The following is a 55,321-nucleotide window of genomic DNA, read 5'->3' as shown; positions in this document are numbered from 1 at the left end:
GAAAATCCACCTATCCAATAGGTGCATACTTCAGAGACGGGATTCCTCTCGGATGCAGGATGTTCGGGGACAGAAGGCATATCCCCGGAAAGTGGATCGTTAAATACTCGAAAGCGGTGTATGTGAAGGACATGTTGAAATTTGGTAGGTTCCGAATTTCACCTGCGAGTGAATATTCAAAGGGTAGTTACATCAAAGCTATCAAGGACCTTGAGACCGCGCGACCATACAAGTTGAAGGCTCTTTCCGATCTATTGAAAGGAGGGGACATCGTCGAAGCGCGAGGGATGACGATGAAGATTCAGAATGGCTTCATCCCAATGGAATTTATGGTTGACGATTACTTTTTGTTCTCAAGCTGCAAAGAAATAGACAGGCGAATGCCGACAGACTTTGAGGCAGACGCTGCTCTGATTGTAAAAAACAGGTCTGAGTTTGTGAAACGATTAAAGAGGGCAATGTTGGAACAGTTTCCGACGTGGCAGTTTTTAGAAGGTGAAGTATATTATTACGATCCTTACAACGATATCCCTGGAGGCCAGAACCAAGAGTTTTGGAAACACTTTTCTTATTCATACCAAAAGGAACACCGCTGTGTCCTTCGCCCAAGACGGCAGCATTTCGGGGAGTTGGCCCCGTTCTTTGTAGAACTTGGGCCTCTCGGGGACATCGCTGAAGCAATCTATGCTGAATAAAGTGGCTAAGGTCCGCTTTCCGCCAACACCGACCGATCACAATGCCCACCGATCCGCAGCGTTGGTTGTGGTCACACGCCTGCATACATACCCCAAATCCCAAGGGCTGCACCTGCCCGAGGCGGGGGCTGCCCGGCGGTGCCGCCGGGCCTGCCGGTTGTGCGAAGTGGACCGTGAACCTGGGGCTGCCGCCTTGGTGTGCGCCTCGGCGCTTGGAACCCGCGCGCATCCTCGGGATGCGGGCGGGACAGGGGGCTGCGCGGGCGCGATCGCTCTGAAACCTGCCCGACACGCCGCGCCCTGTTTACTTTTCAAATCACTTGTGGCGGACTCGGCTGACGCTTCGTCATCAGAACAGGATATTGAAAGATGTTGTCATTTTACCGGATCGGAATTGCAGGGGCGCTTGTAGCGGCTGTTGCGGGCTGCGAGAACCAGCAGCAGACCGGCGCGCTGATTGGCGGTGTGTCGGGGGCAAGCCTTGGGGCTCTGCTGGGCGATGCGGTGGGCGGCGACAACCAGTCTCGGGCCATCGGGGCCACCTTCGGGGCGCTGGCCGGGGCCCAGATCGGCGGGCAGATCGGCGCGCGGCTGGACGAACGCGACCGGCAGCAGGCGGCGGCAGCCACGCAGGCGGCGCTCAGCCTGCAGGAGGCGCGCGCCGGACAGGCCGCCGCCGAAGCCCGCGCCGCGCGCGCCGAGGCGGACGCGGCACGGGCCAGGGCCGACGCCGCGCGGGCGCAGAAATCCGCGCAGGAAGCGGCCGCCGCCGAACGCGCCGCCAAGCAGGCCAGCGACCGCGCCAAGCAGTTGGAAAGCCAAAGTGCCGCGGCCCCGGCCAAGACCACCTGGAAAAGCAGCAGCGGCACGGGGGCCAGCGGCGGCTCTCAGGTCACGTCAGGGGCCGGCGACAATTGCTACATGGTGCGCGAAGTGGCGGTTGTGCCGGGCAAGGGCGAGATCGTGCAGAACCAGCGCTATTGCAAACAGGGCGGCGGATGGCGCGCGGTCTGATCCAGCAGTTTGCCGCCGTCGCGCTGCTTGTGGCCGGTCTGGGTGCGGGACCGGCGGCGGCGCTGGAGTTCGAGCGCCGTCAGGTCGGCGGCGGCGTGCGGATCCTGTATCTCGACGGGTCGTTCAGCTCGGGCGACGACGACCGTTTCGCAACCGAGTTGAGCAAGGGGCCCGTCGACGAGGTCTGGTTCGATTCCGGCGGCGGGTCGGTCGACGCGGGGCAGGGGATCGGCCGGCTGATGCGGCAACGCGGGCTGATCGGGCGGGTGCCGGACGGCGCCATCTGCGCCAGCGCCTGTGTGGACGCGTTCCTGGGCGCCCCGGTCCGCTTCGTGGATTCGCCGCTTTCCGTCGGCGTGCACATGTTTTCCGTCTTTCGGTCCGACAAGCTGAAGAAGAAATACGAAGAGCAGGTGGCCCAGGGAAAGGTGACCGAGGTCATCTTCCAGATGGAAAACTACGCGGCGTCCGCGACCGCGCGCTGGATCGACTACATGATGGAAATGGGCGTGGCGCCATCGCTGATCTCTTTCACCGTAAAGGTTCCGCATGTGTGCATCTACTGGCTGACGGCTCAGGAAATGCTGCACTACAATGTGGTGAACACGGGCGGCGGCCCTCGCCCCGGTTTCAAGCCCGGTCATGGCAAGGTCGAACATGCCACCGAGGATCGGGCCTGCAAGTACGCCAAGTAGGTGGGTGTCATTAGTGGCTTGTTTTCCCACCCCAAGCATTGGCCGCCCCTGACCGCACCACCAGGGTAGACCTGTGCGGTTTCTGTCCCTAATCATTGAGGAAAGGCCCGCGCAGACAGGGCCGGGATCAGGGGGGCAGGCATGGTCGGAACGGTCATCACGGTGGCGCAGCAGAAGGGCGGGTCGGGCAAGACCACGCTGGCGGCCAATCTGGCCATTGCGCTGGTGGGGCGCGGGCACAGCGTGGCGGTGATCGACACCGATCCGCAGGGTTCGCTGGGCCGCTGGTTCATGACCCGGCGCGAGGCGATGGGCGGCGAGGCGGGGCTGGATTTTGGCACCGCCAGTGCCTGGGGCGTCGGGTACGAAGCCGAGAAAATGCGCGACCGCAACGATTTCGTCATCATCGACACACCCCCCAAGATCGACAGCGATCTGCGCCCGGCGCTGCGCGAAAGCGATCTGGTGCTGGTGCCGGTGGCAACCAGCCATGTGGACCTGTGGGCGACCGAAAGCATTCTCGAACTGGCCGAACGGGTGGACCGCCCTGTGATGCTGGTGCTGAACCGCGCCGCCGCGCGGGCGCGGTTGACGGCAGAGGTTTCGGAAGAGTTGAGCGCCCTGTCGGCGCCGCGCGCCGAAACCGTCATCGCCAACCGGGTGATCTTTGCCGAGGTTCTGGGCGAAGGCACCGGCGTGACCGAGAAGACGGCCTCTGGCCCCGCCGCACAGGAAATTCAGGCGCTTCTGGACGAGATCGGGGCGATGTTGCAGGGCTGAGACCCGGCCTCGCTACGGCCCCAGCGCACCCGCGCCCAAAGCCGTTCGTGCAACACGTAGCACACCGTACCAACCCCGGCACCGATCAGCGCGATGGTGCCGCCAGCCGCGACAGAGCCAGTGATGGCCAGACCGATCAGGGTCATGGACAGCAGGCCAAGACCTTGCCATGTCAGCGTTTTTGCAAGCGTGCGCAGGGGGGTGTCGGACACGGGGAACCTCATGAAGCAGAATACCGGGCCAGAGTAGCGCGCGGCAGTGCTGCCGGGAATTCTTGCGGTTGTCTGCAAAACCCTCAGGATGGGGATGGAAATCACCAAGGTTGAGGAAAATGGACAAACGTGACCGCGCCGCCCTGTTTCGCACCCGCCTGCAAGAGGCCATGGCGCGCGACGGTCTGAACCGATCGTCGCTGGCGCGGGCGGTCGCGGCGGATCGCTCCACCATCGGGCAATTGTTGCAAGAGGGGGAGGCGCGCTTGCCCTCGGGCGCGTTGCTGGCCGATCTTGCGGCGGTGCTGCGGGTCAGTTGCGACTGGCTGCTGGGGCTCAGCGATCATCCCGAACGCCCCGGGGATCTGCTGGATGCGGCGATGGCGATGACCGGGGCGGAACGCTCGGTCGCGGACGATCAGATCATGGCGTGGCATCGCGAGGCGCGCGGCTTCAAGATCCGCCATGTGCCCGCCACCCTGCCGGACATGCTCAAGACCGAAGCCGTGTTGCGGTGGGAGTACGACACCCAGATGGGAAAGACCCCGGAGCAGGCGGTGCAGATCGCCTCGGAGTTCCTGACCTGGGCCGAGGAGACCGGCTCGGACTATGAGATCGCGATCCCCGAGCACGAGTTGCGCAGTCTGGCCAGCGGCACCGGCTATTACGCGGGGCTGGCGCCAGACCTGCGCCGTGACTTGCTGGCGCATATGGCGGATCGCTGCGACACGCTGTTTCCGTCGCTGCGGGTGTATCTTTTCGATGCCCGCCGGGTGTTCAGTGCACCGATGACCATATTCGGCCCGCATCTGGCGGTGCTCTATGTGGGCCGGTTCTATCTGGCGTTCCGCGAACGGCAACGGATGCGCAGCCTGACCCGGCATTTCGACTGGCTGGTCCGCGAGGCGGTGGTCGATGCCCGTGGCTTTGCCGCAGTGGCACGACAGTTGTCGGCAGAGGTCTGAAGCCGCTTGCGGCCCAACCCGTCGCGCCGCAGGATGCGGCAGTTCCCTGTATCGCTGTGCGAGGTGTCATGCCCCAGACCGTTCCCGGCCCCGATGGCCACCCACGCTGCGGCTGGTGCGGCACGGTGGCCGAGTTCTTTCCCTATCATGACCGCGAATGGGGCTTTCCGGTGGTCGAGGATCGGCGGTTGTTCGAAAAGCTGTGCCTGGAAAGCTTCCAGTCGGGGCTGAGCTGGCGCACCATCCTGAACAAGCGCGAGAATTTCCGCGCCGCCTTCGACGGGTTCGACTTTCACCAGATGGCCGATTATGGCCCCGCCGAGATCGAACGCCTGTTGGACAACGCGGGCATCATCCGCCATCGCGGCAAGATCGAGGCGGTCATCAACAATGCCGCCCGCGCCTGCGAGATGGTGGCTGCCGAGGGCAGTCTTGCCGCGTTCTTCTGGCGGTTCGAGCCGCCCCGCGCCGAGGTCTGGCCGCCGCAATCGGTGACCACCTGTCCGGCATCGGTGGCGCTGTCGAAGGCACTGAAGGCGCGCGGCTGGAAGTTCGTCGGCCCGACCACCGCCTTTGCCTTCATGCAGGCGATGGGGCTGGTCAACGATCATCTGGAAGCTTGTGTCACGCGGGCCGAGGTGACGGCGGCGCGGGACAGGTTCACCCCGCCCGAATAGGATGCTGCCGGGCCGAAGGTCCGGGTGCCGGGACTATTCGAATGGATAGGCCAACAATACCTAAGCGCGATTGAATGGCATGCCCCAATTCGCATCTAGGTTAGAGATTGACCCAAGGACAATTTCATGCCGCATTCGATGCAACTGACCTGTCTGAGCTGCAGCCATCTCAACAGGCTGTCCACCGCAGCCCTGAACCGTGCCCCCAGCTGCATCCTGTGCGGTGACATGCTGATGCCCGATGGCGTGCGCGAGGTTGATCTGAGCACGCTGGAGCGGGCCGTGCGCCGCGACACCCTGCCGATCGTGGTCGATTTCTGGGCACCCTGGTGCCGCCCCTGCGCGACGATGCAGACGCAATTCGCCTCGGCTGCGCAAGCGGTGCACGGGCGGGTGCGGATGGTGCGGCTGAACACCGAGGCCAGCCCCGCCACGGAATGGCGGTTTCGTATCCAGGGTCTGCCAACAATGATTGCGTTCCACGGTGGCCGCGAGGCGGCCCGCCATGTCGGCGCGGAGCCGTCCGAGCGGATCGCGGCCTGGGTCGGGGCGCTCTGACCATGCATCCGCCGCTTCGCGCTCTGCAGGGGCTGGACGCTGTGGCGCTGCCACGGTAACCCGACGCAACGGCCCACACAGATCCCGGAGGACCCCATGAGTCGCATCGTCTATGTCAACGGCGAATACCTGCCTGAAGAGGACGCGAAAATCTCGGTTTTCGACCGGGGGTTCCTGTTCGCGGACGGGGTGTATGAAGTCACCTCGGTGCTGAATGGCAAGCTGGTGGATTTCGATGGCCACGCCAGGCGGCTGCAACGCTCGCTGGACGAGTTGGACATGCCCAATCCCGTCACCACCGAAGAACTGCTTGAGATCAATCGCGAGCTGATCGCCCGCAATGGTCTGGACGAGGGCGGCGTCTATCTGCAGATCACCCGTGGCGCCGCGGATCGCGATTTCGCCTATCCCGCCGATCCGAAGCCGACCATCGTGCTGTTCACGCTGGTGATGAACATCTCGGGCTCGCCCAAGGCCGAAACCGGCCTAAAGGTGATCTCGATCGAGGACCAGCGCTGGGGCCGCCGCGACATCAAGACCGTGCAGCTTCTGTACCCGTCGATGGGCAAGATGATGGCCAAGGCCGCCGGGGCCGATGATGCCTGGATGGTGGAAGAGGGCGTGGTGACCGAGGGCACCTCGAACAACGCCTATATCGTCACCAAAGACGGCAAGATCGTCACCCGGCAACTCTCCAACGCCATCCTGCACGGCATCACCCGCGCCGCCGTTCTGCGCATGGCCGAAGAGGCCCAGATGGTGGTTGAGGAACGCCCCTTCACCATCGAGGAAGCCCAGAACGCCGCCGAAGCCTTCATCACCTCGGCCACGACCTTCGTGACGCCGGTGGTCGAGATCGACGGCGCCGCGCTGGGCGATGGCGCGCCGGGGCCGATCGCGAAGCGCCTGCGCGATATCTACATGGACGAAGCGCGCGCCAAGGCGATCTGAGCGCAGCGCCAAGCGTCCTTGCACGCCCTTCAGCCGGGAGAACCGACAGATGACCGTCTATTTCATTGGCGCGGGGCCGGGCGATCCCGAGCTGCTGACGCTGAAGGCGCAACGCCTGATCGCCGCCTGCCCGGTATGCCTCTACGCGGGCTCTCTGGTGCCGGCCGAGGTGGTGGCCAATGCCCCCAAGGGCGCGCGGGTTCTGGACACCGCGCCGATGACGCTGGACGACACCCATGCCGAGATCGTCGCGGCCCATGAAAAGGGTCAGGACGTGGCGCGGGTGCATTCCGGCGATCCGTCGCTTTATGGGGCGATTGCCGAACAGATCCGGCGGCTGCGCGCCGATGGCATCGACTATCAGGTGATCCCCGGTGTGCCCGCCTATGCCGCTGCGGCCGCGGCGCTGGGGCAGGAGTTGACGGTGCCGGAGGTGGCGCAATCCATCGTGCTGACCCGGGTGTCGATGAAATCGACCTCGATGCCACCGCGCGAAACGCTGGAGAATTTCGCCCGCACCGGCGCGACGCTGGCCATTCATCTGGGCGTGCGTGCCCTGCGCGAGATCGAACGGGTGCTGACGCCGCACTACGGGTCTGATTGCCCGGTGGTCGTGGCCTATCGCGTCGGCTGGCCCGACCAGATGTTCATTCGCGGCACGCTGGCGGACATCCAGCAGAAGGTGCGCGCCGAGAAGATCACCCGCACCGCGCTGATCATGGTCGGCCCGGTGCTGGGCGAGGTCGCCGATTTCAAGGACAGCGCCCTGTATGATCCGGACGTGCCGCATGTGCTGCGGCCGCGGGTCCGGACGCCGGGGGCGGCCTGATGAAGGCGGTGCTGGCAGCGGCGGCGCTGGCCTCGGCTTTGCTTGGCGGGGGGGCGGCGCGAGCGGATTCCGCGGATTCGGCTGTTGCGGCCTTCGTCGAGGCCAATCTCATCAGCATTTTCTACCACGAGATCGGTCATGCCCTGATCGATCAGTTGGCGCTGCCGATCTTCGGGCAAGAGGAAGATGCGGCCGATGTGTTCTCGATCCTGATGATCGACGCGCTGTTCGAGGAAGACAGCGCCCAGGCCATCGCCTATGACGCGGCGCTGGGGTTCCTGGCCGAGGCGGAACTGCGCGACGCGACCGGCGACGATATCGCCTGGTGGGATGTCCACGGGGTGGATGAGCAAAGATTCTACACCACCACCTGCCTGTTCTACGGCGCCAATCCAGAGGTGCGCGACGATCTGGCCCGCGATCTGGCTCTGCCGGAAGAACGAGCCGAATATTGCGTGGAAGAGTTCGACATGGCCGCCGAAAGCTGGGGCGTCGCGCTGGAGGAAATCGCCGACGGACCGGGGCAACTGCAGCTGCATATCGAGGACGGCAGCGAGGGCTGGATGGCAGAGGTCATCGGCTCCGAGGTTGCGGAATTCAACGCGCTGTTCGGGTTGAAGCAGGATATCGACGTCTGGGTCATGGTCTGCGAAGAGGCCAATGCCTTCTACGATCCCGACACCATCGAATTGATCTTCTGTGTCGAATTCATCCCCCATCTGGAGGAACTGGCCGGGCATCTGTGACGCCCGGCGCAGCGCTCATTGCAGATCGGCAAAGGCCGCCTGCAGGCGTTCGACCGCTTCGACCACCCGCGCACGTTGGGTGCCGATGTTGAAGCGCAGGAAGCTCTCTCCGCCGGTGCCGAAGGTTGTGCCCTGATTGGCCGCGATGCGCGCCTGCTTGTAGACCCGGTCGGTGAACTCCGCGCGGCTCATGCCGGTGCCCGAGAAATCCACCCACGACAGATAGGTGGCCTGCATCGGCATTGACACCAGCCCCGGAATGGCGTTGACGCCGGCATCGAAAATGCGGCGGTTTTCATCAATATAAGGCACCAGCGCATCGACCCATGCCGCCCCTTCGGGGCTGTAGGCGGCGGTGATCATGTGTAGCCCGAAGGCGTTGGGCGACAGGCTGAGCGCCTTCTGACGGGCCTGGAAATCGGCGCGCAGCTTTGGATCGGCGATGATGACATTGCCGGTTTCGGCACCGGCGGTGTTGAAGGTCTTGGAGGCGGCGGTCAGCATCACCGTGCGCGCCTGAAGCCCGGGCGCGGCCAGCGGAAAGGCGACATGTTCGGCGCCGGGGAACACGAGGTCGTGGTGGATCTCGTCCGAGATCACCAGCAGGTCATGCTTTTCGGCAAAGGCAGCCACCTGCCGCAACTCGTCCCGCGTCCAGACCCGGCCACCGGGATTGTGCGGCGAGCACAGGATCAGCATCTTCTCGCGGCCAGTCAAAAGGGACTCGTAGGCGTCGAAGTCCATGACGTATTGGCCGTCTTCCTGGACCAGCGGGCATTCGGTGACCTGGCGTCCGGCAGCGGCGATGACGCGGGCGAAGGCGTGGTAGACCGGGGTGAACAGGATCACCGCGTCGCCCGGATCGCTCCAGACATCGACGCAGAGACCCACCGCGTTGCACAGACCATGGGTGGTCAGGATCGCCGCCGGATCGATGGACCAGCCGTGGCGGTTTTCCATCCACCAGCAGATGGCCGCACGATAGGCGCTGTCATCGGTGAAATAGCCAAACACGCCATGGTCGGCCATGCGCTGTACCGCGGCCTGGATCGGGTCGGCAGAGGCGAAATCCATGTCCGCAACCCACATCGCCAACCCGTCGTCGGGGGAGACGCCATAGGCGCTTTCCATCCCGTCCCATTTGGCGCAATGGGTGCCGCGGCGGTCAATCAGGGTGTCAAAGTGCGGGTCGAAGGCGTGGTCGTCTGGCATGGGATCCTCGGCGGTCGGGTGATGCGCGCAAGCTAGGGATCTGACGCGCGGGCGCAAGGGCGATTGCACGCCGGGGCACCTTGTCCTAAATGAGCGTCATGACCATCAAGCCGATCCTGATCCATCCCGACCCGCGCCTGAAAAAGCTGGCCGCCCCCGTGGCCGACCTGTCGGACGAGCTGCGCCAGCTGGCAGACGACATGCTGGAAACCATGTATGACGCGCCGGGCATCGGTCTGGCCGCGCCGCAGATCGGCCAGTTGACGCGGTTGATCGTGATGGATTGCGTCAAGGAAGAAGGTGCGGCACCGCAGCCCACGGTGATGTTCAATCCCGAGGTCCTGGCGGCCTCGGACGAGCTGAACACCTATGAGGAAGGCTGCCTGTCGATCCCCGAGCAATTCGCCGAAGTGACGCGGCCCGCCGAGGTCACCGTGCGCTGGATCGATCGCGACGGGGCCGAGCAGACCCGCGATTTCGGCGGGCTGTGGGCGACCTGCGTGCAGCACGAGATCGATCATCTGGATGGTAAGCTGTTCATCGACTATCTCAAGCCGCTGAAACGGCAATTGATCACCCGCAAGATGGTCAAGCTGAAGCGGGAACGCGCGCGGTTCTAGCGCCGTGGCGGCGGTCCGCGTCGGGCTGTGAGTATTTTTTCCAAGAAGAAATGGAGGGGCGCATGGCTGTCAGACCGTTCGTGATGTGGCCGGACAAGCGGTTGCGCACCCCTTGTGCCGATGTGCCCGAAGTGACCGAGGCGGTGCGCGCGATCTGGGCGGACATGGTGGAGACCATGGACGCCATGCCCGGGGTCGGGCTGGCGGCCTGCCAGATCGGGGTGATGCAGCGGCTGGCGGTGGTGGATGCCTCGGAAGCGCGCGGGCAGGCGGTGTGCATGGCCAACCCCGAAGTGCTGCACGCCAGCGTCGAGCCGCGTCAGCACGACGAGGCCAGCCCCAACCTGCCCGGTGTCTGGGCGACGATTTCGCGGCCGCGTGCGGTGACCGTGCGCTTCCTGAATGCCGAAGGCGCTGTCGAGGAACGCGATTTCGTGGGGCTTTGGGCGACTTCGGTCCAGCACCAGATCGATCACCTGGCGGGGCAAATGTATTTTGATCGGCTGAGCCGGACCAAACGGTCCATGCTGTTGAAACGCGCTGGCAAGCGCGCCGGATAGGAGACTGGGATGCGGGTGATCTTCATGGGAACGCCGGAGTTCTCGGTGCCGGTGCTGGAGGCGCTGGTGGAGGCCGGGCACGAGGTGGCCGCCGTCTATTGCCAGCCGCCGCGCCCGGCGGGCCGGGGCAAGAAGGATCGCCCCACGCCGGTCCATGCGCGGGCCGTGGAGATGGGGCTGGAGGTGCGCCATCCGGTCAGCCTGAAGGGGGGCGAGGCGCAGGCCGCGATTGCCGCGCTGAACGCCGATGTGGCGGTGGTGGTGGCCTACGGGCTGATCCTGCCGCAGGCGGTTCTGGACGCGCCCCGGCTGGGATGCCTGAACATCCATGCCTCGCTTTTGCCGCGCTGGCGCGGGGCCGCGCCGATCCATCGGGCGATCCTGTCGGGGGATGCCGAGACCGGTATCTGCATCATGCAGATGGATGCAGGGCTGGACACCGGCGCGGTGTTGTTGCGTGACGCCACCCCCATCGGCGCCGAGGAGACCACGGCGGATCTGCATGATCGACTGTCCGGGATGGGCGCGCGGCTGATCGTCGAGGCGCTGGAGCGTCTGCCGGACCTGGTCCCGGTACCGCAACCGGAAGCGGGGGTCACCTATGCCGCCAAGATCGACAAGGCCGAGGCGCGGATCGACTGGCACCGTCCGGCAGCAGAGGTGGATCAGCAGATCCGGGGGCTGTCGCCGTTTCCAGGTGCGTGGTGCGACGTCGCGGGCGCGCGGGTGAAATTGCTGCGCAGCCGGGTTGTCGCGGGGCAGGGCGCGCCGGGGCAGGTTCTGTCCGGATTCACCGTGGCCTGCGGCACCGGCGCCATCGAGGTGCTGGAAGCGCAGCGGCAGGGCAAGCGGGCGATGGTGGCCGATGAGTTCCTGCGCGGGGCGCCGTTGCCGGAGGTGCTGAGCTAGGGTCCTTTGGGGGCGCGCGGCTTGTAGGCCGGCAGGCGCCAGCCGAAGGCGATGGAGCCGGCCCGCAGCGCGAAGGTCACCACGGTGCAGGCCACCAGCGGTGCCCAGCCGGTGCCGCCCAGTTCCGCCGTCACCACCGAGGCCAGCGCCCCCGCGAAGGCGGCGGTCACATAGAGCTCTCCGGCCTTCAGGACCAGCGGCACCTCATTGCAGACCACGTCGCGCATCAACCCGCCCATGCAGCCGGTGGTGATGCCCATCAACAGCAGGATCAGCGTCGGCTGGCTGGTGGCCTTGGCCGCCGCGATGCCCGCCGAGACCGCCACCGACAGGGCCAGCGCATCCAGCCAGATCAGTACCTTGTATCGGCTTTCCAGCAGATGCGCGGTGAAGAACACCAGCACCGCCGCCGCACTTGCCACGAGGATCGGCCTTGGCGACGCGATCCAGAACACCGCGTCGTGTCCGATCAGCAGGTCGCGTACCGTGCCGCCGCCCACCGCTGTCAGGCAGGCGATGAAAAGGAACCCCACGATGTCGAGTTGCGCCCGGCTGGCCACCAGCGCGCCGGTCAGGGCAAATACCGCCACCGAGGCCAGGTCGAGCAGCGCCGGGGGCGTCACGTCCGGGCCTTCCGGGCCGGCTTGTAGGGCGCCATGCCTGCGCGGGCCAATTCGTCGGCGCGCTCGTTCTCGGGATGCCCGGCGTGGCCCTTGACCCATTCCCATGTCACGTCGTGACGGGTGCGGGCCTCGTCAAGGCGGCGCCAGAGGTCTTCGTTCTTCACCGGCTTGCGGGTCGAGGTCTTCCAGCCATTCTTCTTCCAGCCGAACATCCACTGGGTGATGCCGCCTTTCACATAGGCGCTGTCGGTGATCACCGTGACCTTCGACGGCCGCGACAGGGCTTCCAGCGCGTGGATCGCGGCCAGAAGCTCCATCCGGTTGTTGGTGGTGTCGGCCTCGCCGCCCGTCAGTTCACGCTCGCGCACCACCGTGTCGCCATCGCGGGCGATCAGCAGCGCGCCCCATCCGCCGGGGCCGGGATTGCCGGAACAGGCGCCGTCGGTATAGGCGAAGATCTCAGGCATGGGCGGTCACCATGATCCAGGGGGCAACGGTGCCATCGAGGCCTTCGTCGGCGCCATGGGCGATCTGGGACGGGGTAAACCCTGCGTCTGTCAGCAAGCCAGTCAATTCGGTCTCCGTCACATAGGTATAGCGACGGCCAAGCCGGTCGCGGGCCGTGGTGGTACCGGTTTTCATGGCAACAAGAAAGGGGCCTTGGGGCGGCAGGGCGGCGTGGATCGCGGCCAGGTGACGGGGCAGATCGGCGCGCGGGGCGTGCAACAGGCTGAAATGCGCCCAGACCGCATCGAACCGGCCCAGGTCGGGCACATGGTCAAAATCGCCTGGCAACACCGTCAGCCCGTGCCGTTCGTGGGCCACCCGCGCCATGCCTTCGGAGGGGTCCAGCGCCACCACGTCGTACCCCCGGTCGCGCATGCGGGCCGAGGCGGTGCCGACGCCGCAGCCCAGATCCAGAATGCGCCCGCCCGGAGCAACCTCGTCCAGAAAGGCATCGAGGCGCGGATAGGGTTTGTCCCAGGTAAAGCGGGTGCCGTAGTCTTCGGCCTTGTCGTCATAGACCGCCAGGGTTTCCGGGTCGGGCCCTCCGGTCAAAACAGCAGGCCCAGCGTCAGGCAGGCCAGAACCAGCGCGGACAGAAGGTTGCGCAGCCGGGTCCACCAGTCCGGCGTCAGCCCCCAGCGGGAAAACAGATGATCCAGCCCCAGCAGGCCCAGGTAGCCCGCGATCAGGAACCATGTGGCGCGTTCGGCCCCGCCGCCGACGAAGAAGAACGCCCAGAGCGCGGGCAGGGTGCTGAGGCCATAGCCCAGCATCGCCGTGCCGCCCTGCGCGCGGGTGGCAAACCCCCACAGCACGCCGGACATGAACGACAGGATGATGGTGCCGTAGAACACCAGCACGTATTGGCCCACGAAACGGGGCCCCAGCGCGGACTGGCCCCAGTCGAACAGCGCCGGGAAGATCTCGGTCAGCGCGCCCCAGGCAAAGGGCAGCACCCCGGCAAGCCCAAGGATCAGGGCAGAGCGGGGGATGGTGTTCATGCAGGTTCCCGCAGCACGCGCGGCACCTTGAACTCGACATCCTCGCGCGCCGTTTCCACCTGTTCGACGGTGACATCGAAACGGTCGCGGAAGGCGTCGATGACTTCGGTCACCAGTTCTTCGGGGGCCGAGGCCCCGGCGGTGATGGCCAGCGTGCGGATGCCGTCCAGCGCGCGCCAGTCGATGTCGCTGCCGCGCTGTACCAGTTGCGCATAGGCGCAGCCCGCGCGCGCGCCCACATCCACCAGCCGTCGCGAGTTGGAGGAATTCGGCGCCCCCACCACCAGCAGCGCATCGGCGCGCGGGGCGGCGGCCTTCACCGCCTCCTGCCGGTTGGTGGTGGCATAGCAGATGTCTTCCTTGTGCGGCCCGACGATGGCCGGGAACCGGGCGCGCAGGGCGGCGATGATGTCGACGGTGTCATCCACCGACAGTGTGGTCTGGGTCACGAAGGCCAATTGCGACGGGTCGCGCGGGGTCACATGGGCGACCTGTTCGACGTTTTCCACCAGCAGTACCTCGCCGTCGGGCAGTTGGCCCATGGTGCCGATGGTCTCGGGATGGCCGGCGTGGCCGATCATGATGATCTGAAGGCCGGTCTCGGCGTGGCGGGCGGCTTCGATATGCACTTTGCTGACCAGCGGACAGGTGGCATCCACGAAGATCATCTCGCGCTTGGCGGCGGCGGCGGGCACCGATTTCGGCACGCCATGGGCCGAGAAGATCACCGGGCGGTCGTCGGGACAGTCGTCCAGTTCTTCCACGAAGACCGCGCCCTTGGCCCGCAGCCCGTCGACCACGTATTTGTTGTGCACGATCTCGTGGCGCACGTAGACCGGCGCGCCCCATTTCTCCAACGCCATCTCGACGATCTTGATGGCGCGATCCACGCCCGCGCAGAAACCGCGCGGTGCGGCCAGAAGGATGGTCAGGGGGGGCTTGGTCATCGCGGACTCCGTTTTTCTTTCATGTAGGCCCCCGCGCCGCGCGCGTCCAGCACGACAGGTGCCGGGGCGGCGTGCGCGGGGGCCTGGAGGCAACTGGTTGTGATCCGGCGTGACTTGCGGAAACGGCCACAGGGGCAGAGCCTTGACCAAGGGGAAACTGGAGGATGACCGATGGCGACGATCAAGGTGATGACGGTGGCAGGGCTGGCAGTGCTGGGGCTGTCCGGCGGGGTCAGGGCGCAAGACTGCGATCCGGGGAAATCCGGCTATGACCTGACCGGCGAGGAAGCGGCGGAAGTCTATGACTGCATCGCCGAGGGGCTGAAGGCGGGCTATGACAGCGGCCCGAAACGTTGGATCCCGGCAGAGTTCGTGGCGGACTATCGCGGCTGGACTGCGGCGTCGGCCTTTCCCGCCGCGCCCGGAATGCACAGCGAGCGGTTCCTGCTGACTTTCGTCAACGACACCGGCGCTGAGGCCTACATGCAATATGCCGAAGATCCGGTGATCCCGGCGGGCACGGTGATTGCCAAGGAGAGCTTTTCGGTCAGCGAGGCGGGCAAGGTCACGCCCGGACCGCTGTTCCTGATGCAGAAGGTTGCGGCGGGCACCTCGCCTGAAACGCTGGACTGGTATTATATGGCCGTCGCGCCATCCGGGGCGCCCATGGGGCTGGACGTGATGACCGCCTGCAACGAATGCCACCTGGGCTATGACTTCCAGGGCGGGCTGGGCTACCCGGTGGAAGACGCGCGTATTTCCAATTGACCGAAGGGTGCGGCGGAACGAAAAAAAACGCCCGGTGCTGGTGCCGGGCGTTTTTCTGGTCAGGGGGCGGGATCAGGCGTCTTCGGATTGGGCCGCGTCCTGAAAGCCGGTTTCCCGAGGCTCGCGCGGGGGGCGGCCGATCACATCCTTCAACTCGTCCAGTTCGATGAAATTGTCGGCCTGGCGGCGCAGATCGTCCGAGATCATCGGCGGCTGCGAACGGATCGTCGACACGACCGACACTCGCACGCCCTTGCGCTGCAGGGCCTCGACCAGCGGCCGGAAATCGCCATCGCCGGAAAACAGCACGATGTGATCCACATGCGGGGCCAGTTCCAGGGCATCGACGGTCAGTTCGATGTCCATGTTGCCCTTGACCTTCCGGCGCCCCATCGAGTCGGTGTACTCCTTGGCGGGCTTGGTCACCATGGAGAAGCCATTGTAGTGCAGCCAGTCTACCAGCGGGCGGATCGGCGAGTATTCGTCGTTTTCCAGAAGCGCGGTATAGTAGAAAGCTCTCAGAAGCTTGCCACGGCGCATGAATTCCTGCCGCAGCAGCTTGTAGTCGATGTCGAAGCCCAAGGACTTGGCAGCGGCGTACAAATTCGAACCATCAATGAACAAGGCAAGCCGTTCATCGCGATAGAACATAATAGTTCCTTCCCAAAATTGATGCGGAATGGCAGTTGCTGGTCGCCTGCCCGCATATTCTATAGTGACTTCGTTTGAGTAACAGGTGTCCGAAAGCACCCTTTGAACAGGTAGCGAAAAATGGTAGCGCCGCAAGTCGAACTTCACAATACCGTCATGAATATCTTCGTCGCTCTTGGTGCCAACCTGCCGTCGACCGCCGGTTCGCCACGGCGGACCTTGCAGGCGGCCTTGCGGGAAATTGACAGTGGTTTCACGCAATTAGAGGCGCTAAGTGATTGTTATCAAACTCCGTGCTTCCCAGATGGGGCTGGTCCGGACTATGTCAATGCTGTCGCAAAAGTGAATTCCCGCTTGAGCGCAAACTCGCTTATGGCGCGACTGCACGAGATTGAATCCCGTTATGGTCGAACGCGCGATGAGCGCTGGGGTGCGCGGGGTATCGATCTTGATCTACTTGCATATGACGACAGTATTCTACCGGATCGCGCCACCTTTGAGCACTGGTCGGGCCTGTCGCCGGACCTGCAGGCGCAGGCCGCGCCCGATCGTCTGGTGCTGCCGCATCCGCGCATCCAGGATCGCGGCTTTGTTCTGGTGCCGATGCACGACATTGCGCCTGACTGGCAACACCCGGTTCTGGGCCGCAGCGTGGCCCGGATGCTGTCCGATCTGGGCCCGCAGGGCAGGGCCGGGATCACGCCGATCGGCTGGACAGACTGACCGTTCCTTTGCGCTTGCAACCCCTTGCGATCTTGCATAGGTTACAGGCTTGCCGAAATGCCCCCGAGGAGATTCCGATGGCTCGCGTCACTGTCGAAGACTGCGTTGACAAAGTTCCCAACCGGTTCGAACTGGTCATGCTCGCCGCGCATCGCGCCCGCGAAATCGCCAGCGGCGCACCGCTGACCGTCGATCGGGACAACGACAAGAACCCGGTGGTCAGCCTGCGCGAAATCGCCGAGGAAACCCAGAATACCGACGATCTGCGCGAGCGGATGATCGAAAGCCATCAGACCCAGATCGAGGTCGATGAGCCGGAAGACGATCAGATGTCGCTGCTGATGGGGGTCGAAGCCGACAAACCCGCAGAAGAAGACATGTCGGAAGAAAAGCTTCTGCGCGCGCTGATGCAGGCGCAGGAAAACGGCTGACACTTACAACAGGACACCGCGCGTCGTGCAGGAAAGTCTGATCCCGGTCGACGATCTTGTCGCGCGTGTCAAGGAATACAATCCGCGGACGGATGAAGCCAAGCTGCGTCTGGCCTATGATTATGCGCGCAAGGTGCATGAAGGGCAGTTCCGCCGCTCGGGCGAACCCTATATCGTGCACCCGGTCGCCGTCGCCGACATGCTGGCGCGTCAGCATCTGGACGACAGCACCATCATCACCGCCATCCTGCACGACACGGTCGAGGATACCGAGGCCACCCACGGCGACATCACCCGTCTGTTCGGGGCCGAGGTTGCCGAGCTGGTCGATGGCGTCACCAAGCTGACCAACCTGCAGCTCAGTTCCACCGAGACCAAGCAGGCCGAAAACTTCCGCAAGCTGTTCATGGCGACGTCCAAGGATCTGCGCGTGGTGCTGGTCAAGATGTTCGACCGCCTGCACAACATGCGCACCATCAAGTCGCTGCCGCCGGAAAAGCAGGCGCGCAAAGCCCGCGAGACCATGGACATCTATGCGCCGCTGGCCGGCCGCATGGGAATGCAGGGGATGCGGGACGAGCTTGAGGATCTGGCCTTCCAGGTGCTCAACCCCGAACAGCGGACCGCCATCATCCGCCGCTTTCTGAAGCTGCGCGAGAAAGCCGGCAATGTCATCGAGAAGATCTACGAGGACATGGTTGCCGAACTGACCGAATACGGCATCGAGGCCGAGGTCATCGGCCGCGCCAAGAAGCCCTATTCGATCTGGCGCAAGATGGAGCAGAAGGAAATCGGCTTCTCGCGCCTGTCCGACATCTATGGCTTCCGCGTGATCACCAGCAACGAGATGGATTGCTACCGCGTGCTGGGCGCGATCCACCATCGCTGGCGCGCGGTGCCGACCCGGTTCAAGGACTATATCAGCCAGCCCAAGCAGAACGGCTATCGCAGTCTGCACACCACGGTGCTGGGCCGCGACGGCAAGCGGGTCGAGGTGCAGATCCGCACCCGCGCGATGCACGATGTGGCCGAGGCCGGGGTCGCGGCCCATTGGGCCTACAAGGATGGCCAGCGCGCCGAGAACCCCTTTGCCGTCGATCCGCAGTCGTGGATCGCGCAACTGGCCGAACATTTCGAAGCCTCCGCCGACGATGACGAGTTCTTCGAGGCGGTGAAGCTTGAGATGTACCCCGACAAGGTGTTCTGCTTCACGCCCAAGGGCGATGTGGTGAAACTGCCGCGCGGGGCGACGCCGCTGGATTTCGCCTTTGCCATCCACACCCGCATCGGTTCGGCCTGTGTCGGTGCCAAGGTCGATGGCCAGCGGGTGCCGCTGTGGACCCAGTTGCGCAACGGCCAGTCGATCGAGATCATCACCGCCGAGGGCCAGAGCCCGCAAGCCACCTGGATCGACATCGCCGTCACCGGCAAGGCCAAATCCGCCATCCGCCGGGCGCTGCGCGCCGAGAACCGGTCGCGCTTTGTCAAGCTGGGCCGCGAACTGGCCCGCGTGGCCTTCGAACAGGTCGACAAGCGGGTTACCGAAAAGGCCCTGACCACCGCCGCGCAGCGGCTGGGACTGGGGCGCGATAGCGAAGAGCTTCTGGCGCGTCTGGGCAGCGGCGAGATCGTCGCCCGCCGCGTCGTCGAAATCCTCTATCCCGAGTTGAGCGAATATCGCGGCGACGAGATCGAGACCCGGCGCGCGGTCATCGGTCTCAGCCCGGACCAGAACTGGGATCGCGGCCCCTGCTGCCAACCGGTGCCCGGCGAACGCATCGTCGGCATCACGCGGCCGGGCCGGGGCGTCGTCGTCCATGCCATCGACTGCCCCTGTCTGGTGGAATTCGAGGACGAGATGGATCGCTGGATCGACCTGCGCTGGCACAGCGGCCCCCATGCGGCGGTACACCCGTCGGCCTTCGACGTCACGCTCAGCAATGATGCCGGGGTTCTGGGACGGATCTGCACCTTGATCGGCGAACAGAAAGCCAACATCTCGAATCTCGTTTTCGTAGACCGAAAGCCGGACTACTATCGGATGCGGATGGAGGTGGAACTCAGCGATACCGAACATCTGCACAGGGTCATGACCGCGCTGGAGGCAGAAAGCAACGTCGCGGCCATCACCCGGTATCGCGCAGGGATCGATGCGTGACCATCTGAGACGATTGGGGAGAGCCGTCTGTTGGTGTTCAAACGGCGGAACAAGCGAAGCATCTGGCGAATAGCCCAGGATTCGGTCTATCCCCGCGGGGGGTGGAGCCGGGCCATCAGCTATATCTCGCACCGCCTGCGCCGTCTTCCCGATCCGCCCGCCCGCATTGCCCGTGGCATTGCCGCCGGGGTCTTCGTCACCTTCACACCGTTCTTCGGCCTGCACATGTTCATCGCCGCCCTGCTGGCCTTTCTGCTGCGCGCCAATGTTCTGGCGGCGTTGCTGTCCACCTTCGTGGGCAACCCGCTGACCTTTCCACTGATCGCCGCCCTGTCGATCGAGACCGGAGAATTGCTCTTCGGGTCCGAATCCCGCGTGCCGCTGCCGCAGGTGCTGAAGACCTTCTCGCGCGCCTTTTCCGAACTGTGGACCAACCTGCGCCTTCTGGTCAGCGGGGGCGAACCGCATTGGGACCGGCTGATGCTGTTCTTCGAAGGTGTGTTCCTGCCCTATCTTGTGGGCGGGCTGATCCCCGGTCTGGTCGCAGCTCTGCTGGCCTATTTTCTGTCCCGCCCGGTGATCGCGGCTTATCAAAAACGCCGCGCCCGTCGCGTCTATGGCGTGCCGCGCCGGCAACTCTAGTCTTTCAGGCGCGGCTGATTTCCCTCAAAAGGGAACTCGACACAGAGGGAGGATCCCATGTCCCGGACCCCATTGCGCCTTGGCGTGAACATCGACCATGTGGCCACCGTGCGGAACGCGCGCGGCAGTGCCTATCCCGATCCGCTGCGGGCAGCACTTCTGGCGGAAGCGGCGGGCGCGGATGGCATCACCGCGCATCTGCGCGAGGATCGCCGCCATATTTCGGACGCCGACATTGCGGCGCTGGCCGATCGCCTGACCGTGCCGCTGAACTTCGAGATGGCCGCGACCGATGAAATGCAGGCCATCGCGCTGCGCCACAAGCCGCACGCGGTCTGCATCGTGCCCGAGAAGCGCGAAGAACGCACCACCGAGGGCGGGCTGGATGTGCGGCGCGAAGAGGCGCGGCTGGCCGCGTATATCGCGCCGCTGCGCGCTGTAGGCAGCCGGGTGTCGATCTTCATTGCCGCCGACGCCGCCCAGATCGAGGCCGCGCAGCGCATCGGCGCCGAAGTCATCGAACTGCACACCGGAGCCTATTGCGATTTTCACGCCGAAGGCCGGATTGCCGAACGCGACGCGGAACTGGCCCGCCTGACCGAGATGGCGACCTATGCCAAGGCGCAGGGGCTGGAGGTTCACGCCGGCCACGGGCTGACCTATGACACCGTGCAGCCCATCGCGGCGCTGCCCGAGGTGATGGAGCTCAACATCGGTCATTTCCTGATCGGAGAGGCCATCTTCCTGGGGCTGGAGCCGGCCATTCGCGAGATGCGCCGCCTGATGGACGCGGCGCGCTGACGTCCCGCAGTCCGGCGGTGGCGTCAGGTCAGGCGCGCGGGTGTGACTTTCGATAGACATCCATCAAGCGCGCCGCGTTGACCGCGGTATATGCCTCGGTGGTGTTCAACGAGGCATGGCCAAGCAATTCCTGGATGGTGCGCAGATCGCCGCCCTTGTTCAGCAGGTGGGTCGCGAAGGAATGGCGCAGCGCGTGCGGGGTCGCGGTGCTGGGCAGGCCCAGTTGCTGCCGCGCCGCGCGCACAGCTTTCTGGATGATCCCGGCAGACAGCGCGCCGCCGCGCACCCCACGGAACAGCGGTGCGTCGGGGGGCAGATCATGGGGGCAGAGCCGACGGTAGTGCTCCACCGCCTGACGCGCCACCGGCAGGACCGGCACCTGCCGTTCCTTGCGGCCCTTGCCGACGACGCGCAGCATCTCGGGCAGGGGGGCATCGCGGCCGGTCAGCGACAGGGCCTCGGAAATGCGCAGCCCGCAGCCGTACAGCAACGTCACCACCGCCACGTCACGGGCCGCCGCCCAGTCCTGCGGAGCCTGCAATTCCACCTGCGAGATCAGCGATTTGGCCGCATCCTCGACCAGCGGTCGCGGCAGTTTGCGGCGGTGCCGGGGGGATCGGGTGGACAGCACGTTGGACGGGTCGAACCCGTCCCGCTCCGCCCACCAGCCAAAGAAGCTTTTGACCGCTGACAGGGCGCGGGCCAGCGACCGGGCCGACAGGCCACGGGCGCGTTCATGGGCCATCCAGGCCCGCATGGCGGTCAGATCGGTGCCGCGCAGGGTGGCGGGACTGGCGGGCGCGCCGTGATAGCTGCCCATGAAGGCGGCAAATCCCAGCAGATCGCCCTGGTAGGCGGTGATCGTGGCCGGCGAGGCATCATCCAGCGCGCGCAGGCTGTCCAGCCATGTCGCGATGAGATCCGAAACGCCGGGGCTGATCAGGCTCACCCCAGCCAGCCCCGGACCAGACGCCCGCAGATCCGCGCAAACAGTTCCAGAAGGTCGGTGGCCTGTCCGGGTGCGAAATGTTCGGGCTCCTGCGCGCCCAGCACCAGCAGGCCGGGCACCCGGTCGGGACCGAGATCCAGCCAGACCAGCGCTTCGGAGCGGATGTCGGCGGCAGCCGTGCCATAGACCGACACCGCGCCTTGCGTCACCTGCCGCAGGATCACCGGGCGGTTGCGCATCCGGCGGCCCTCGGTGACGAAACTGTCCAGATAGCCCGGCGGCAGCAGGCTGAGCGTGCCGGTCAGCGGGTTGAGATCACTGTCAGGGGTGCGATCCTCGCTTTCCAGCGCCAGCCGCACCGCGCGCAGGCGCAGGGTTTCGGCGACGGTGGTGTCCAGCGTGCCGAGGAAGGCATCGAAGTCCAGCGGCTCGATCATGGCAAGGATGGCGCGATGCACCTGTGCCGTGGTGGCCACATTGTCATAGGCGGCGGTGATCACCGACTGATGGGTCTGTTCCAGCCGCGCCAGCCGGTCTTCCAGTCGCGAGATGGTCATGCCGCGCATGTCCACCACGTTGCCGCCACGGGCCTGATCCTCGGCCCGCAGCAACGCCTGCAGGATATGGGGATCGTTCAGGACGCGTTCGGGATCGGCCACGATAAGGTCGCGCAGCGCCGTTTCGGCGCTGGCCAGGGTGTCGGTGCTCATATGTCTGCCTCGTCTTGTTTTGCAGCAAGGTAGCACATCCCCAAATCCCCTGTCCCGCCTTTTCCCGGCATTCCGTCGGGCCTTGGTCCCTGGCGGGGGCCGCCGCGCCAATGTGGGCTTTCCGCGCCGCACGGGCGGGGCTAAGGAAAGGGCATGACGCGGCAAGACATCTTTCCCCCCGGCGCGCTGGTTTCGGTGCTGACGACCCAGCCGCTGGACCGGTTTCTGGACTACAAGGCGCCCGAGGGCGGCTGTAGCGTGGGCGATTTCGTCGAGGTGCCGCTGGGCCCGCGTCGGGTTCTGGGCGTGGTCTGGGGGCCGGGGCAGGGCGGCTATGATCTGGCAAAGGTGCGCCCGATCTTCGGTCGGCTGGACGTGGCGCCGATGACCGAGGACATGCAGACCTTCCTGACCCGCGCCGGCGACTATACCCTGACACCGATGCACGCGATGCTGTCGCTGGCCACCCGCGCGCCGGGGCTGGGGCATGCCGAAAGCCGCCGCAAGGTCTATCGGCTTGGCCATGGCGAACCGGACCGGATGACAGATGCCCGCGCGCGGGTGCTGGATGCGATGGAGGATTTCGGCGGGGCCGCCCTGACCCAGAGCGAGATTGCACAGGCCGCCGGCGTCAGCGGCTCGGTCATCAAGGGGCTGGTGAAACAAGGGGTTCTGGAAGAAACCGAAACCCCGCGCGACCTGCCCTATCCGGTGCTGGATCCCACCCGCCCCGGCAAGCCGCTGACCGGGGATCAGGCCGATGCCGCAGCAAAGCTGTCGGTCGGGCTGGCCGAGGCCGAATACGGTACGACGCTGCTGCAAGGGGTCACCGGCTCGGGCAAGACCGAGGTCTATCTGGAAGCCGTCGCCGCCTGTCTGAAAGCCGGGCGGCAGGCACTGGTGCTGCTGCCCGAGATTGCGCTGACCGCCGAATTCCTGACCCGCGTCGAGGACCGTTTCGGCGCCAGGCCCGCCGAATGGCATTCCGGCATCACCCAGACCGAGCGGCGACGCTGCTGGAAGATGGTCGGGCAGGGCGGCGCGCAACTGGTGGTGGGGGCGCGCTCGGCCCTGTTCCTGCCGTTCCGTGATCTGGGGCTGATCGTGGTCGATGAGGAACATGACACGTCTTACAAGCAAGAGGACGGCGCGATCTATTCGGCCCGTGACATGGCGGTGCTGCGGGCGGCGATCTGCGGGGCGCGCGTGGTGCTGGCCTCGGCCACGCCGTCGCTGGAAAGCTGGGTCAATGCCGAGACCGGCAAATACGACAAGCTGGTGCTGACGGCGCGCTACGGCGCCGCCGTGCTGCCCGAGATGGCGGCGATCGACATGCGGGCCGAGGATCTGGCGCCCTCCACATGGCTGTCGCCCAGCCTGCGGCAGGCGGTGCAGGCGCGGCTGGCGGCGGGGGAACAGGCGCTGCTGTTCCTGAACCGGCGCGGCTATGCCCCGGTGACCCTGTGCCGGGCCTGCGGCCAGCAGATCGGCTGCGAGCATTGCGACGCGCGCATGGTGGAACACCGCTTCCAGAAACGGCTGATCTGCCATCAATGCGGTGAAAGCCGTCCGCTGCCCGACGCCTGCCCGTCGTGCAATGTCGAGGGCAAGCTGGCGGCGGTGGGTCCGGGGGTCGAGCGGGTGGCCGAAGAGGCCATCGCGGCCTTTCCCGACGCCCGCGTCGCGGTGTTGTCGTCGGATCTGTATGGCTCGGCGCGGGCGCTGAAGGAACAGATCGGCGCCATCGCGGCGGGGGAGGCCGACGTCATCATCGGCACCCAGCTGGTGGCCAAGGGGCACAACTTTCCGCTGCTGACGCTGGTCGGGGTGATCGACGCCGACCTTGGCCTTCAGGGCTCGGACCTGCGCGCGGCGGAGCGGACGTTCCAGTTGATCCGGCAGGTGGCGGGCCGGGCCGGGCGGGCAGACCGGCCGGGGCAGGCGCTGTTGCAGACCTTCCAGCCCGAGCACCCGGTCATCAAGGCGATCCTGTCGGGCGCGGATGAGCCGTTCTGGCGGGCCGAGGCGGCGGAACGACAGGCCCTGTCCATGCCGCCGTTCGGGCGCATGGCGGGGATCGTGATCTCGGGCCCCGACCTGGCGCAGGTGTTCGACCTGGGCAACGCGCTGGCGCGGCAGAACGGGCCGCTGGCGGCCATCGGGGCGGAACTGTATGGGCCGGCGCCCGCGCCCATTGCCCGGATCCGGGGGCGGCACCGGGTGCGGCTGCTGGTCAAGGCGGCGCGCAGCGCGCCCTTGCAGGCGGCGGTGGCGCAATGGGCCGGACAGTTTCCGTTGAAGGGTGATCTGAGGCTGCGCATCGATATCGATCCGCAGAGCTTTCTGTGAGGGCAGGACGCCTCCGGCGGGGAGTATTTTCGCCAAGAAGAAGGCACGGAAGCGCCCGACGCGGGGGGCGGCCATGCGTTTGACCATCGTCCCCCTGTCCGAGGCGCATCTGTTGCCACGTTGGCGGCGGAGCGAGCACACGTCCCTGTGACCGGCGCCTGCTTGGCGGCGGGGGGCGGGCACCCTATTCTTACGGCTGATCCAAGGGAGGTCGCGATGATGAACCTGTTCCGCAAGAAGTCCGAGATGGTCAGCGCCGAGGCGGCATTGCCGGGGCGCGAGACGCCGATCCCCACCGCGCAGACCCATTTCCTGTCCGGCATTCCGCTGAAGGCGCCGGTGCCCGAGGGCATGGCCGAGGCGATGTTTGGCATGGGCTGTTTCTGGGGCGTCGAGCGTCTGTTCTGGCAGGCTGACGGCGTCTGGCTGACCATGGTCGGTTATGCGGGCGGCCACACGCCGAACCCGACCTACCAGGAAGTTTGCAGCGGCCAGACCGGCCACAACGAGGTGGTGCGGCTGATCTTTGATCCCGCCGTGATCAGCTATGAGGCGCTGCTTCAGGTGTTCTGGGAAGGCCACGATCCGACCCAGGGCATGCGGCAGGGCAATGACATGGGCACCCAGTATCGCTCGGGCATCTACACTTATGGCGCGGCCCAGCAAGCGGCGGCGGTGGCCAGTCGCGAAGCCGTGGCACCGCGGTTTGCCCAGGCCGGGTACGGGGCCGTGACCACCGAGATCCTGACCGCGCCCGTGTTCTATTATGCCGAGGACTATCACCAGCAATACCTGGCCAAGAACCCCGGTGGCTATTGCGGGCTGGGCGGCACCGGGGTTGCCTGCCCGATTGGCACGGGTGTCTGACGTCACGCCATTGGCGCGGGTCGCCGATGGCACCTGGTACAATGCGCTTGGCGAGGCCTTCGAGGCCCTGCGCCAGGAGGCGCGCCGGGCCTGCCACCAGCACGCCACCCTGGCGCCGGATGAACGCGGCGCCATGGCCCCTTGGTTGCGCGCGCTGTTCGCCGAGGTTGGTAAGAGGGTCTTCATCGAAGCCCCGTTTCATTGCTCGTACGGGCGCAACATCCATTTGGCCGATCGGGTCTACATGAACGCGGGCTGCACCATTCTGGACAGCGCGCCGGTGCGCATCGGCACAGGCACCATGCTGGGACCGGGGGTGCAGATCTACTGTGCCGAGCATCACCCCGATCCGACCCGCCGCCGCGAGGGGATCGAACGGGCCTTTCCCGTCACGCTGGGAGAAGATGTCTGGATCTGTGGCGGCGTGACCCTGCTGCCCGGTGTCACCGTGGGCGACGGTGCCGTCGTCGGTGCGGGCGCGGTCGTCACGCGCGATGTGGCGCCCGGCCAGCGGGTTGCAGGGGTACCGGCCCGCCCGCTATAGCCCCTCTGACCCCAACGCACCGGAGCGCCCCATGATCACCTATTCCGCCCTGACCACCCTGAAGGGCCGCGATGCCGCCCAGGCTCTGGGAGAGATGCTGGAAGACATCGACCCCATTCCCACTGGCGTCGGCGTGTTCGAAATGGAAGACGGCTCGGGCTTGTGGGAGGTCGGCGCCTATTTCCTGGAGGCCCCCGACGATGTGGCGCTGGCGCTGGCGGCCGCCGCCTTCGGGGCCCGGCCCTTCACCGTGTCGGAAGTGCCGGAAACCGACTGGGTGGCCAAGGTGAAGCGCGAGTTGGCACCGGTCGAGGCCGGGCGCTTTTTCGTGCACGGTTCGCATGATGCCGACAAGTTGCCCGAAGGCCGGATCGGCCTGTTGATCGAGGCCGCCATGGCCTTCGGCACCGGCCATCACGGCACCACGCTGGGCTGCCTCAAGGCGCTGGATCGCCTGCTGGAACAAGGTGTGACCTGCCAGAAGGTCGCCGATGTCGGCTGTGGCACCGCCGTTCTTGGCATGGCCGCGGCCCGGGTCTGGCCGATCACGGTGCTGGCTTCGGACATCGACGAAGTGGCGGTCGAGGTGGCGGCGGCGAACGTGGTGTCCAACGGGCTGGAAGGCCGGGTGATCTGCGTCGAGGCCGCCGGGTTCGATCATCCCGATCTGGCGGCAGAGGCACCCTTCGATCTGGTCTTTGCCAATATCCTGATGGGCCCGCTTCTGGCGCTTGCGCCGGACATGGGCGGCGCCGTGGCGCCGGGTGGCCATGCGATCCTGTCGGGCATCCTGAACGCGCAGGCCGATGCGGTGATCGAGGCCTATGAGGACGCAGGCTTTGCCCTGACCCAGCGCGACATCGAGTGCGATTGGACCACCCTGACCCTGCAACGCGCGGTGTAAGACAAAGAAAAAGGCCGCGAGGAGTTATCCCGCGGCCTGTCTCCGGCAATCAGTGTGGTGCAGCCGGTCACACATGGACGGTGTTCCGCGCGACCTTCTCGATATCGGCATAGGTCAGGCCCACATCGGCCAGTTCACGGTCCGTCAGTTGCATAAGGGCATTGCGGGTCTGGCGGGCTTGATTCCAGGCGTGGAAACGGGTCACCAGGTGTGTCGGCAGGGAAAAGATCGAACCGGAAACTTGCGGCAGGGCGTGTGCTTGTACGTAGGCCATGACAGACCATCCTTCTAGAGTTTTCAGAGTGGTGAGGTATTCATCGTTCTCGAGTCGCCAGATAGGAAAACTTGCGCACCCCGGCAACCGGCGCTTTGTGCATGCCCGTCATGCAGAAAAGGCAGGGCTGTTTCTGGCGCTAAGAGCATTGAAAACTGGCCCTAAATCCAGGTCTGGAAATGTCGTTTTCAGACCCGGTTTCCCGCCGGGATGTCGGTTTCAGACTGCGCCGGAAAGGTAACGTCGCGTCGAAGCCTGCGGGCAATCCGTTTTACAGATGTTCTTGTTTCGTGCTATGCGTGCCAAAATAACAACGAGCGGGCAGGCAGATGCGCATTCTGGGGATCGATCCGGGGCTGAGGCGACTCGGCTGGGGCGTCATCGACGTAGAGGGCACCAGGATTCGCCACGCGGCCAACGGCACGCTGGTTTCGGGCAAGGGCAGTCTGGCTGAACGCCTGTTGCGCCTGCACATCGATTTGACGGACATCCTGCTGCGCTATGCACCAACCCATGCGGCGGTCGAACAGACCTTCGTGAACCGCGATCCGGTGGGCACGCTGAAGCTGGGGCAGGCGCGGGGGATCGCGCTGCTGGTGCCGGCACAGGCGGGGCTGCCGATCGGCGAATACGCCCCCAACGCGGTGAAAAAGGCGGTGGTCGGGGTGGGGCACGCCCACAAGGACCAGATCGGCGCGATGATCCGCCTGCATTTTCCCGGCGTCGAACCCGAAGGCCCCGATGCCGCCGATGCGCTGGCCATCGCGCTGTGTCACGCCCATCACCTGCAATCGGCAGGCCGGCTCGAGGCCGCGCTGCGCAAGGCCTCCGCATGATCGGGCGGCTGTCGGGGCAACTGGCCTATCGCGGCAACGATCACGTGATGATCGACGTCGGCGGGGTGGGCTACCTGGTCTATTGTTCGGATCGCACGCTGGCGACGCTGCCCGCACGGGGGGCCTTCGTGTCGCTCTACACCGATCTTCTGGTGCGCGAGGATCTGCTGCAGCTTTTCGGCTTTGAAAGCCTGGTGGAAAAGGAATGGTACCGCTTGCTGCTGACGGTGCAGGGAGTGGGTGCCAAGGCGGCGCTGGCGATCCTCGGCACTCTGGGGCCTGACGGGGTCAGCCGGGCCATCGCGCTTGGGGATGCGGCGGCGGTCAAGGCCGCCCCCGGCGTTGGCCCGAAGATCGCGCAACGGGTGGTGAACGAGTTGAAGGACAAGGCCCCTTCGGTGATGGCGATGAGCGGCGCCGGCGCCCAGCCCGCCACCACGCCCTCCACGGCAGACACGGCAGTGCTAGAAACCCCCGCGCCCGCAGCCCCCGCGCCGTCCATCGACGCTTCCGCCCAGGCCGACGCACTCTCGGCGCTGACCAACCTCGGCTATGGCCCGTCCGAAGCCGCCTCCGCCGTGGCCCAGGCCAGTGGCGAGGCGCCCGATGCCGATACCACCGCCCTGATCCGCGCCGCCCTGCGCCTGCTGGCCCCGAAGGAGTGATCGCGTGACCCAGGCCCCGGACCCCACCCTGCGCCCAGACCCCCAACCCGAAGACGCCGACCGCGCCCTGCGCCCGCAATCGCTGGACGAATTCACCGGCCAGGCCGAGGCGCGCGCCAACCTGCATGTCTTCATCCAGTCCGCTCGCCAGCGCGGCGAGGCGATGGATCACACCCTGTTCTACGGCCCGCCCGGTCTTGGAAAAACCACGCTGGCCCAGATCATCGCCCGTGAACTGGGGGTGAATTTCCGTATGACCTCCGGCCCGGTGCTGGCCAAGGCCGGCGATCTCGCCGCGATCCTGACCAACCTCGAAAGCCGCGATGTCCTGTTCATCGACGAGATCCACCGTCTGAATCCGGCAGTGGAAGAGGTGCTCTACCCGGCGCTGGAAGACTTCGAACTGGATCTGGTGATCGGCGAAGGCCCCGCCGCCCGCACCGTCCGGATCGAACTTCAGCCCTTCACCCTGGTCGGCGCCACCACCCGGCTCGGCTTGCTCACCACGCCCCTGCGCGACCGCTTCGGCATCCCGACGCGGCTGCAATTCTACACCGAGGACGAGCTGCACCAGATCGTCACACGCGGCGCCCGCCTGATGGGCATCCCCTCGGACCCCGAAGGCGCGCGCGAGATCGCTCGCCGCGCCCGTGGCACCCCGCGCATCGCCGGACGGCTGCTGCGCCGGGTGGTGGATTTCGCGCTGGTCGAAGGCGACGGCCGCCTCAGCCGGGCCATCGCCGACCTCGCCCTGACCCGCCTCGGGGTCGATCACCTGGGGCTCGACGGCGCCGACCGCCGCTACCTGACCCTGATCGCCGAGCACTATGGCGGCGGCCCTGTGGGCATCGAAACCATGGCTGCGGCGCTGTCCGAAAGCCGCGATGCGCTGGAAGAGGTGATCGAGCCCTACCTGCTGCAACAAGGCCTGATCCAGCGCACGCCGCGTGGCCGCATGCTGGCCCGCCGGGCCTGGCAGCATCTGGGCCTGCAAGCCCCACGCGCCCCCGATCAGGGCCTGCTGGAAATCTGACGCGCGCCCCGCGTCTCTTCTTCTTGGCGGAAATACTCCCGCCGGAGGCACGAAATCCAAGATCACCCCGCTTGCCAGACCGCGCCCGCCTTCGCATAACGCGGCCATGACACCGCAAGCCCTGACCGCCCTGTTCACCCGTTCCGACGACAGTTTTGCCTTCGCCCGCTGGGGCCGCCCCATCGCGCCGGTGATCTTCGGCGTGACCGAAGAGACCCTGCCGGTGCTGAAAGGCGCGCTGGAGGCCGTGGTTGCCCTGGCCGATCACAGGCTGGCCGAGACCGATCCCGAGCTTGGCGCCAACCTGATGTTCTTCTTCTTCCGCGACTGGGAAGAACTGGTCGAGACGCCCAACCTCGACAAGATGATCCCCGACCTCGGCCCGCTGGTCGATAGGCTGCAAAAGACCGGCGCCAACCAGTACCGCATCTTCCGCTTCGACACGGACGGCGCGATCAAGGCGTGCTTCGTCTTCCTGCGCATGGATGCGGAGCTTTCGGCGGTGCCGGCGGAGACCCTGGCGCTCAGCCAGGTGGTGCAATCGATGCTGCTGTGGTCCGACACCGCGTTCCGGCAAATGTCGCCGCTGGCGGTGGTGCCCGACACCGGCCACACCATCCTGCGCCCCGAAATCGGCGCCCTGCTGCGCGCCGCCTATGACCCGGTGCTGCCCGCGACGGCCCAGGACCCTAGCCACGCCCTGCGCTTGTTCGCCCGGATGCAGACCCGATGAAACGCACCCTGGCGGAATTCGGAGAGCTGTGGCCCGCAGAACAGAAACTGCGGGACGAGGTGCACACCGGGCATTTTTTGATCATCTCAACCGAATTGCCGCCCGAGGATGCCTCGCACGCTGTGCGCATTCGCGTCAGTTTCATTGCTTATCTTGCGTTGGGGGGCTGTAAAAAATGTCGGCTCAGTCCCCGCGGGTTGTGGATTTCCGGGGCCTTCATCGACGGGGATGACCCAACGCCCGAGGCCGAAACTGCGGGGCTGGATCTGACAGGCTGCAACTTGCAGGGTGATTTGTTGCTGCATCACTGCCGGTTCCCCGACCCTGTGATTGCAAGGGATGCAACGCTCCCCAATCTGGGGTTGAGCGGCAGCCATTTGGCACAAGGATTGCGCGCCGATCGTCTCGAGATCAAAGGCGGCATCTTTTTGCAGGACGTGACCAGCACAGGCGAGATGACCATTTTGGGGGCAACGCTGGGCGGGCAATTGATTTGTACCGGCGGGCAATTTTCGGCGGGAAACAGTGGGAACGCTCTTATCGCAGCTGGGCTGGAGGCTAAATGCGGCGTCTTTCTTCGAGACGTGACAATTAAAGGTCTGTTGTGCTTTGACAGAGCCACGCTGGGCGGGGATTTTGACTGCACCGGCGGGAAATTCGCCACGGGAAAAAACAAGGCAGCCTTGATGGTACAGGGGGTGGAAGCCAAGGGCGGCTTTATCCTGCGGGGCGATGGGATGGTTGCCGAGAGCCTTGTTCTGACGAATGCGCGTGTCTCTGCGATTGTGGATGATCTGCATTGCTGGCCGGAAGCGGGCAATCTGGATTTGGACGGGTTTCGCTATGATGCGATCTACTCTACGTCGCTCTCGGCCAAGGACCGTCTGGAGTGGTTGCGCCGCCAGAACCGGGCAGGGAAACCCTTTAAACCCCAACCCTATGAACAGCTGGCCAAAGTGCTGCGCGACATGGGCCACCGGGACGATGCGCGCCTTGTTCTGATCGAGAAAGAGCGGTTGCAGCGCGCAGATCGGCGCCAGCGGTTGCAAATGGCCAATCTGTTTGAAGATGCCTTCGCGGCGCACTGCTGGGACTGGGTTCTGCGCTACACGGTGGCCTATGGGCAGCGGCCTTTACAGGCGTTTTTGTGTCTGGCGCTGTTCTGGGGTCTGGGCCTTTGGGTGTTCGGCGCGGCGTTCAACGCGCAGGCGCTGAAGCCCAATGACGCGGTATCTCTGCGCTCGCCGGACTGGGTGCTGTGCGCAACGCAGGCGGATCAGCAGGTGATGCTTCCCGGCGGCCGCGACCCGGTCGACGGGCGGGCCGGGCCGGGGCAATCGCAATTCGATTGCTTTGCCTCGAAACAGGCGGCCCTTGGCTATCCCACGTTCAACCCGTGGATCTATTCCGCCGACATGCTGCTGCCGGTGGTGGACCTTGAGATGCAGGGCTACTGGATCCCTGATGAGCGCCTGCCCATCGGGGCGCTGGCACGGGCCTATCTCTGGCTCCACATCATCGCGGGCTGGGGTTTGTCGCTGTTGGCGGTGGCCGGGTTCTCGGGGCTGATCAAGTCCGATTGAGCGGTCGCAGATTGCCAGCCCGGCCCGCGCCCCGTAGCCTGCGCTGAATTTTGGGGAGCACACACCATGCAGGCAGAAACCGCCGCCTTCCGGCTGGAACAGCGCGCCTTGCGGGTTGGCAAATGGGCCAATCTCGGCATGGCCATCGCGGGCGTGTTGGCGGCGTGGTTGTCGAACTCGCAGGCGCTGCTGGTGGACGGACTGTTCTCGATGGTCGGGTTCCTGTCGGCCATCGTCGCGATCCGGATCAGCGGCAACACGCGACGCGGGGCGGATGACACCCGGCCCATGGGCTACGCGGTGGACGAATCCATCTACCAGACCTTCCGCTCGCTCCTGCTGCTGGGGCTGGTGATGTTCGGCATCACCAGTGCGGGCATGAACATCGCCCGCTACGCCGCCGGGGCCGAGATGCCGCCGCTGCATTTCGACGTGATCGTCGTCTATTTCGTGGGGATCTGCGCCACCTGCCTGGGACTGGCGGGGATCAACTACTTCGCCTGGATCCGCAGCGGACGCATCAGCGACATACTGCGGCTGGAGATGCTGGCGGCACGCTATGACGGGTTCATCACGCTGGCCGCCGGGGCCGGGCTGTCGCTGGGGCCGTATCTGTCCACAACGCCGCTGGCCTGGGTGGCGCCGATCATGGATTCGCTGGTGGTCATCTTCCTGTGCGGCATCTCGATCAGCCTGTACTGGCGCGAATTCCGTGGCGGGTTGTCCGAACTGGCGGGCGTCACCGCCGCGCCGGATGTTCTGGCCACCGCCGAAACCGCGATCATCCCGGCGCTGGAGTCGCTGGGCCTGTCCATCTGTGAGATATCCCTGATCAAGCAGGGTCGGCGATTCCAGATGATCCTGTATGTGCGGCCCGCCCGGCCGGTCACGGGCCGGCGGGTTGACGCGGCCACCCATGCTGTCAAAAAGGCCCTGTACCCGGTGCTGGGGCGCGTTGATTGCGTTCTGGTGCCCACCGAAGCGGGCCGCGACCTGTCGCTGGCCCAGATCCATCCCGACCCGACCGAGGCCCCCGCGTGACCCAGACCGCCGACCAGATCCAGATCCGCGTCTACTATGAAGACACCGACCTTGCGGGCATCGTCTATTACGCCAACTACCTGAAATTCATCGAGCGCGGCCGGACCGAGTTCCTGCGCGCAAGGGGTGTCGATCAGGGGGTCTACAAGGCGCAGACCGGCGTCGTCTTCGCCGCCCGGCGGGTCGAGGCCGACTATCTGGCCCCGGCCGTCTTCGACGATCTGCTGACCGTGGAAACCCACCTTTCGGCTATCAAGGGCGCGCGCATCTTCATGACCCAGGCCGTACTGCGCGGCGGCGAGACGCTGTTTCAGGCGCAGGTCACCCTTGCGGCAATGACCGAGGACGGCAGGCCCACCCGTGTTCCGGCGGATCTTTGCGCGCGCCTGGACCGGGTGCTTGAATAACGCGCTTGTCATAGCCAAGTCTGCCCGGTTCGAGTAGACTGGCGCAACCCGACCGGCCGCAGAGCCGCGCGAATACAGGCAGAATTCATGGACCCGATCGACTTCACGCTCTGGGCGCTGTTCGCCCGCGCCACCCTGACGGTGAAACTTGTCATGCTGCTGCTGCTGGCCGCCTCGGTCTACAGCTGGGCCATCATCATACAGAAGCATCTTGCGTTCCGCAGCGCCAAGCGCGCCGCGAAGAAATTCGACCGCGCCTTCTGGTCGGGCGAGCCGCTGGACGGGCTTTATTCCGACGTGGCCGACAAGCCGCGCAACGCGCCCGAGCGGATCTTCGTGGCCGGCATGACCGAATGGCAGCGCAGCTACAAGACCGACGGCGCGATGATCCCCGGCGCCTCGATGCGCATCGACCGCAACATGGATGTGGCCATCGCGCGCGAGGCCGAGCGTCTGAACGCGGGTCTGCCGTTCCTGGCCACCGTGGGCTCGACCGCGCCCTTCATCGGGCTGTTCGGCACGGTCTGGGGCATCATGCACAGTTTCGAACAGATCGCGGTCAGCCAGTCCACCAATCTTGCGGTGGTGGCGCCGGGCATCTCCGAGGCGCTGCTGGCCACCGGCATCGGCCTGCTGGCAGCCATCCCGGCGGTGATCTTCTACAACAAGCTGACATCCGAAAGCGCGCGGCTGGTGGGCGGCTACGAGGTGTTCGCCGATGAATTCGCCACGCTTCTGTCGCGCGAGAGTGCCTGAGCATGGGCGCCCAGCTTCTTGACGATGGCGGCCCCAGCGCCCGCAAGGGCCGGCGCCGCCGGGCGCGCTCTGCCGCGCCGATTTCCGAAATCAACGTCACGCCCTTCGTCGATGTCATGCTGGTGCTGCTGATCATCTTCATGGTGGCCGCGCCGCTGATGACCGTTGGCGTCCCGATCAAACTGCCTGAGACAGCGGCAACCCCGTTGCCGGCGCAGGACGAAGAACCGCTGACCATCACCATCGCCAGCGATGGCCGCCTGATGATCCAGACCACCGAGACCCCGGCCGACCAGCTGATCCCCAAGTTGCGTGCCATCGCCGCCGAACGCAGCGATGACCAGATCTACCTGCGCGCCGATGGCGGTATCGACTATGGCGTGGTCATGCAGGTCATGGGGGCGTTGAACGCTGCCGGTTTCGGCAAGATCGGGCTGGTGACGGATCCCGGCGGGCCCTTGCTGGACGGCACCTCTCCGGACGCCCAGTAGGGCCGATGCAGACCGGTCTCAAACTCTCGCTGGGCGGGCATGGGGCGCTGATCCTCGTGGCGCTGGTGGGCTGGCCCTTTGCCGGGCAGACCCCGCCCGAACCGCTGGGCGCGGTCGACGTGACCCTGATCGATGCCGCCGCCCTTAGCCCCGGCGCGCTGGTGGACACCCCGGCGCCGATCGAGGCTGCCTCGGCCCCCGAGATCCCTGCCGCCCCGGCCGCCGATACGCCGCCCGAGACACCGACGCCCTCCGATCCCGCGCCGGAGCCGGAGCCGCTGCCCGAGGCCGAGCCATTGCCCGATCTGCCCGCACCGCCGCCGGTGGACCGGGTCGCGCCCGTGCCGCAGCCGCAACTGCCCGAGGACCTGCCGGAAGCCCCCGAGCGGCAGGAGGCGGTGGAAGCCGTCCCCGATCCCGCCCCCGAGGCCGTTGAGGCCGAAGAGCAGGAGGCCACAGCCCCCGAAGCCGCCGCCCCCGAGATCGTAACCGAGGCTACAGAGACCGCGCTGGCGCCGGTCACCGTGCAGGTGCCGCGCCGCCGCCCGCCGCAGCCGGATCCGCAGCCCGATCCCGCGCCCGCCGACCCCGCCCCCGAACAGCCCGCTGCCCAAGACCCCGTCGCTGCAGCCCTGGCCGAGGCGCTGGCCGCGCCGGAAACCGAGGCCGAGACCGCCACGGCCCCCGCCGCCTCCGGCCCACCGCTGACGCAGGGCGAGCGGGAAGGACTGCGCGTGGCCGTGGGCCAATGCTGGAATTTTTCCTCGCTGGGCACCGATGCGGCCAAGGTCACGGTGGTGGTCGCGATGGAGATGGGGCTTGACGGACGCCCCTCGAACCTGCGGATGGTGTCGTACGAGGGGGGCGGGGAAACGGCGGCCCAGCAAGCCTATGAGACCGCGCGCCGCGCGATCCTGCGCTGTCAGCCGTTCGACCTGCCGCCCGAGAAGTATGACCAGTGGCAAACCATCGAGATGACCTTCAACCCCGAAAGGATGCGCCGCAAATGACCCGGACCCGTGTTCTGGCCGTTCTGGCCTCCACCCTTCTGACCCTGTTCTCCGCTCCGCTCCATGCCCAGACCGGGCAGGGACCACTCAGGATCGAGATCACAGAAGGCGTGATCGAGCCGCTGCCCATCGCCATCGCGCCCTTCGTGGTCGAGGGCAACGCCGCCCCGCAACTGGCGCGCGACATCACCGCCGTGGTGGCGTCGGATCTGGAGGGCAGCGGGCTGTTCCGGCCGATTTCCGAAACCGCCTTCATCTCGCAGGTCACCAATTTCAACGCGCCGGTGCAATACGCCGACTGGAAGGCGATCAATGCGCAGGGTCTGGTCGTCGGCGCAGTGACGGTGCAGGGCGACCGGATCACCGTGAAGTTCCGCCTGTTCGATACGTTTTCCGAGGCGCCCCTGGGCGAGGGGCTGCAATTCACCGGCACCGCCAATGCCTGGCGGCGGTTGGGTCACAAGGTCGCCGATCAGGTCTATTCGCGGATCACCGGCGAGGGCGGCTATTTCGACAGCCGCTTGGTCTTTGTCTCCGAAACCGGCCCAAAGAACGCCCGCCAGAAGCGGCTGGCGGTGATGGATTACGACGGCGAGAACCAGGGCTTTTTGACCGACAGCCAGACTCTGGTGCTGGCGCCGCGGATCTCGGCGGATGGCTCGGAAGTGCTCTATACCTCCTACGCCACGGGGTTTCCGCAAGTGACGCGGCTGGACACCCGGACGCTGGAAAGCCGCCCGCTGGAAGGCCAGCCCGAGGGCATGACCTTCTCGCCGCGCTATGCGCCGGACGGCAAAAGCGTGCTGTTCTCGATGGCCGTCGGCGGCAACACCGATATCTTCTCGCTGCCCCTGAGCGGTGGCGAGAGAAAACGCCTGACCACCGCCCCGTCGATCGAGACCGCGCCCAGCTATTCCCCGGACGGGTCGCAGATCGTCTTTGAATCCGACCGTTCCGGCAGCCCGCAACTGTACGTCATGCCGGCGGGCGGTGGGGAGCCGCGGCGGATTTCCTTCGGGCAGGGCCGCTATGGCACGCCGGTGTGGTCGCCGCGCGGCGATCTGATCGCCTTCACCAAGCAGAACCGGGGCCGGTTCCACATCGGCGTGATGCGGGTGGACGGCTCCGAGGAACGGCTGCTCACGGCCTCGTTCCTGGACGAGGGCCCGACCTGGGCGCCCAATGGCCGGGTGGTGATGTTCACCCGCGAAACCGCCGGCGCGGGGGGCGAGCCATCGCTCTATTCCGTAGATATCACCGGGCGCAACCTGCGGCGGGTCAAGACCCCCGGCGCGGCCTCGGACCCGGCCTGGTCGCCGCTTCTTGAATAACCTGCGCATTTGCATCCGCACCGCGCGCTGCTAGCCTGCCCGCCAAATGTCACCGCTTGATTTCAGGATCTGTCCCATGACCCGATTTGCCCGACTGCTTCCCCTTTGCGCACTGGTGGCGCTGGCCGCCTGTTCCGATCCGTTTGGCGGCTCGGGCACGGGGCAGACCGCCGCGCCGGGCAGCACCGCCGACCCAAGCTCGGTGGCCTATTTCCAGCAGACCGTGGGTGACCGCGTGCTGTTTCCGGTCGATCAGGCGGTGCTGACCGACGGCGCCCGTGCCACGGTGAACCAGCAGGCCAAATGGCTGACTGCCAACGGGGCCTATACCGCCGTGGTCGAAGGCCACGCCGATGAACAGGGCACGCGGGAATACAACCTGGCCCTGGGCGCCCGCCGCGCCACCGCCGTGCGTGACCAGCTGGTCGAGGCCGGGGTTGCACCGGGCCGCATTCGGACCCTGACCTATGGCAAGGAACGCCCGCTGGAGGTCTGTTCGGAAGAGGCCTGCTATGAGAAAAACCGCCGCGCCGTCACGGTGCTGACCGCCGGGGGCACCTCATGATCCGCGCCTTCGCGCTGGCCCTGATCCTCTGGCCCGGCGTGCTGCTGGCCCAGGATCGGGCGGCAACGCTGGCCGACATCCGCCAGCATCTGACCGTGCTGAAGGTCGAGATCGACAGCCTGCAGCGCGAATTGTCCACCACCGGCACCGCCATGGGCGGCAGCGGGCTGGGGCAGGGGCCGCTGGCCCGGCTGGACGCGATCGAGGCCGAGTTGCAGCGCCTGACCGCCCAGAGCGAGGAAATGGTGCATCGCATCGACCGCATCGTGCAGGACGGCACCAACCGCATCGGCGATCTGGAGTTTCGCCTGACCGAGTTGGAAGGCGGCGATCTGGGCGCCGTGGGCCAGACCCCGCCGCTGGGCGGCGAACTGCCCCTGCCCAACGATCCGGTGCCGCCGCCCGCCGAAGTCGAACTGGCGGTGGGCGAGCAGGCCGATTTCGACGCCGCGCTGAAGCTGGCCAAGGAGGGCACCCCCGCCGATGCCTATGAAGCGCTGAACCGTTTCGTGGACACCTATCCGCGCAGCCCGCTGGCCGCCGAAGCGCAACTGTTCCGGGGCGATGCGCTGGCGGCCCTTGGCAATCCCACGCAGGCGGGGCGCGCCTATCTGGAAAGCTACACGCTGGCCGAGTTGGAAAACCCCGGCCTTGCCGCCGAGGCGCTGTTCAAGCTGGGCGATACGCTGGCCGGGCTGGGCCAAACGCCTGAGGCCTGCATCACCCTGGGCCAGGTCGTGGCCGGGTTTCCGGGCACCACGGCGGCCACACAGGCCGAAACGCGGTTGAGCGGCCTGAGCTGCTCGTGACACCAGCGGCGCGGCTGGCGGCGGCGCTGGCGGCGCTGCCGCAGGGCGCGCCGCAACGGATCGGCGTGGCGGTCTCGGGCGGCGGCGATTCCATGGCGCTGCTGCATCTGCTGGCCGACTGGGCGCGCGGGCATCCCTGCGACCTTGCTGTGGTCACCGTGGATCACGGGTTGCGCCCCGAAGCCGCCGAAGAGGCCGCACTGGTGCAGCAGACCGCCCGCAATTTGAGCCTTCCCCATGACATCCTGCGCTGGACCGACGCAGACGGCGACAGCGGCAATCTGGCGGCGCGCGCCCGCACCGCGCGGCTGGACCTGATCGCCGGCTGGGCCCGGCAGCGCGGCATCCCGCAGGTGGCGCTGGCCCACACCCGCGACGATCAGGCGGAAACCGTGCTGTTGCGGCTGGCGCGCGGCTCGGGCGTTGACGGGCTGTCGGCGATGGCGCCAAGCCGTCCCGATGCGGCGCGGGGTGTCACATGGCTGCGCCCGCTGTTGCAGGTCCGGCGGGACGAATTGCGGGATGAACTGACCCGGCGCGATCAGCCCTGGGCGGAAGATCCCAGCAATGCCGATCGTCGCTTCGACCGGGTGCGGGCGCGGGCGCTGCTGGCCGATCCGCCGCTGCCGGGGCTGGAGGTCGATCGGCTGGCCGAAACCGCCACCCGTATGGCCGCTGCCCGCGCGGTTCTGGCGGATCTGGCCGTCACGGCGGCCGAACGGCTGGCCGGATCTGAGGCCGGGGTGCTGCATCTTGACGCCGCCGGACTGGCGGGGTTGCCCGACGAGACCCGCTGGCGGCTGCTCTCCGGGGCGCTGTGCACCCTGGCTGGCACCGCCTACCGCCCCCGCCTGTCGGCCCTGCAACAGGCCGAGGCACAGGCGACCGCGGGCAGGGTTGCGACGCTGCACGGCTGCCTTCTGGTGCCGGCGCGCGGGCGTCTGTGGATCACCCGCGAACCCGCCGCCCTGGCCCCCGAACCGCTGCCGGTCGGCCTGTGGGATGGCCGCTGGAAGATCGAAGGGGCTTTCGACCCGGAGATCACCGTCGCGCCACTGGGCGAACCCGGCCTTGCGCGCTTCCCGCAATGGCGCGAAATGGGGCTTCCCTTCGCCGTGGCGCAGGCGCTTCCGGGCCTGTGGTGGGACGGCGATCTGCTGGCCGCGCCGGCGGTTCCGGGGGCCCGGACAGGGGCGCCTCAATGGCGCGCTACGGCCCAATCAAGGGTCTCTGCGTTCGCTGCAGTGCTGAAACCTGATTGAACTGGCGCGTGGGTTCCTTATCTTAAGGGGAAGACTTGCGGCCATTGCCGCATCCACAAAGGAGATCCCCTTGGGAAACGCTCGTAATATCGCCTTCTGGGTGGTGCTGTTCCTGCTGATTCTTGCGCTGTTCAACCTGTTCTCGGGTGGCCAGTCGACGATGTCGTCGCGGTCGATCAGCTATTCCGACTTCGTGCAGGCCGTCGAAAACAAAGAGGTCAGCTCTGTCACCCTGGATGGCGAGAAGGTTCTGTTCCGCGGCAACGACGGGCAGGACTACGTCACGATCGTGCCCCAGGGCAGCCAGGTCGCAGACATGCTGATCGTCAACGAAGTGGCCGTCAGCGCGCGCCCGCAGGAACAGTCGGGCTTTACCACCCTGCTGATGACGTTCCTGCCATTCCTGCTGCTGATCGGCGTCTGGATCTATTTCATGAACCGGATGCAGGGCGGCGGACGCGGCGGGGCCATGGGCTTTGGCAAATCCAAGGCCAAGCTTCTGACCGAAAAGCACGGACGCGTCACCTTCGACGATGTGGCGGGCATCGACGAGGCCAAGGAAGAACTGGAAGAAATCGTCGAATTCCTGCGCAATCCGCAGAAATTTTCCCGTCTGGGCGGCAAAATTCCGAAAGGCGCCCTTCTGGTCGGCCCTCCGGGCACCGGTAAGACGCTGCTGGCGCGGGCCATCGCAGGCGAAGCGGGCGTGCCCTTCTTCACCATTTCGGGCTCGGATTTCGTGGAAATGTTCGTCGGTGTCGGCGCGTCGCGTGTGCGTGACATGTTCGAACAGGCCAAGAAAAACGCCCCCTGCATCGTCTTCATCGACGAGATCGACGCCGTGGGCCGGTCCCGTGGCGTGGGCTATGGCGGCGGCAACGACGAGCGGGAACAGACCCTGAACCAGCTGCTGGTCGAGATGGACGGCTTTGAAGCCAACGAGGGCATCATCATCGTCGCGGCCACCAACCGGCCTGACGTTCTGGACCCGGCGCTGCTGCGCCCCGGCCGCTTCGACCGCCAGGTGCAGGTGCCCAATCCCGACATCAAGGGCCGTGAGAAGATCCTGGGCGTTCACGCCCGCAAGGTACCGCTGGGCCCCGACGTGGATCTGCGCATCATCGCGCGCGGCACGCCGGGCTTCTCGGGCGCCGATCTGGCGAACCTTGTAAACGAATCAGCCCTGATGGCGGCGCGCATCGGACGGCGTTTCGTGACCATGGAAGATTTCGAAAGCGCCAAGGACAAGGTGATGATGGGGGCCGAGCGCCGATCCATGGTCATGAGCGAGGATGAAAAGAAGCTGACCGCCTATCACGAAGCTGGGCACGCGGTGGTGGGGCTTCATGTTCCGCAGCATGATCCGATCCACAAGGCGACGATCATTCCGCGCGGCCGGGCATTGGGTCTGGTCATGTCGCTGCCGGAACGGGACCAGTTGAGCGTCACCTACACCAAGTACAAGTCCAAGATCGCCATGGCGATGGGCGGCAAGGTGGCCGAGGAACTGATCTTCGGGAAGGAAAACGTGACCTCGGGCGCGGCTTCGGACATTCAGCAGGTGTCGCGTATTGCGCGGGCCATGGTCACGCAGTTCGGCTTTTCGGACGACCTGGGCAACATCGACTATGCCAACGAACAGGAAAGCTTCCTGGGCCCCTATCAGGGCCAGTCGAACGTGTCGCCGGAAACCCAGCGGCGGATCGACGAGGAAGTGCGCAAGCTGGTGGACGAAGGCTATGAGGAGGCCAAGCGCATCCTGACCGAACATGCCGAAGAGCATCATCGTCTGGCCGAAGCGCTGCTGGAATACGAAACCCTCACCGGGTCCGAGATCACCAAGGCGATGGCGGGCGAGCCGCTGAACCGGGGCGAGGATGACGACGACACGCCTTCGGGCAATGCGCCGTCGATCACCGCCATTCCCAAGACCAAGCCGCGCAACAAGCCCGGCGGCGAGAACGGGATGGAGCCTGAACCCTCCAGCTGATCGACGCCGGATCCCGAAATTCGACCCCTCGCTGCCCTGCCGGGCCGCGGGGGGTCTTTTTTTTGCGCCGGCGCCGGGCGTGGCGGGCAATTCTGGCGCATCCCAATTTCGCCATGTCGGAAATGTACTTCCGTGCTGGATGCCAGTGGCTCTATGGTTGGACGCAAGGGCGCGCATGCGCCGGAGTGATCAGGGCGGAGAACAGGACATGGGTTTCAAGACCGACATCGAAATCGCACGGGAAGCCAGCAAGAAACCCATTCAGGAGATCGGGGCAGGGCTTGGCATTCCCGAGACCAGTCTGATCCCCTTCGGCCACGACAAGGCCAAGGTCGCGGCGGACTTCATCGCCGGGGTACATGACCGCCCGAACGGCAAGCTGATCCTCGTCACCGCCATCAACCCGACACCGGCGGGCGAGGGCAAGACCACCACCACCGTGGGACTGGGAGACGGGCTGAACGCCATCGGCAAGAAGGCGGCGATCTGCATCCGTGAAGCCTCGTTGGGACCGTGTTTCGGGATGAAGGGCGGCGCGGCGGGCGGCGGCTATGCACAGGTCGTGCCGATGGAGGACATGAACCTGCATTTCACCGGCGATTTCCATGCCATCACCTCGGCCCACAACTTGCTGTCAGCGATGATCGACAACCACATCTACTGGGGCAACAAGCTGGCGATCGACGAACGCCGGGTGGTCTGGCGCCGGGTCATGGACATGAACGACCGGGCGCTGCGGGACATCGTGACCTCGCTGGGTGGGGTCTCGAACGGCTTTCCGCGCCAGACCGGGTTCGACATCACCGTGGCCTCGGAAGTCATGGCGATCCTGTGCCTGGCCACCGATCTGGACGATCTGCAGCGGCGGCTGGGCGACATCATCGTCGCCTATACCCGCGACCGCACGCCGATCTACTGCCGTGATATCAAGGCCGATGGCGCGATGACGGTGCTGTTGCAGCAAGCCATGCAGCCGAACCTCGTGCAGACCCTGGAAAACAACCCGGCCTTCGTCCATGGCGGCCCGTTTGCCAATATCGCCCATGGCTGCAACTCGGTCGTGGCCACGACCACGGCACTGAAACTGGCGGACTACGTGGTGACCGAGGCGGGGTTCGGCGCCGACCTGGGGGCCGAGAAATTCATGAACATCAAGTGCCGCAAGGCCGGGCTGGCACCCGATTGCGTGGTGCTGGTGGCGACGGTGCGGGCCATGAAGATGAACGGCGGTGTGGCCAAGGCCGACCTGGGGGCCGAAAACGTCGCGGCCGTCAAGGCGGGTTGCGCCAACCTGGGCCGTCACATCGGCAACCTGAAATCCTTCGGCGTGCCGGTGGTGGTGGCGATCAACCATTTCACCGGCGATACCGAGGCCGAGGTGCAGGCCGTGCTGGACTTCGTCAACACCCAAGGCTCCGAGGCGCATGTGTGCAAGCATTGGGCCGAGGGTTCGGCCGGAATCACCGAGCTGGCAAAGCGGGTGGCCCAGGTTGCTGACAGCGGCGTGTCGCAATTCTCGCCGCTCTATCCTGACGACATGCGCCTGTTCCAGAAGATCGAAACCATCGCCAAGCGCATCTATCGTGCCGACGAGGTGATGGCCGACAAGAAGATCCGCGACCAGTTGCGTGTCTGGGAAGACGCCGGGTTCGGAAACCTCCCGGTCTGCATGGCCAAGACCCAGTACAGCTTCTCGACCGATCCGAACCTGCGCGGCGCGCCCACCGGCCATTCGCTGCCGGTGCGCGAGGTGCGGCTGTCCGCCGGGGCCGGGTTCATCGTGGTCATCTGCGGCGAGATCATGACCATGCCGGGCCTGCCCAGCGTGCCAAGCGCCGAGGCCATCATGCTGAACGATGCCGGCCAGATCGACGGGCTGTTCTGAGCGATTTGGCCGGTGGTACGTCGGTGGGGAGCGTTGTAGAACCGGGCAGAAGCCAGTTTCGGAGCGCTGACCCCATGCAAGACCCTGCCGACTGCCAGACCATGACCGAGCTGCGGGTGGTCATCGACGGGCTGGACCGCGAGCTTGTGCAACTGCTGGCGCGGCGGCAGGCCTGTATTGATCGCGCCATCGCGCTGAAACCTGCCGAGGGTTTGCCCGCCCGCATTCCCGACCGGGTCGAGGACGTGGTGTCCAAGGTGCGGGCCGAGGCCACGCGCAACGGGGTCGATCCCGATCTGCTGGAGGCGCTCTGGCGGCAGTTGATCGACTGGTCGATTGCCCGCGAGGCCCGGGTTCTGGGCGGCGACGCGGGCTGAAAGTGTACGGGCGCCGGGCGACCCCGACGCTTTTGGACGCGGGCCGGACTGAGGCCGGCGGTGGCGAGAAAGGGACGCAAGATGGCAGCGACGATCATCGACGGCAAGGCTTTTGCGGCCAAGGTCAGGGGCCAGGTGGCCGAGCATGTGACACGGCTGAAAGAGGTTCACGGTCTGACCCCCGGTCTGGCCGTCGTGCTGGTGGGGGAAGATCCTGCAAGCCAGGTCTATGTGCGCTCCAAGGGCAAGCAGACGGTGGAGGTCGGGATGGCCTCTTTCGAACACAGGCTGCCGGCCGAGACCGATCAGGAGACCCTGATGGCGCTGGTCGCGCAGTTGAACACCGACACCTCGGTGCATGGCATTCTGGTGCAATTGCCGCTGCCGGCGCATCTGGACGAAGAGGCGGTGCTGAACGCCATCAATCCGGCCAAGGACGTGGACGGATTCCATATCTCGAACGTGGGGCTGCTGGGCACCGGGCAGAAAGCGATGGTGCCCTGCACGCCGCTGGGGTGCCTGATGATGCTGCGCGAACATCACGGATCGCTGTCGGGGATGGACGCGGTGGTGATCGGCCGCTCGAACATCGTCGGCAAGCCGATGGCGCAATTGCTGCTGGGTGACAGTTGCACGGTGACCATCGCGCATTCGCGCACCAAGGATCTGCCCGATGTGGTGCGCCGCGCCGATATCGTGGTTGCCGCCGTGGGCCGCCCCGAGATGGTGCCGGGTGACTGGATCAAGCCCGGCGCCAGCGTGATCGACGTCGGCATCAACCGCGTGCCTGCTCCGGGGAAGAGCGAAGGCAACACCCGGCTGGTGGGTGACTGCCAGTTCGACAGCTGCGCCGAGGTTGCCGGGGCGATCACCCCGGTGCCGGGCGGGGTCGGGCCGATGACCATCGCCTGCCTGCTGGCCAACACCCTGACCGCGACTTGCCGGGCCGCGGGCTTGCCCGAGCCCGAGGGGCTGACCGCCTGAGCCTGTGGCGTTGTTGGCCCGCTTTGGTCGGGGTGCGGAGTGTCTGGTGGGCCGAGGTGCCTCCGGCGGGAGTATTTTTGCCAAGAAGAAAGTGTAGGGCGGACGCGCGTCAGGCTGGCGGCACCGGGATCATGGTGCCTTGCAGCAGAGCGATTTCGACCGTGCTGCCGTCCTCGCGCAGGGCGGCCACGCTGGCCTGTACCACGGTGAGCCGGCGGCCCGCGCGGATGACCTTGCCGGTGGCAATCAGGGCCTTGCCGCGCGCCGGGGCGAGCAGGTTGATCTTCATCTCGACCGTCATCACCTCGCTGCCTTCGGGCAGAATGCCGAGGGCCGCATAGCCGGCCGCGCTGTCGCCAAGCGCGAAGGTCAGCCCGGCATGGCCGTGCCCGTGCTGCTGCAGCGCCGTCGGCAGGATCGGCGCGGTGATTTCGCAGTGGCCGGGGGCGAGGCCGGTCAGCTGCGCGCCAAAGTTCTGCATCAGGGTCTGGCGAACGAAGCTGGCGCGGATCGCCTCTGCGACGGCCGGGGGCAGGGTGGTGGTCATGCGGGGCAAGCCTTCTGTTTGTGGCGGGGCATGGGAACGGCATGGGCGGCGCTGCCGGTCAGGATGGCGCGGGCGTCGGGGCCCATCAATTGCTCCAGTTCCGGCGCGGTGCTGGGCAGGCCGCCGGTGTAGGTGCCGAAGGCCGGCATGATGATCCGGACGCTGTCGACCAGAAAGCAGCGCCGCGAAACCGACGTGCCGCGCAGCCCCAGCCGGGCCTTGGGATGGTAATGGCCCGAGACCTCGCCAGTGGCCGGGGTGGCGATATGGCGAAAGCTGAGGGAGCCGAGGCTGGTTTCGGCACGATGGGTGCCGGGCAGGTCCAGCGGGCCTGGGTCGTGGTTGCCCTCGACCCAGGTCCAGTCGCGCCCGGCGATCAGGCGGGTGAGCCAGAGGGTGAGATATTCTTCCAGATCCCGCGCCGCGGTGCGGTCGTCGAAACTGTCGCCCAGGCAGATCACCCGGCGGGCGCCGGTGCGGTCCAGCTCGGTTTCCAGCCGTGCCAGCGTGTCGTGGCTTTCATAGGGCGGCAGCATCGAGCCGCCGCGCCGCGCGATGCGGTCGGATTTGCCAAGATGCAGGTCCGAGACCACCAGCAGGTGTTCGGCGGGCCACCAGAGCGCGCCAGACGGCCGGGCGCGCAGGGCCGCGCCATGGAAGGAGAAGTGATGATCGTTCATGCTTCGTTCTGACATCGGCGCAGGGTCTTGTGCAAGAGATTCGATGTGCTCACGGCACCAGCCCCGCCGCGCTGAGCAGCTTCTCGGCCTCGCTGGCCAGCAGCCGGTCCTGCGCGGCGCCCTGCACCGGCACCTTGCCAACCTCCAGCAGCAAGGGGGCTGCCAGCGGGGTGATCCGGTCCAGCATGCGATGGTCGATACGACCGTGCGTGCGCGCGATCATCTCCTCGATACGGCCGAAGTCCACCAACCCGCGCAGGGCCTCTTCACGGGTGATTTGCATCAGAAGATGGTCGGGGTCGTATTTTTGCAGGGTATCGTACAGGATATCGGACGAAAATGTCGCCTGCCTGCCGGATTTTCGCTGTCCCATGGTCTGGCGGTCGATCAGGCCCGAGATCACCGCACTGGCCTTGAAGGTGCGTTTCATCACCGCGTTGCCCGCCAGCCAGGTCTCGAACCCAGCGCGCAGGTTGTCGCCCTGAAACAGCGGGGCGGGGTCGGTCAGCGGATCCAGCCCCCAGATCAGCACCGCGTAGTCGCTGGCGACAAAGCCCATGGGAGCGAGGCCCATGGCCTCCATCCGGCCGGTCAGCAGCAGGCCCAGCGTCTGCATGGCGTTGCGCCCGGCGAAGCCGTAGACGCAGGTATGGGCGCGGCCATCATGGGGGAAGCTCTCGATCAGCAGGCGATCGGCCTCGGGCAGGGCCGAGACCTGCCGTTGCAGGGCCAGCCATTGCGCGGTGTGAGCCGGCAGTTCGGGCCAGTCGGCCTGCCGGAACATGGACAGGATGCGGGCCGACAACTGGGTCGAGGTGGCGAATTTCGTGCCCGAGAAGACCGCCAGCTTCGGCTTGCGCCCGTCGCCGCGGCTGACCTCGACCACCATTTCGCGCAGCCCTTCATAGCGCACGGTGCGCCCGCCGATCAGGAAGGTGTCGCCGGGGGTGAGGGTGGCGGCAAAGGCCTCTTCGACCTCGCCCAGCGGCGGGCCGCCGCGGCTGTGCCGGAAGCGCACCTTCAGGGTGTCGGTATCCTGGATGGTGCCGATGTTCATGCGGATCTGGCGGGCGGCGCGGGGGTCACGCAGTTGCCAGTGCCCATCGGGGCGTTGTTGCAGACGCTGCCAGCGGTCATAGGCGCGCAGGGCGTAGCCGCCGGTGGCGCAGAATTCCAGGCAGGCGTCGAATTCGGGCCGGGTCAGATCGGCATAGGGGCCGGCGCGGGTGACTTCTGTATACAGGGCATCGGCGTCGAAGGGGCCCGCGCAGGCCACGATCAGGATCTGCTGGCACAGAACGTCGCGCGGGCCGCGTCCGCGCGGGTCGCCGTCCAGATCATGGTCGCGTACGGCGGCCAGTGCGGCCTGGCATTCCACCACCTCGAACCGGTTGGCGGGCACCAGCCGCGCCTTTGACGGCGCGTTGTAGCGGTGGTTGGCGCGCCCAATCCGCTGCACCAGTCGCTTGACGTTCTTGGGGGCACCGATCTGGATCACCAGATCCACGTCGCCCCAGTCGATCCCAAGATCGAGCGAGCCGGTGCAGACGATGGCCCGAAGCGCCCCGGCGGCCATGGCGGCCTCGACCTTCTGGCGCTGTTCGCGGGCCAGCGAGCCGTGATGGATGCCGATGGGCAGGCCGTCGTCATTGGCCAGCCACAGGTGGTGAAAGAAGATCTCCGCCTGCGCGCGGGTGTTGTGAAAGATCAGCGTCGTTTTATGCGCCTTCACCGCTGCCAGCACCTGCGGGATGGCATAGCGCCCGCCACCGCCCGCCCAGGGCGGGGCCTCGGGCAGATCCAGCATGGCGATATCCGGATCGGGGCCGGGATCGGCGGTCAGGATCTCGCAGGGTTGCGGATGCGCGGCCAAGAAGCGGCCAATGGCGGCGGGATCCTCGACCGTGGCCGACAGGCCGACCCGGCGCAGGTCCGGACAGAGGCTTTGCAGCCGGGCCAGACCCAGCATCAACTGGTCGCCGCGTTTCGATTCGGCCAGGGCATGGATTTCGTCCACGATCACCCGTTGCAGCCCGGCAAAGATGCGCGGGGCGTCCTCGTAGGACAGCATTACCGCAAGGCTTTCAGGTGTGGTCAGCAGGATATGCGGCGGGTCGGCGCGCTGTCGCCTTTTCTGCATGGCGGTGGTGTCACCGGTGCGATCCTCGACCCGGATCGGCAGGTCAGCTTCGGTGATCGGCGTGGTCAGGTTGCGCTTGATGTCGGCGGCCAGCGCCTTGAGCGGCGAGACATAGAGCGTGTGCAGGCCGGTGCGCGGGGCTTGGGTCAACTCGGCCAGTGTGGGCAGAAACCCGGCCAGCGTCTTGCCGCCGCCGGTGGGGGCGACCAGCAGCAGGGCAGGGTCTGACGCCTGTGCCAGCATGCGCGCCTGATGCGGATGCAGGGTCCAGCCGCGTTTACCAAACCATGACGTTAACGGGGCGGGCAGCATGTCCGGCGCCTTTTGGTAAGACAGTCACAACCCTTGCACCCTAACCCTGAGACCGGGTGATGCGCGAGATGCGGCGGGGGCCGACGCGCAGAAAGGTGGGACAATGTTCGGGATCAGGGGATCCATGGGTCAGCGCGTGCCGCTGCCGCTGGTGGTGGATGTGGATGGCGCGCTGTTGCAGCGGGGGCTGTGTGACAGCATCCTGCGCACCACCCTGCGCCGCGCGCCGTGGATGACGCGCCGCCATTGGCACGGGCGGCGCGCCGATCTGACGGCGATCACACTGGCCGAGGCGCTGCCCGATCTCGAGGTGCCGGTCGCGCTGAACCGGGACCTGCTGTCGCAGATCGCCGTGCATCAAAGGCTGGGCGGGACCACCTACCTGATGGGGCAGGCGCAGGCCGGAATGCTGGCGGCGCTGGCCGATTTCCTTGGGATCGAGGCGCAGGTGCTGGGATCGGATGCCGACATGCCGCTGGACCGGACCCGGCAGGCGCATCTGCTGCCCGCGCTGTTCGGATCGAAAGGCTTTATCCTGATTGGCGGGCGGCGCAGCGGGGAGGCGCTGTGCCTTGCCGCGCGCGAATGCTGGATGGTGGGCGGCGCGCCGCGCATGAAGCGGCGGCTGCGCACCCACGGCGGCCGGATGACCCTGTTGCCGCCGCCGCTGTGGCTGCCGTTGCAGGTGCCCATGGCCATGATCGCCGGGCAGGGCGCGACTGACTGCGGGCCAAACCTTGGGCAGTTGGCGTCACGCGCGGTCTGGATGCGCGAAACGGAAAAGACGCGCCCGGCAAGGGGCGCGTCCGAAACGCAGGCCGGGGCGGATGCCCGCCGCCGGGCCTGAGATCAGTTGACCAGCGTGGCCTGGGTTGCGGCGCGCATCTCGTCGTCGGTAACGCCCTCGGCCAGTTCGACGATCTTCAGGCCGCCCTCGACCACGTCCAGTACGCCAAGGTTGGTGATGATGCGATCCACAACACCCCGACCGGTCAGCGGCAGGGTGCATTCCTTCAGCACCTTGCTGTCGCCATGCTTGTTGGTGTGATCCATCACCACCACCACGCGGCCGACCCCGGCCACCAGATCCATGGCGCCGCCCATGCCCTTGACCAGCTTGCCGGGGATCATCCAGTTCGCCAGATCGCCGTTTTCGGCCACTTCCATGGCGCCCAGAATCGCCGCTGCGATCTTGCCGCCGCGGATCATCCCGAAAGAGGTCGCGCTGTCGAAATACGAGGTGCGCGCCAATTCGGTGATGGTCTGCTTGCCGGCGTTGATCAGGTCCGGGTCTTCCTCGCCCTCGAAGGGGAAAGGGCCCATGCCCAGCATGCCGTTTTCGGACTGCAGGGTGATGTCCTTGTCGCCCACGTAGTTGGCCACCAGCGTCGGGATCCCGATGCCGAGGTTCACATACATGCCGTCTTCAAGCTCTTGTGCCGCGCGTGCGGCCATCTGGTTGCGATCCCAAGGCATTGTCTTGCCCTCCGTTGAAGTATCAATCTGCTGCCCGGTTTTGCGCGCGGGCAGTGGTTGCCCGATGCGCCATGCGGGCAGTGGTTGCCCGACGCTCATCCCGGGCCGCGATGACGAGGGCCCGGATTGCCGGATCGGCAACCTCGGCCTCTCTCTTTAACTTGACGTGGCGCAGCGCCTGACCGGTGCCTTCAAGGCGATGATCCGGATCCGGCAGGCTGGTTCCGTGAAAGAACCCCAGGTTCACATGGGCGCTGTGCGGCATGGCATAGGCGTAGCCATGGGTCATCTTGCCCGGCCCGGCGCCCCACCACACGCTGCGCTCCTTGCGGCTGGCTGCTTCGGTGGCGTCAGGGTCCAGATCGGCAATCAGGGCGCGAATCGACGTCAGCGTGGCGGCATGGGCCGCGGCCGCCGCCAGAATCTCGTCGAATGTGCCCAGACGATCGTCGATCTGCACCGGCCTCAGGCCTCCTCGCGCTTGCGCACGGTGCGCTGTTCGATGCGCTTTTCGTGTTCGCCCTGAATGACCCGGTGCACGTAGATGCCCGGCAGGTGGATGTTGTCGGGGTCGAGCGAGCCACGCGGCACAATCTCTTCCACTTCGGCCACGCAGATCTTGCCGCACATGGCCGCCGGCGGGTTGAAGTTGCGCGCGGTCTTGCGGAACACGAGGTTGCCGGTGTCATCGGCCTTCCACGCCTTGACGATCGAAAGATCGGCAAAGATGCCTTCTTCAAGGATGTAATCCTCGCCATTGAAGGTCTTCACTTCCTTGCCTTCGGCGATGACGGTGCCGACACCGGTCTTGGTGTAGAACCCCGGAATGCCGCAACCACCGGCCCGCATCCGCTCGGCCAGCGTGCCTTGCGGGTTGAATTCCAGCTCAAGCTCGCCCGAAAGATACTGGCGCATGAATTCCGCGTTCTCGCCGACGTAAGAGCTCATCATCTTGCGGATCTGCTTGGTGTCCAGCAGCTTGCCCAGCCCGAATCCATCCACGCCGCAATTGTTGCTGGCAATGGTCAGATCCTTCACGCCGCTGTCGACGATGGCGTCGATCAGTAGTTCGGGAATACCGCAAAGGCCAAAGCCTCCGGCGGCGATGAGCATGCCGTCCGACAGCACCCCATCCAGCGCCTCAGACGCCGAGTCATAGACTTTCTTCATGGAAAAAACGTCCCTTCCACCTTCAGTTCCCAATCGTTGTGACGTTCTGCTTGGGGCGTGTCAACGCAATGCTGCGCCGCGGCGGGTCTGTTGCGCAATTATATTAGCGCATTGGGTGTCAGAGTAAGGGCCAAGCACAACGGCCCGGAACACCCCCAATGGCGGTTGGGCCGGGGCGCGACCCGCCGGGTGGTTTTGCCGGCAGGGCCACTTTGGGGCAAAGGGCGCCTTGCAGGCGCGCTCACCCCTCGTCGGTCTTCGGGGCCGCTGCGGCCTTCTTTGGAGCCTTCTTCGCTGCCGGTTTTTTCTTGGCAGCGGCTTTCTTCTTGGGGGTTGCCCGCTTCCGGCCCCCGGATTTCGCGGCCTTGGCGGCGATCAGTTCCAGCGCCTGATCCATGGTGATGGCGTCGGGTTCGATGCTTTCGGGCAGCGTGGCGTTGACCTTGCCCCATTTGACATAAGGTCCATAGCGCCCCTTCATCACCGCCACCGGGCCACCGTCGGGATGTTCGCCCAGTTCCTTCAGCGGCTTGGTGGCCGCCGGTTTGCCGCGCTTGGGTTTCGAGGCCAGAACCTCCACCGCGCGGTTCATGCCGATGGTGAAGACCTCCTCCACATCATCAAGATTGGCGTTGGTGCCACCCTTGTGCGAGATGGTTTCGGCATGTTTCAGGTAGGGGCCATAGCGCCCGATGTTGGACCAGATCGTCACCCCGTCTTCGGGATGCGGGCCAATCTCGCGCGGCAGGGACAAAAGCTTCACCCCCTGGTCCAGCGTCAGCTCTTCGGGCGACCAGCCCTTGGGCACCGACTGGCGCGGCGGTTTGGGAACGTCCTCGGTCACCGGCCCGCGCTGGACGTAAGGCCCGAAGCGGCCCTTGAAAACGCGGATTTCATCCCCTTCGTCGGTGCCCAGAAGCTTGCCTTCGGGCGGGATGGCGCGTTCGGCTTCTTCCCCTTCCAGCGGCGGTCCGAAGGGGCGGGTGTAGCGGCATTCGGGGTAGTTCGAGCAGCCGATGAAGGCGCCGCCCGAGCGCGCGGTGCGCATCGACAGGCGACCGGCGCCGCAATTGGGGCACAGGCGCGGATCTGTGCCGTCTTCCTTGGGCGGGAAGAGATGCGGCTCCAGCACCTCGTTGATCTTCTCCAGCACTTCGGTGATGCGCAACTCGGCGGTTTCCGAGATCGCGGCCGAAAAATCGCGCCAGAACTGGTTGAGCACTTCCTTGTAGGCGCGCTCGCCCGCCGACACGTCATCAAGCTGCGATTCCAGGTCGGCAGTGAAGTCATAGCCCACGTATTTGCGGAAATAGTTCATCAGGAAGGCCGTCACCAACCGGCCCTTGTCCTCGGGGATCAGGCGGTTGCGATCTTTGGTGACATAGCCGCGGTCCTGAATGGTGGTGACGATCGAGGCGTAGGTCGAGGGCCGCCCGATGCCCAGTTCTTCCATGCGCTTGACCAGCGTCGCCTCGGTATAGCGCGGCGGCGGTTGGGTGAAATGCTGCTGGCCCAGAACCGCGCCGTCTTCGGACAGCACCGCGTTCTTGGCGCGGCGCGGGCCATCGGGGGCCTCGGTCACATCGTCGCTGTTGCCCGCGGCCTTGTCGAAATCGGCGATCAGGGCAGCGGATGACAGCTTCATGGCGTCGCCCTGGGCCACTTGCGGCAGGCGCTTGTCGTCGTCGTCGGCCACGTCATCGCGGCCTTCTTCGTAGACCTTGATGAAACCGTCGAACAGAACGACCTGGCCGGTGGCGCGCAGCATGACCTGGCCATCGTCGCTGCCGATGTCCACGGTGGTCCGTTCCATCCGGGCGGCGGCCATCTGGCTGGCCAGGGTGCGTTTCCAGATCAGGTCATACAGGCGGCGCTGGTCGGTGTCGGTGACGCGCAGCGCACGCGCATCGCGGGTCATGTCGGTGGGCCGGATACACTCGTGCGCTTCTTGCGCGTTCTTGGCCTTGTTCTTGTACATGCGCGGCGACTTGGGCAGGTAGTTCTCGCCGTAGCGATCCTTGATCGCGTCGCGCGCCGCCATCACCGCCTCGGGGGCCATGTCGATGCCGTCGGTCCGCATGTAGGTGATGTAGCCGGCTTCATACAGGCGCTGCGCAAGGCTCATGGTTTGCCGCGCGCCGAAGCCGAACTTGCGGCTGGCTTCCTGTTGCAGGGTCGACGTCATGAAGGGCGCCGAGGGGTTGCGGTTGGCCGGTTTGGCCTCCACCGACTGCACCGAAAGGCTGCGCGAGGTCACCGCGTGGACCGCCAGTTCGGCGGCCTCGGCGGTGGCAAGGTCGAACTTGTCCAGCTTCTTGCCGCCCAGAATGGTCAGGCGTGCTTCCAAGCTCTGGCCGCGCGGGGTTTCCAGTATGGCGCGCACCGACCAGTATTCCTGCGGCTTGAAGGCCTCGATCTCCATCTCGCGCTCGACGATCAGGCGCAGGCAGACCGATTGCACGCGGCCGGCGGATTTCGCGCCGGGCAGTTTGCGCCACAGCACCGGCGACAGGTTGAAGCCTACCAGATAGTCCAGCGCGCGGCGGGCCAGATAGGCCTCGACCAGCGGCGCATCCACTTCGCGCGGGTTCTTCATTGCCTCGGTGACGGCCGATTTGGTGATCGCGTTGAAGACCACGCGGCTGACGGCGGTTGTTTTCTTGATCGCCTTGCGCTTGGTCAGGGCCTCCTGAAGGTGCCAGCTGATGGCCTCGCCCTCGCGGTCGGGGTCGGTCGCGAGGATCAGCGTGTCGTCGTCCTTCAGGGCGTCGGCGATGGCCTTGACGTGCTTGCGCGAGTCGCTTCCGATCTCCCAGATCATCTCGAAATCATTGTCGGTATCGACCGAGCCATCCTTGGGCGGCAGGTCGCGCACATGGCCGTAAGAGGCCAGAACGGTGAAGTCATCGCCCAGATATTTGTTGATTGTCTTGGCTTTGGCAGGGGACTCGACGACAACGACCGGCATACGCGGGGGCTCCAAACTGGGGCAGACTCAAAGGATGACCGCTAGATGTGGGCTAGGGTGCAGGGTTGTCAATGAGGCGGATATGGGACAGTTGGCCCGCCGGACCCTCAGCAGCGCGAGATCAGGCCACCGGCGTGACGCTGGATCTTGCCGGCAATTTCCAGGTCCAGGACAGCGCCGGCCAGCGCGCCGGGGGCGAGGTTCAGATCACGCACCAGTTGATCCTCGGCCGTGGGCACGGGACCCAGGCGGTTCAGCAAGGCCGACTGCACATCGTGGGGGATCTGGGCCGGCTCCGGATCGGGCGGGCAGGGCAGCGGCAGGGCGTCCTGCGCGGGCCGGGGCGCCACCGGCGTGTTGGCCGCCGGCGCGCAGCCTTCGAGGGCTTCGATCACATCTTCGGCACAACGCACCAGTGTCGCGCCATCGCGCAGCAGCATGTTGCAGCCCGAGGCGCGCCCGTCCATCGGATGGCCCGGCACCGCCATCACCTCGCGCCCCTGGTCGGCGGCATTGCGGGCGCTCAGCAGGCTGCCCGACCGCGCGGCGGCTTCGACCACGATGGTGCCCAGCGACAGGCCGGTGATGATCCGGTTGCGGCGGGGAAAATGGCGCGATTGCGGCGTGGTGCCGATGGGTTGTTCCGACACCAGCAGCCCAGCCCTGGCGATACGATCCTGCAGGCGCTGGTTCTCGCGCGGATAGGCCACGTCCAGCCCGCCACCCAGAACGGCGATGGTGCCGGTGTCCAGCGCGGCCTCATGGGCGGCAGTGTCGATGCCGCGCGCCAGACCAGAGACCACGGCAAACCCGTGCGCGCCCAGGTCCAGCGCCAGTTTGCGCGTCATCCGCTCCCCCAGCGAGGAGGCATTGCGGGCGCCGACAATGGCGACCATCGGGTCATGAAACAGCTCACAGCGGCCCTTGACCCAGATCACCGGCGGCGGGTCGGGTATGACGGACAGGGCTTGCGGATAGTCGGCGTCGCCAAAGCAGAT

At 66.1% G+C, this 55,321-nt stretch carries 61 protein-coding genes (2 of these 61 only partly in view); 42 read left to right on the top strand and 19 right to left on the bottom strand.

The window, feature by feature from the left end; genetic code table 11:
- From H8B03_RS11410 to parA, 4 genes are all read left to right on the top strand, one after another.
- On the top strand, positions 1–695 hold the 3' portion of the coding sequence (locus tag H8B03_RS11410) for a hypothetical protein (protein WP_193141868.1). It extends 346 nt beyond the left edge of the window; only the last 695 of its 1,041 coding nucleotides appear in the window; the start codon falls outside the window, past its left edge; the stop codon is at positions 693–695.
- A 369-nt stretch (positions 696–1,064) separates the two neighbouring features.
- Entirely contained in the window at positions 1,065–1,709 is a 645-nt protein-coding gene (locus H8B03_RS11405) for a glycine zipper domain-containing protein (RefSeq protein WP_193141867.1), read from the top strand.
- Entirely contained in the window at positions 1,694–2,404 is a 711-nt protein-coding gene (locus H8B03_RS11400) for a hypothetical protein (RefSeq protein ID WP_193141866.1), read from the top strand. The genes H8B03_RS11405 and H8B03_RS11400 overlap by 16 nt, the downstream gene beginning before the upstream one ends.
- A gap of 141 nt (positions 2,405–2,545) precedes the next feature.
- Positions 2,546–3,184, top strand: coding sequence for a ParA family partition ATPase (gene parA, locus H8B03_RS11395; protein ID WP_193141865.1), 639 nt, complete (start codon positions 2,546–2,548; stop codon positions 3,182–3,184).
- Here parA and H8B03_RS11390 read toward each other — a convergent pair.
- Positions 3,142–3,396: a DUF2061 domain-containing protein gene (locus H8B03_RS11390; protein WP_319022473.1), complete on the bottom strand. Its 255-nt coding sequence runs from the start codon at positions 3,394–3,396 to the stop codon at positions 3,142–3,144. The two genes, parA and H8B03_RS11390, sit on opposite strands and share 43 nt — an antisense overlap.
- A gap of 119 nt (positions 3,397–3,515) precedes the next feature.
- On the opposite strand from H8B03_RS11390, the gene H8B03_RS11385 reads away from it, so the two are divergent.
- The 6 genes from H8B03_RS11385 to H8B03_RS11360 all read left to right on the top strand — a co-directional run bounded on the left by H8B03_RS11385 (position 3,516) and on the right by H8B03_RS11360 (position 8,122).
- Positions 3,516–4,361 carry a transcriptional regulator gene (locus H8B03_RS11385; protein WP_193141863.1) on the top strand — a complete coding sequence of 282 codons (846 nt, stop codon included), beginning with the start codon at positions 3,516–3,518 and terminating at the stop codon, positions 4,359–4,361.
- A gap of 68 nt (positions 4,362–4,429) precedes the next feature.
- Positions 4,430–5,038 (top strand): DNA-3-methyladenine glycosylase I, encoded by a 609-nt coding sequence (locus H8B03_RS11380; protein WP_193141862.1) that lies wholly within the window; start codon positions 4,430–4,432, stop codon positions 5,036–5,038.
- 126 nt (positions 5,039–5,164) lie between these two features.
- Complete coding sequence (locus H8B03_RS11375) at positions 5,165–5,596, top strand: co-chaperone YbbN (RefSeq protein WP_226925859.1); 432 nt, start codon at positions 5,165–5,167, stop codon at positions 5,594–5,596.
- Between the two features lie 96 nt (positions 5,597–5,692).
- On the top strand, positions 5,693–6,547 hold the full coding sequence (locus tag H8B03_RS11370) for a D-amino-acid transaminase (RefSeq protein WP_193141861.1): 855 nt from the start codon (positions 5,693–5,695) through the stop codon (positions 6,545–6,547).
- Between the two features lie 49 nt (positions 6,548–6,596).
- Entirely contained in the window at positions 6,597–7,376 is a 780-nt protein-coding gene (gene cobM, locus H8B03_RS11365; RefSeq protein WP_193141860.1) for a precorrin-4 C(11)-methyltransferase, read from the top strand.
- On the top strand, positions 7,376–8,122 hold the full coding sequence (locus H8B03_RS11360; RefSeq protein WP_226925858.1) for a DUF4344 domain-containing metallopeptidase: 747 nt from the start codon (positions 7,376–7,378) through the stop codon (positions 8,120–8,122). Before cobM ends, H8B03_RS11360 begins: the two co-directional genes overlap by 1 nt.
- A gap of 15 nt (positions 8,123–8,137) precedes the next feature.
- On the opposite strand, the gene H8B03_RS11355 is transcribed toward H8B03_RS11360, so the two are convergent.
- Entirely contained in the window at positions 8,138–9,334 is a 1,197-nt protein-coding gene (locus tag H8B03_RS11355; RefSeq protein WP_193141859.1) for a MalY/PatB family protein, read from the bottom strand.
- Positions 9,335–9,432: 98 nt separating this feature from the next.
- Here H8B03_RS11355 and def (H8B03_RS11350) point away from each other — a divergent pair, with 98 nt between their 5' ends.
- The 3 genes from def (H8B03_RS11350) (at position 9,433) to fmt (ending at position 11,423) form a co-directional block, all read left to right on the top strand.
- The gene (gene def, locus H8B03_RS11350; RefSeq protein WP_193141928.1) at positions 9,433–9,954 is read left to right on the top strand and encodes a peptide deformylase; all 522 of its coding nucleotides are present in this window, start codon (positions 9,433–9,435) and stop codon (positions 9,952–9,954) included.
- A 62-nt stretch (positions 9,955–10,016) separates the two neighbouring features.
- Entirely contained in the window at positions 10,017–10,514 is a 498-nt protein-coding gene (def, locus tag H8B03_RS11345) for a peptide deformylase (RefSeq protein ID WP_193141858.1), read from the top strand.
- Positions 10,515–10,523: 9 nt separating this feature from the next.
- Entirely contained in the window at positions 10,524–11,423 is a 900-nt protein-coding gene (fmt, locus tag H8B03_RS11340) for a methionyl-tRNA formyltransferase (RefSeq protein WP_193141857.1), read from the top strand.
- Here the strand turns inward: fmt and H8B03_RS11335 are convergent.
- From H8B03_RS11335 to ispH, 5 genes are read right to left on the bottom strand one after another with little or no spacing between them, the layout of a single operon-like run.
- Positions 11,420–12,046 carry a trimeric intracellular cation channel family protein gene (locus H8B03_RS11335; protein WP_193141856.1) on the bottom strand — a complete coding sequence of 209 codons (627 nt, stop codon included), beginning with the start codon at positions 12,044–12,046 and terminating at the stop codon, positions 11,420–11,422. The genes fmt and H8B03_RS11335 overlap by 4 nt on opposite strands.
- The gene (rnhA, locus tag H8B03_RS11330; protein WP_193141855.1) at positions 12,043–12,513 is read right to left on the bottom strand and encodes a ribonuclease HI; all 471 of its coding nucleotides are present in this window, start codon (positions 12,511–12,513) and stop codon (positions 12,043–12,045) included. The genes H8B03_RS11335 and rnhA overlap by 4 nt, the downstream gene beginning before the upstream one ends.
- Positions 12,506–13,105 (bottom strand): class I SAM-dependent methyltransferase, encoded by a 600-nt coding sequence (locus H8B03_RS11325; protein WP_193141854.1) that lies wholly within the window; start codon positions 13,103–13,105, stop codon positions 12,506–12,508. The genes rnhA and H8B03_RS11325 overlap by 8 nt, the downstream gene beginning before the upstream one ends.
- A complete protein-coding gene (locus H8B03_RS11320) occupies positions 13,102–13,554 on the bottom strand; it encodes a DUF3429 domain-containing protein (RefSeq protein ID WP_193141853.1) in 453 nt (150 codons plus the stop codon). Before H8B03_RS11320 ends, H8B03_RS11325 begins: the two co-directional genes overlap by 4 nt.
- The gene (gene ispH, locus H8B03_RS11315; protein ID WP_193141852.1) at positions 13,551–14,501 is read right to left on the bottom strand and encodes a 4-hydroxy-3-methylbut-2-enyl diphosphate reductase; all 951 of its coding nucleotides are present in this window, start codon (positions 14,499–14,501) and stop codon (positions 13,551–13,553) included. The genes H8B03_RS11320 and ispH overlap by 4 nt, the downstream gene beginning before the upstream one ends.
- A 171-nt stretch (positions 14,502–14,672) precedes the next feature.
- Between ispH and H8B03_RS11310 the strand changes: the two genes are divergently transcribed.
- Positions 14,673–15,269: a cytochrome P460 family protein gene (locus H8B03_RS11310; RefSeq protein ID WP_193141851.1), complete on the top strand. Its 597-nt coding sequence runs from the start codon at positions 14,673–14,675 to the stop codon at positions 15,267–15,269.
- Positions 15,270–15,341: 72 nt separating this feature from the next.
- On the opposite strand, the gene H8B03_RS11305 is transcribed toward H8B03_RS11310, so the two are convergent.
- Positions 15,342–15,920, bottom strand: a complete 579-nt coding sequence (locus H8B03_RS11305) for an NYN domain-containing protein (RefSeq protein ID WP_193141850.1) — start codon at positions 15,918–15,920, stop codon at positions 15,342–15,344.
- Positions 15,921–16,076: 156 nt separating this feature from the next.
- Between H8B03_RS11305 and folK the strand changes: the two genes are divergently transcribed.
- The 5 genes from folK (at position 16,077) to H8B03_RS11280 (ending at position 20,675) form a co-directional block, all read left to right on the top strand.
- Positions 16,077–16,643: a 2-amino-4-hydroxy-6-hydroxymethyldihydropteridine diphosphokinase gene (gene folK, locus H8B03_RS11300; protein WP_193141849.1), complete on the top strand. Its 567-nt coding sequence runs from the start codon at positions 16,077–16,079 to the stop codon at positions 16,641–16,643.
- Positions 16,644–16,720: 77 nt separating this feature from the next.
- Entirely contained in the window at positions 16,721–17,074 is a 354-nt protein-coding gene (rpoZ, locus tag H8B03_RS11295; RefSeq protein ID WP_193141848.1) for a DNA-directed RNA polymerase subunit omega, read from the top strand.
- A gap of 37 nt (positions 17,075–17,111) precedes the next feature.
- Positions 17,112–19,232 (top strand): bifunctional (p)ppGpp synthetase/guanosine-3',5'-bis(diphosphate) 3'-pyrophosphohydrolase, encoded by a 2,121-nt coding sequence (locus H8B03_RS11290; protein WP_193141926.1) that lies wholly within the window; start codon positions 17,112–17,114, stop codon positions 19,230–19,232.
- Between the two features lie 33 nt (positions 19,233–19,265).
- The gene (locus H8B03_RS11285; RefSeq protein ID WP_319022472.1) at positions 19,266–19,874 is read left to right on the top strand and encodes a DUF2062 domain-containing protein; all 609 of its coding nucleotides are present in this window, start codon (positions 19,266–19,268) and stop codon (positions 19,872–19,874) included.
- Between the two features lie 57 nt (positions 19,875–19,931).
- Positions 19,932–20,675, top strand: coding sequence for a pyridoxine 5'-phosphate synthase (locus tag H8B03_RS11280; protein ID WP_193141846.1), 744 nt, complete (start codon positions 19,932–19,934; stop codon positions 20,673–20,675).
- Between the two features lie 28 nt (positions 20,676–20,703).
- Here the strand turns inward: H8B03_RS11280 and H8B03_RS11275 are convergent, their stop codons facing one another.
- Together H8B03_RS11275 and H8B03_RS11270 are read right to left on the bottom strand one after the other, a co-directional pair.
- Positions 20,704–21,624, bottom strand: coding sequence for a tyrosine recombinase XerC (locus H8B03_RS11275; RefSeq protein ID WP_193141845.1), 921 nt, complete (start codon positions 21,622–21,624; stop codon positions 20,704–20,706).
- Entirely contained in the window at positions 21,621–22,334 is a 714-nt protein-coding gene (locus H8B03_RS11270; RefSeq protein WP_193141844.1) for a DUF484 family protein, read from the bottom strand. Before H8B03_RS11270 ends, H8B03_RS11275 begins: the two co-directional genes overlap by 4 nt.
- 153 nt (positions 22,335–22,487) lie before the next feature.
- Between H8B03_RS11270 and H8B03_RS11265 the strand changes: the two genes are divergently transcribed.
- The 4 genes from H8B03_RS11265 (at position 22,488) to H8B03_RS11250 (ending at position 26,998) form a co-directional block, all read left to right on the top strand.
- Positions 22,488–24,683, top strand: coding sequence for a primosomal protein N' (locus H8B03_RS11265; protein WP_193141843.1), 2,196 nt, complete (start codon positions 22,488–22,490; stop codon positions 24,681–24,683).
- Positions 24,684–24,899: 216 nt separating this feature from the next.
- Positions 24,900–25,550: a peptide-methionine (S)-S-oxide reductase MsrA gene (gene msrA / locus H8B03_RS11260; RefSeq protein WP_193141842.1), complete on the top strand. Its 651-nt coding sequence runs from the start codon at positions 24,900–24,902 to the stop codon at positions 25,548–25,550.
- Positions 25,543–26,094, top strand: a complete 552-nt coding sequence (locus H8B03_RS11255) for a sugar O-acetyltransferase (protein WP_319022471.1) — start codon at positions 25,543–25,545, stop codon at positions 26,092–26,094. The genes msrA and H8B03_RS11255 overlap by 8 nt, the downstream gene beginning before the upstream one ends.
- Positions 26,095–26,125: 31 nt before the next feature.
- Positions 26,126–26,998, top strand: a complete 873-nt coding sequence (locus H8B03_RS11250; protein WP_193141840.1) for a 50S ribosomal protein L11 methyltransferase — start codon at positions 26,126–26,128, stop codon at positions 26,996–26,998.
- Positions 26,999–27,065: 67 nt separating this feature from the next.
- On the opposite strand, the gene H8B03_RS11245 is transcribed toward H8B03_RS11250, so the two are convergent.
- A complete protein-coding gene (locus tag H8B03_RS11245; protein ID WP_193141839.1) occupies positions 27,066–27,272 on the bottom strand; it encodes a DUF1127 domain-containing protein in 207 nt (68 codons plus the stop codon).
- Between the two features lie 329 nt (positions 27,273–27,601).
- On the opposite strand from H8B03_RS11245, the gene ruvC reads away from it, so the two are divergent.
- From ruvC to folD, 18 genes are all read left to right on the top strand, one after another.
- Positions 27,602–28,108 carry a crossover junction endodeoxyribonuclease RuvC gene (gene ruvC, locus H8B03_RS11240; RefSeq protein ID WP_193141838.1) on the top strand — a complete coding sequence of 169 codons (507 nt, stop codon included), beginning with the start codon at positions 27,602–27,604 and terminating at the stop codon, positions 28,106–28,108.
- Positions 28,105–28,773 (top strand): Holliday junction branch migration protein RuvA, encoded by a 669-nt coding sequence (ruvA, locus tag H8B03_RS11235; RefSeq protein WP_193141837.1) that lies wholly within the window; start codon positions 28,105–28,107, stop codon positions 28,771–28,773. The genes ruvC and ruvA overlap by 4 nt, the downstream gene beginning before the upstream one ends.
- Before the next feature lie 4 nt (positions 28,774–28,777).
- A complete protein-coding gene (gene ruvB, locus H8B03_RS11230) occupies positions 28,778–29,806 on the top strand; it encodes a Holliday junction branch migration DNA helicase RuvB (protein WP_193141836.1) in 1,029 nt (342 codons plus the stop codon).
- A gap of 106 nt (positions 29,807–29,912) precedes the next feature.
- Entirely contained in the window at positions 29,913–30,539 is a 627-nt protein-coding gene (locus H8B03_RS11225; RefSeq protein WP_193141835.1) for a hypothetical protein, read from the top strand.
- On the top strand, positions 30,536–32,122 hold the full coding sequence (locus tag H8B03_RS11220; RefSeq protein ID WP_193141834.1) for a hypothetical protein: 1,587 nt from the start codon (positions 30,536–30,538) through the stop codon (positions 32,120–32,122). The genes H8B03_RS11225 and H8B03_RS11220 overlap by 4 nt, the downstream gene beginning before the upstream one ends.
- Before the next feature lie 66 nt (positions 32,123–32,188).
- Positions 32,189–33,163: a cation transporter gene (locus H8B03_RS11215; RefSeq protein ID WP_193141833.1), complete on the top strand. Its 975-nt coding sequence runs from the start codon at positions 32,189–32,191 to the stop codon at positions 33,161–33,163.
- Positions 33,160–33,570: a tol-pal system-associated acyl-CoA thioesterase gene (gene ybgC / locus H8B03_RS11210; protein WP_319022470.1), complete on the top strand. Its 411-nt coding sequence runs from the start codon at positions 33,160–33,162 to the stop codon at positions 33,568–33,570. The genes H8B03_RS11215 and ybgC overlap by 4 nt, the downstream gene beginning before the upstream one ends.
- A gap of 87 nt (positions 33,571–33,657) precedes the next feature.
- Complete coding sequence (tolQ, locus tag H8B03_RS11205) at positions 33,658–34,326, top strand: protein TolQ (RefSeq protein WP_193141832.1); 669 nt, start codon at positions 33,658–33,660, stop codon at positions 34,324–34,326.
- Positions 34,327–34,328: 2 nt separating this feature from the next.
- Positions 34,329–34,817, top strand: coding sequence for a protein TolR (gene tolR / locus H8B03_RS11200; RefSeq protein ID WP_193141831.1), 489 nt, complete (start codon positions 34,329–34,331; stop codon positions 34,815–34,817).
- Positions 34,818–34,822: 5 nt separating this feature from the next.
- Complete coding sequence (locus H8B03_RS11195; protein ID WP_193141830.1) at positions 34,823–35,827, top strand: hypothetical protein; 1,005 nt, start codon at positions 34,823–34,825, stop codon at positions 35,825–35,827.
- Entirely contained in the window at positions 35,824–37,158 is a 1,335-nt protein-coding gene (gene tolB / locus H8B03_RS11190) for a Tol-Pal system beta propeller repeat protein TolB (protein ID WP_193141829.1), read from the top strand. Before H8B03_RS11195 ends, tolB begins: the two co-directional genes overlap by 4 nt.
- A 76-nt stretch (positions 37,159–37,234) precedes the next feature.
- Positions 37,235–37,723 carry a peptidoglycan-associated lipoprotein Pal gene (gene pal / locus H8B03_RS11185; protein ID WP_193141828.1) on the top strand — a complete coding sequence of 163 codons (489 nt, stop codon included), beginning with the start codon at positions 37,235–37,237 and terminating at the stop codon, positions 37,721–37,723.
- Complete coding sequence (locus tag H8B03_RS11180; protein WP_193141827.1) at positions 37,720–38,532, top strand: tetratricopeptide repeat protein; 813 nt, start codon at positions 37,720–37,722, stop codon at positions 38,530–38,532. Before pal ends, H8B03_RS11180 begins: the two co-directional genes overlap by 4 nt.
- A complete protein-coding gene (gene tilS / locus H8B03_RS11175; RefSeq protein ID WP_193141826.1) occupies positions 38,529–39,794 on the top strand; it encodes a tRNA lysidine(34) synthetase TilS in 1,266 nt (421 codons plus the stop codon). The genes H8B03_RS11180 and tilS overlap by 4 nt, the downstream gene beginning before the upstream one ends.
- Before the next feature lie 70 nt (positions 39,795–39,864).
- A complete protein-coding gene (gene ftsH, locus H8B03_RS11170) occupies positions 39,865–41,784 on the top strand; it encodes an ATP-dependent zinc metalloprotease FtsH (RefSeq protein ID WP_193141825.1) in 1,920 nt (639 codons plus the stop codon).
- 208 nt (positions 41,785–41,992) lie between these two features.
- On the top strand, positions 41,993–43,669 hold the full coding sequence (locus tag H8B03_RS11165) for a formate--tetrahydrofolate ligase (protein ID WP_193141824.1): 1,677 nt from the start codon (positions 41,993–41,995) through the stop codon (positions 43,667–43,669).
- 74 nt (positions 43,670–43,743) lie between these two features.
- Positions 43,744–44,046 carry a chorismate mutase gene (locus tag H8B03_RS11160; protein ID WP_193141823.1) on the top strand — a complete coding sequence of 101 codons (303 nt, stop codon included), beginning with the start codon at positions 43,744–43,746 and terminating at the stop codon, positions 44,044–44,046.
- 81 nt (positions 44,047–44,127) lie between these two features.
- Positions 44,128–45,030: a bifunctional methylenetetrahydrofolate dehydrogenase/methenyltetrahydrofolate cyclohydrolase FolD gene (folD, locus tag H8B03_RS11155; RefSeq protein WP_193141822.1), complete on the top strand. Its 903-nt coding sequence runs from the start codon at positions 44,128–44,130 to the stop codon at positions 45,028–45,030.
- 109 nt (positions 45,031–45,139) lie between these two features.
- Here folD and H8B03_RS11150 read toward each other — a convergent pair whose 3' ends face one another.
- Genes H8B03_RS11150 through H8B03_RS11140 form a run of 3 tightly spaced genes read right to left on the bottom strand, consistent with a single transcriptional unit; the run spans position 45,140 to position 48,709 of the window.
- Complete coding sequence (locus H8B03_RS11150) at positions 45,140–45,577, bottom strand: PaaI family thioesterase (protein ID WP_193141821.1); 438 nt, start codon at positions 45,575–45,577, stop codon at positions 45,140–45,142.
- Positions 45,574–46,257, bottom strand: a complete 684-nt coding sequence (pdeM, locus tag H8B03_RS11145) for a ligase-associated DNA damage response endonuclease PdeM (protein WP_193141820.1) — start codon at positions 46,255–46,257, stop codon at positions 45,574–45,576. The genes H8B03_RS11150 and pdeM overlap by 4 nt, the downstream gene beginning before the upstream one ends.
- A gap of 49 nt (positions 46,258–46,306) precedes the next feature.
- A complete protein-coding gene (locus tag H8B03_RS11140) occupies positions 46,307–48,709 on the bottom strand; it encodes a ligase-associated DNA damage response DEXH box helicase (protein WP_193141819.1) in 2,403 nt (800 codons plus the stop codon).
- Between the two features lie 103 nt (positions 48,710–48,812).
- Between H8B03_RS11140 and H8B03_RS11135 the strand changes: the two genes are divergently transcribed.
- Positions 48,813–49,556 carry a hypothetical protein gene (locus tag H8B03_RS11135; RefSeq protein WP_193141818.1) on the top strand — a complete coding sequence of 248 codons (744 nt, stop codon included), beginning with the start codon at positions 48,813–48,815 and terminating at the stop codon, positions 49,554–49,556.
- Positions 49,557–49,558: 2 nt separating this feature from the next.
- Here the strand turns inward: H8B03_RS11135 and H8B03_RS11130 are convergent, their stop codons facing one another.
- The 5 genes from H8B03_RS11130 to dprA all read right to left on the bottom strand — a co-directional run.
- Positions 49,559–50,185, bottom strand: a complete 627-nt coding sequence (locus tag H8B03_RS11130) for a 3-oxoacid CoA-transferase subunit B (protein WP_193141817.1) — start codon at positions 50,183–50,185, stop codon at positions 49,559–49,561.
- Positions 50,186–50,207: 22 nt separating this feature from the next.
- A complete protein-coding gene (locus H8B03_RS11125) occupies positions 50,208–50,645 on the bottom strand; it encodes a DUF1801 domain-containing protein (protein ID WP_193141816.1) in 438 nt (145 codons plus the stop codon).
- Between the two features lie 5 nt (positions 50,646–50,650).
- A complete protein-coding gene (locus H8B03_RS11120; protein ID WP_193141815.1) occupies positions 50,651–51,355 on the bottom strand; it encodes a CoA transferase subunit A in 705 nt (234 codons plus the stop codon).
- A 241-nt stretch (positions 51,356–51,596) separates the two neighbouring features.
- Positions 51,597–54,323: a type I DNA topoisomerase gene (gene topA, locus H8B03_RS11115; RefSeq protein WP_193141814.1), complete on the bottom strand. Its 2,727-nt coding sequence runs from the start codon at positions 54,321–54,323 to the stop codon at positions 51,597–51,599.
- A 107-nt stretch (positions 54,324–54,430) separates the two neighbouring features.
- Positions 54,431–55,321 carry the 3' portion of a DNA-processing protein DprA gene (gene dprA / locus H8B03_RS11110; protein ID WP_193141813.1) on the bottom strand. 270 nt of this gene lie beyond the right edge of the window, so the window shows 891 of its 1,161 coding nt (coding positions 271–1,161); its start codon lies beyond the right edge, outside the window; its stop codon occupies positions 54,431–54,433.

Source organism: Meridianimarinicoccus sp. MJW13 (genome assembly GCF_014901205.1).
In the GTDB taxonomy this organism is placed as follows: Bacteria; Pseudomonadota; Alphaproteobacteria; order Rhodobacterales; family Rhodobacteraceae; genus Meridianimarinicoccus.
Note: the sequence above shows the minus strand (reverse complement) of the source record. Positions and strands in the feature narration are given on the sequence as shown.

Coding starts and splice junctions, on each gene's coding strand:
- H8B03_RS11405 (WP_193141867.1), top strand. CDS start 1,065: ATGTTGTCATTTTACCGGATCGGAATTGCAGGGGCGCTTGTAGCGGCT.
- H8B03_RS11400 (WP_193141866.1), top strand. CDS start 1,694: ATGGCGCGCGGTCTGATCCAGCAGTTTGCCGCCGTCGCGCTGCTTGTG.
- parA (WP_193141865.1), top strand. CDS start 2,546: ATGGTCGGAACGGTCATCACGGTGGCGCAGCAGAAGGGCGGGTCGGGC.
- H8B03_RS11385 (WP_193141863.1), top strand. CDS start 3,516: ATGGACAAACGTGACCGCGCCGCCCTGTTTCGCACCCGCCTGCAAGAG.
- H8B03_RS11380 (WP_193141862.1), top strand. CDS start 4,430: ATGCCCCAGACCGTTCCCGGCCCCGATGGCCACCCACGCTGCGGCTGG.
- H8B03_RS11375 (WP_226925859.1), top strand. CDS start 5,165: ATGCCGCATTCGATGCAACTGACCTGTCTGAGCTGCAGCCATCTCAAC.
- H8B03_RS11370 (WP_193141861.1), top strand. CDS start 5,693: ATGAGTCGCATCGTCTATGTCAACGGCGAATACCTGCCTGAAGAGGAC.
- cobM (WP_193141860.1), top strand. CDS start 6,597: ATGACCGTCTATTTCATTGGCGCGGGGCCGGGCGATCCCGAGCTGCTG.
- H8B03_RS11360 (WP_226925858.1), top strand. CDS start 7,376: ATGAAGGCGGTGCTGGCAGCGGCGGCGCTGGCCTCGGCTTTGCTTGGC.
- H8B03_RS11355 (WP_193141859.1), bottom strand. CDS start 9,334: ATGCCAGACGACCACGCCTTCGACCCGCACTTTGACACCCTGATTGAC.
- def (WP_193141928.1), top strand. CDS start 9,433: ATGACCATCAAGCCGATCCTGATCCATCCCGACCCGCGCCTGAAAAAG.
- def (WP_193141858.1), top strand. CDS start 10,017: ATGGCTGTCAGACCGTTCGTGATGTGGCCGGACAAGCGGTTGCGCACC.
- fmt (WP_193141857.1), top strand. CDS start 10,524: ATGCGGGTGATCTTCATGGGAACGCCGGAGTTCTCGGTGCCGGTGCTG.
- rnhA (WP_193141855.1), bottom strand. CDS start 12,513: ATGCCTGAGATCTTCGCCTATACCGACGGCGCCTGTTCCGGCAATCCC.
- H8B03_RS11320 (WP_193141853.1), bottom strand. CDS start 13,554: ATGAACACCATCCCCCGCTCTGCCCTGATCCTTGGGCTTGCCGGGGTG.
- ispH (WP_193141852.1), bottom strand. CDS start 14,501: ATGACCAAGCCCCCCCTGACCATCCTTCTGGCCGCACCGCGCGGTTTC.
- H8B03_RS11310 (WP_193141851.1), top strand. CDS start 14,673: ATGGCGACGATCAAGGTGATGACGGTGGCAGGGCTGGCAGTGCTGGGG.
- H8B03_RS11305 (WP_193141850.1), bottom strand. CDS start 15,920: ATGTTCTATCGCGATGAACGGCTTGCCTTGTTCATTGATGGTTCGAAT.
- folK (WP_193141849.1), top strand. CDS start 16,077: ATGAATATCTTCGTCGCTCTTGGTGCCAACCTGCCGTCGACCGCCGGT.
- rpoZ (WP_193141848.1), top strand. CDS start 16,721: ATGGCTCGCGTCACTGTCGAAGACTGCGTTGACAAAGTTCCCAACCGG.
- H8B03_RS11280 (WP_193141846.1), top strand. CDS start 19,932: ATGTCCCGGACCCCATTGCGCCTTGGCGTGAACATCGACCATGTGGCC.
- H8B03_RS11270 (WP_193141844.1), bottom strand. CDS start 22,334: ATGAGCACCGACACCCTGGCCAGCGCCGAAACGGCGCTGCGCGACCTT.
- H8B03_RS11265 (WP_193141843.1), top strand. CDS start 22,488: ATGACGCGGCAAGACATCTTTCCCCCCGGCGCGCTGGTTTCGGTGCTG.
- msrA (WP_193141842.1), top strand. CDS start 24,900: ATGATGAACCTGTTCCGCAAGAAGTCCGAGATGGTCAGCGCCGAGGCG.
- H8B03_RS11250 (WP_193141840.1), top strand. CDS start 26,126: ATGATCACCTATTCCGCCCTGACCACCCTGAAGGGCCGCGATGCCGCC.
- H8B03_RS11245 (WP_193141839.1), bottom strand. CDS start 27,272: ATGGCCTACGTACAAGCACACGCCCTGCCGCAAGTTTCCGGTTCGATC.
- ruvC (WP_193141838.1), top strand. CDS start 27,602: ATGCGCATTCTGGGGATCGATCCGGGGCTGAGGCGACTCGGCTGGGGC.
- ruvA (WP_193141837.1), top strand. CDS start 28,105: ATGATCGGGCGGCTGTCGGGGCAACTGGCCTATCGCGGCAACGATCAC.
- H8B03_RS11225 (WP_193141835.1), top strand. CDS start 29,913: ATGACACCGCAAGCCCTGACCGCCCTGTTCACCCGTTCCGACGACAGT.
- H8B03_RS11220 (WP_193141834.1), top strand. CDS start 30,536: ATGAAACGCACCCTGGCGGAATTCGGAGAGCTGTGGCCCGCAGAACAG.
- H8B03_RS11215 (WP_193141833.1), top strand. CDS start 32,189: ATGCAGGCAGAAACCGCCGCCTTCCGGCTGGAACAGCGCGCCTTGCGG.
- tolQ (WP_193141832.1), top strand. CDS start 33,658: ATGGACCCGATCGACTTCACGCTCTGGGCGCTGTTCGCCCGCGCCACC.
- tolR (WP_193141831.1), top strand. CDS start 34,329: ATGGGCGCCCAGCTTCTTGACGATGGCGGCCCCAGCGCCCGCAAGGGC.
- H8B03_RS11195 (WP_193141830.1), top strand. CDS start 34,823: ATGCAGACCGGTCTCAAACTCTCGCTGGGCGGGCATGGGGCGCTGATC.
- tolB (WP_193141829.1), top strand. CDS start 35,824: ATGACCCGGACCCGTGTTCTGGCCGTTCTGGCCTCCACCCTTCTGACC.
- pal (WP_193141828.1), top strand. CDS start 37,235: ATGACCCGATTTGCCCGACTGCTTCCCCTTTGCGCACTGGTGGCGCTG.
- H8B03_RS11180 (WP_193141827.1), top strand. CDS start 37,720: ATGATCCGCGCCTTCGCGCTGGCCCTGATCCTCTGGCCCGGCGTGCTG.
- H8B03_RS11165 (WP_193141824.1), top strand. CDS start 41,993: ATGGGTTTCAAGACCGACATCGAAATCGCACGGGAAGCCAGCAAGAAA.
- H8B03_RS11160 (WP_193141823.1), top strand. CDS start 43,744: ATGCAAGACCCTGCCGACTGCCAGACCATGACCGAGCTGCGGGTGGTC.
- folD (WP_193141822.1), top strand. CDS start 44,128: ATGGCAGCGACGATCATCGACGGCAAGGCTTTTGCGGCCAAGGTCAGG.
- H8B03_RS11150 (WP_193141821.1), bottom strand. CDS start 45,577: ATGACCACCACCCTGCCCCCGGCCGTCGCAGAGGCGATCCGCGCCAGC.
- pdeM (WP_193141820.1), bottom strand. CDS start 46,257: ATGAACGATCATCACTTCTCCTTCCATGGCGCGGCCCTGCGCGCCCGG.
- H8B03_RS11140 (WP_193141819.1), bottom strand. CDS start 48,709: ATGCTGCCCGCCCCGTTAACGTCATGGTTTGGTAAACGCGGCTGGACC.
- H8B03_RS11135 (WP_193141818.1), top strand. CDS start 48,813: ATGTTCGGGATCAGGGGATCCATGGGTCAGCGCGTGCCGCTGCCGCTG.
- H8B03_RS11130 (WP_193141817.1), bottom strand. CDS start 50,185: ATGCCTTGGGATCGCAACCAGATGGCCGCACGCGCGGCACAAGAGCTT.
- H8B03_RS11120 (WP_193141815.1), bottom strand. CDS start 51,355: ATGAAGAAAGTCTATGACTCGGCGTCTGAGGCGCTGGATGGGGTGCTG.
- topA (WP_193141814.1), bottom strand. CDS start 54,323: ATGCCGGTCGTTGTCGTCGAGTCCCCTGCCAAAGCCAAGACAATCAAC.